We start from the raw sequence: 57,671 nt of genomic DNA on the forward strand, positions 1-57,671 counted from the left end.
AAGATCCAGGGCGATCTCTAAAGTGGTATAATTTTCGTACCCAAGCTTTTTTTCAAGTTCTTCAGGATGCTTAGATAGTAATAATTTTTTTTCGTTGACAAAAACTTTATACATTTGTAATAGTTAAGAATTTAAATACAAAAATAAAAAATGAATTTAGAAGGACGAAAGATTATTGTCAATAAATCATCTAAAGAACTTACAGAGTTGCTGAAATCACCTGAAAATTATAAAGATTTTATGCCGGACGGTCTTCAGAAATTTGAAACAAGAGATAACGGATTTAAATTTGGATTACAGGGAATGCCTGAAATCGCTTTAAAAATAGATGAAGTGGATGATCAGAAAGCTGTTTTAAGATCTGCAAGTTCAAGTCTGGACTTCTCATTAACAGCGACATTGAACCCAATCAGTGAAAACCAGACTGAAGTTCAGATGTTATTTGAAGGGAAATTCAATCCATTCATCAAAATGATGGTAGAAAAGCCTCTACAGAACTTTATCAATACACTTACGGATAAAATCGAAGCTTATAAATAATAAAAACCTTCATTTTTGAAGGTTTTTTTATTTTACAGGAAAGTTGGCGAAAATAAAACAGATAACCAATAAATTACCTGTTTTTTAAATTATTAACCTATCTCTGTCAATAATAACGGCTTCGACAGGCTCAGCCAGACAACGCTTAAAAATTACGGATGGTTTGCGACCTGTCACCATGAGCCTGTCGAAGAGTTCCCAATAAGAATGCCGTTATTAATCACTAATCTTGAGTATTAATTAAAAGGATTAGTCAATTATTTTATTATAATTTTCTTTGTCAATGTCCTTTAATAATGGAAAATAACCTTTTGAAACATGCTTGAGCATTACTCTTCCTCATCCCTACATATTTCAACATTTCCGTTTTTCATAATAAATCTGTATCCGAAAGGTATTGCCAGATATTGTAAAATATCAGGTCGGGCAAAAGCAACATGATAAAAGTGAACCATCTTCAATGATTTAATATCATCATTATAGTCGTCTGTAATAAGATACCAGCCACTTTCGCCTTGAGGCGAATCATATCTGATTCCTTCAATATCTTTTCCTTCATAAACACCATCTGATATAACCACTGACTGATTGAAGTTTGGAAATAGAGGAATAAGATCATATTGTAAACACATTTCACTTTGCTGTCTAACAACTGAAATTGCCGTGTCACAACCTTTATTAAAACCGCTACCATCAGCGTTTGCTTCATATAGATCATAGCAGTTATCTTCATCCAGCCTGAATTGTAAAAGCCATGAATAATAGCCAATATTTTGGTTTTCAGAAATAATTGGCTTACTATCGACAATATAATCTATAATATACTTAATAACCTCTATATAGTTTTCAGGTTGATTAGTACCAATGGCAAATCTAATTTCTTTAGATATATAAGAATCTAATTCTTTTGTTTCCACATAAAGATTATCTAGCACATTTATTTGAATTCCTTTGTATTTTATCATCTATTCTCTATTTCCCATATTTCAATTTCTTTTTTAAGATAAGCCACATAATTTGTGGCTTATCTTTTAAACTTTAGAATATTTAATTAGGTGCCTTATGGCATTGCTCGACCTTAAAATCCTATTGAACCGTATTATTTAAGTTTATGATTATCCATAGTTTTTCAGCTCATCGCTTAAATCTTTAGAAAATTCTGTCAAATCAACAACAAATCCCGTTTTATCAAAAATTGGAAAGACATTAATTAAACAACCATGATCAGCAATAAAATCAATAATTTCATCCTCCAGATCATCCAAGTCTAGCTTTTTGACTTCACAATTTTCCCACCCATTAACCTTACAAAGTTCTGCATATTCCTGCGCGCTCCATAATGGGAATAGTTCTTCGTCGTCAATTTTTGACACTACGTAATCTCCATTAGTATCAATGAGAGTGTAAAAAATCTCAGAATCAGCTACTTGCTTTATAAAGTATTTATATCTTTCTGTCGGCTCTAAAGCGATAACACTTTCAATCTCTTTTTGATTCATTTTAATTCTTTTATTTAATTACTTCTTATTTTCCATGTGTAAAACTGATTACCTTTTTGGTTTTTACATTTACTTCCGCATAAGCTACGCCTCCCAGTTTGTTTTTAGGTAGAGTTCCTTGAACACTCCAAATACTGTCATTTTTTTCTGCAACAAATGGTTTTTGTTTATTTATTGCTGAGTTACCATAAATTTGCTTCCATTTCCTTTCAGCTATGGAAATGGCAATTTCTTTATCTGTTAGAGTCTTTTCTCCTTTATATGTATTACTCTTTTTACAACTTGTTACTGAAATTAATACTATAAGAATACAATATTTCATTGAATAATTTATTTAACAAAAGATAGGAAAAAACCACTGTAGTTGAACAATGGTTTATGTAATAAGTTCTTTTGACAAATTAAGTATAGCCCAAGGGATACCAAATACCTCTAAAATTGGGAGACAGAATATTTGATAATATAAGCTTGTCAAATCCCTTGCTACCGCAAAAATCCTTTGTAATTTAATTTAAAACTATAGATCAGAGCACCAGATTGAATTCCTAAAAACTTTTGTTTTTAATGATCTTATATTTTAAAAAGAAGCTCTTTATTATTCTAAATTCATATATCAACATCACAAATAATAAATACTGAATTAGTAGGATAAGTTCCACACGAAGGGATTCGTGCGGGAGCGAGGCTCAGATTATAAAATCCAAGACCTTACTTTTTAACTTACACACTTTGTGGGATAGTGTCTCAAAATATTTAAACGTTAAAGTGCCTAGTCCCAACTATTCCATTCTGAATTCTCATCCTCTCTCCATATTCCTTTCTCAATACCTAGCTTTAGAATAGGCTCTAAAGAATTATCAATTCCAAGTAAAGTTGCAATGGGAACTACTCTTAAATTATTTTTATCAACATCTTCTCCATTTTGAGTAAACCCTTCCCACTCATTTTCTTCCCATCTTGTTACCTCTGTTATTTTTTCACCAAACAAAACTTGTACTTCAGTTACAACTTGTGAATCTCGAGGTACTTCAAATTTCCATTCAATTCTATCATCAAGCCACTTCCAGATAATATTATCTGCATTCCACTCAATTGACATGTCTGGAATATCCAATGTATAATGCTTATTATCAGGTAAAATTTGATATGCCTTAAAACTTTCAATTTTATAATAGTCATAAACTCCAAGCATCATAAACTCATTCCATGATTTGTGGACTTCCCTGAATCTAAATGTTCCAAACCCCTCTATTTCTACAGAAATTTCCTCAGGATTTATATTTTTGGTGAGTTTAGGAACAATTGAATTAAAAATCTTTAAAAGATCTTTATACAGATAGTTTTCATTTCCTGCTAATATTAATTCAAATTGTAGTTTTTCTAAATTCCCGATTGTATAAGCAAATCTAGGATTTTCGCTGGTTTGCACTACAGTAATATGAAAGTTATCTTTTTCAATGTTATTTTTAATTCTTTGGAAAAATTCCTCTTTATTATTCATTTATATATTTTATTGATTGGGTTAATAAAATTTAGGGTATTGTTTCCAACACCCTAATGTAAAATTAGTAATTTCAAAAAAATACTAATTATTTAATATCTCTTCAGCAATTTTTACAGACTCCAAGGTTTTATCATACAAAATTTTATCATAATCCTCTGGAATCCACTCTTGCAAACCAAAATGAGCTTTTAATGCATTTTGAAATCGAATTGGGCCGACTTCATTTTGATATGAAAGACTATCAAATGTATCTTTATCAATATTTGCCAGAAAATTTCCCTTGTGGTCAACCAGCCTTGCTCCGTCAGGATATTCATCATTTGGCAATCCTAATTTATAACATGGAAACTTGACTGATGATAAATTAGACAACGTATTTCCTATTATCTCCCAATGCTTATGATACAGCTTTGCATCAACAGTATATCCTAAGAAAAGTATTTTTAAATCTTGTAACCCATTTAAGTCAACTTCTTCTTTTATATTATACTTTTTGTCGAAAACGATCATTATAAAATTATGCTTGTGGTTTGGCATATAAACAATTTGTCCTATTCCAAATTCATCATTCTCAATGGGAATTGTAAAAACATCACCCACGTTTAATTTAAATCTTTTAGCCATCCTATGAATGTTTTGGTACTTTTGGTTGTTTAATTTGATTTCTTTTATTTTCTAATCCTCCGTTAGGATTAGATTTATTAGTTGGTCCTCCTCCTTCGTCTATATGTTTTTGTTCTTTCTTATCAAGATCCTTACCCGGTTTTCCTCAATCTATAATATTGAAATCATAATCTGCATCGGGGTTTTTTCTTTGATGCTCTTTTTTTCTTTTTTCATATCTACCCTCATTTTTTGCCTGTCCCACGTAATCTTTTTCCTCTCCATTTTTATCTTTTCTTTTATAGATAATACCTTCTTCTCCTGAATTTGTATCACTTCCTTTATTTTCGGCTTTGCTATCTCCTTTTTGATTAGAATCGTTATTAAGTACACGGTTAGCGATTACTAAGCCGGTACTACCTACTGCTACAAGAACATTAATTTGGGTACCTAATCCCCGCATTAAACCATTGTAATTATTAATGGCATTGCTCTTCATCTGCTCATACACTGCTGATCCAGCTCCCGCTTTTGCAGCATATGGAGGAGGAGGGGCTACTGCACCAGGTGCATAAATTGGTAATGGTACAAACTCAAGACCTTCCAATTCTCTACCATCAACAACTCTGTTTTCCGAGAAATTATAATGCGACTGATAAGCATATTTTTCACTTAATGGGTCAACATTGAAGAACCTTCCCATTGCAGCATCATAGTTTCTCCATCGGTAAAAGCTCCACTTAGTATCAATCTGGTTTTCCTGCCCCTGAGAAGAGTATCTATAGGCTGGAGATACTGTACCATTAATATTTAAATCCCCTCCAAATTCAAGCCCGAAAGGATAGTAATGGTTGGTCCTGTCAATTTTCAGGCTTCCGGAAGCATCTTTGTAATACGCCAGTCTGATGTTTCCTACCTGATCTGTGTAGTTGTAAATGTCGGTTTTTCAAAAAAGAATAAAGCAGACAGCCAATGAGACTGTCTGTTCTAATCACTATTTTTAAATAGTATTGCTATTTTTACTTATAAGAAAACAATGTGAAACATAGTCACTTTTCATCTAATGATAAAGGGATAAACTTCATGAAATATAACTTAGCCAATTATTAATAATATGTTCTTGGTGTATTAGACAAAGTTAAATTGAGGCTATCACTCTTTTTTTTAATATAAAGATACTTATGATTCTCCATATCTTTTTTTTCCAAAATAATTTTTTGAGGTCCTATGTTAATTTGTAATTTTTCACAAGTTGATTTCTGCGAATAGTAATCTGCTAAATTTATAGTATTATCAGTTGTTATATTTTTACTAAAGATCTCTTTAGAATCACATTTCATAGAAACCTTTTCGTTATCAAAATAATCTTCAAAAAAAATATTAAGAAAATTTCCCTTTATGTCCAGTTTTTTTTGCAATTCTGTCAAGTTGGGATTTATATTTTCCTGATTTACTGTGTAATTATATCTTTGTTGACATTGGCAAAAAAAGGATATAATTAAAAATAAAATAATTTTTTTCATAGGTATTATGGATTAAAAGGTGATACAAATTGATTATTTTCTACTTCCACTTTAGTCGTTACAGGAACATACTTTTTAATTTCGCTTAGTTGTTCCTTTGTTATAGTTTCACCACTTGTTTCAGAATTCATCAGATTATCAAATTTCACACTTTGCTTTACTGTTGAAGGATTTGATGGATCTGTCTCATGTTTTAACCCAACGGTATGACCTAACTCATGACTAGTAACTTCTCCTGAGCTACTTCCTAAGATAGATTTAATTTGAATCCTGTTTGATTGAGAATTACCCATAATATTCACTTTTCTTACAACAAAAGGACTACTTCCACCTTCTATTTTGTCAACAAAATCTATATAATAATCGCCTTTTTCAACTTTGTCAACAAAACTAATATTATTTACTTTTGTATTTGTATAAATACCTTCATTATCTGTCCCTGAATATACTTTTTCAACTGTTCTAACGATTTCTGCTGTTCTTATTTTCACATCTTCTGCAGTCATAATTTTACTGCTATTAAGAACTTTAAAGTCTATATTATATTGTATTTGCTGACTTCCGTCTAAATTTTTATAGTGTACTCCAGCCCATTCGAGCCCTTCTAATTCCTTACCATCAACAACCCTGTTTTCAGAGAAATTATAATGCGACTGATAAGCATATTTTTCACTTAATGGGTCAACATTGAAGAACCTTCCCATCGCAGCGTCATAGTTCCTCCATCTGTAAGAGCTCCATCCTGTTTCCTGTTGTTTTTCCTGTCCTTGGGAAGAATACTTGTAATTGGGAGTAATAGAATTTGCAGTGCTCAGATCTCCGCCAAACTCTAACCCGAAAGGATAATAGTTCGTTGTTCTGTCTATTTTCAGATTTCCGGAAGCATCTTTATAATACGCCAGTCTGATGTTCCCTACCTGATAAAGAAATTTCGTTTTAAAATTTAGGGTATTAAAAAATAATACCCTAAATAATCAACATATTTATAAATTTATCTCTTATTGAGTTTTACAAACTTCAGAAGCAAAAACCTCCCCCTCAAATTGGGTTTCAATAATAGCGCATTTTCCTTCGATCTTTTTGATTGTGCAAAGATACCCACCATGAGAGTTAATATACTTATCAGTTTCGTCATGTTGACTTTTGGCAAGATCTAATAATAATATATATTGACAGTCGCTCTTCCATAATATTTTGTAGTATCTATCCTTCTGCATCTTTTTATTTGTAGATAGATCAAAAACCTCTTCTTTTTGAAGATCTTTGGATTTTTCTATAAGATACCTTTTATTAGTCTTCTTATTTATTAGCACAAATTTTCCATTTTTAAAATCCCTGCAAGATAGTGCTCCGGAAACAAATTCTTCAGAACTGCCTTGTAATGACAGAACAATGTGGAATAATATTAAAAACTTCATATTATTTTTAAAACTGTCGTTAAGAAGTAAGAATTTCAATCATTTCATCATCTCCAATTTGCTTTGCAAAGTCTAAAGGAGATTTATTATTGTTATTTTTTGAATTTGGATCTGCACCAAAATCTTTTAATAACTTCACAATATCATAATAACCTCTTGCATTAAATACTGCAACCCAAAGAGGATTATTACCATATTTATCATTCTTATTGATTTCGATAAGCTCATTGCCTAATAGTAATTCAGTTGATTCAAAATCATTATGAGCAGTACTGAAATGTAATGGAGTTTTTCCTTCTTTATCACAGTGATTAATATCTATTTGACAGCTTAATAAAAATTTTACAATATCAATTGCTTCAGATGCAATTGCTTCATGTAGAAGATTTTCGTCAAAATCATTAATAAAATCATTAACATTAAAAGAGTTAACTTCACTTTTAACACTATCCAATTCGTTAAGTCTTACAAATTGAAAAACGGTATCTATTTTATTTTTTTTCATACTTATGACTTCTATTTGCTGATTTTGATTCGGGTTGATAATTTTTCGGATTCCTATATTCCTCTAAGAACTTTTCTTTTGAAATTTTACCATCCATATAATCTTTATGTAATTTTCTATATTCATGTCCAGGCTTATGTCCCATATCCCATGATCTGGGTTTTATTGATTTATCCCATGTTAACTCTTCACCAGTATTCGGATCATAAACTTTGTTATCTTTTTGTTTGCCACTTTCCCAAACTTGCTCCACTTGATCTTTTCCATAACCTGGACGACTCTTACTATATGGCTTTTTTGCTACTTTTGCTTCTGCCTTTGCTGCTGCTTTCGCTTCTGCCTTCGCTTCCGCCTTTAATACCATTGAGGCTGCCTTTACCTCTACTTTTGCTTGCGGAACTAGATTTAAAGCTAATAATTTTGCAGCATCTGTTCTATTAGCAGGGTAACCATCAAGATCACGACCAGTAGCAATTGTGTAAAGTTCCTCAACAGGTGTCACTGTTTTAATAACGACCATAAAGGCTGCACTATTGGCTTCCTGATCTTCCCTCTCTGCTCTCGACTGGATACCACCTTTTTGCTTCATTGCCATCCTGAAACGGAAATCTTCACCTTCTAAACCCTCAAGCTCAACATTATCAACAACCCTGTTTTCAGAGAAATTATAATGCGACTGATAAGCATATTTTTCACTTAAGGGGTCAACATTAAAGAACCTCGCCATCCCGGCATCATAGTTCCTCCATCGGTAAGAACTCCATTTGGTATCAATCTGGTTTTCCTGTCCCTGAGAAGAGTATCTATAGGCTGGAGATACTGTACCATTAATATTTAGATCTCCGCCAAACTCCAATCCAAAGGGATAGTAATGGTTGGTTCTATCTATTTTCAGGCTTCCGGTAGCATCTTTGTAATACGCCAGTCTGATGTTTCCGACCTGATCGGTATAATTGTAAATATACTTATTTTGGACGAAATCATAATATCCTTCTGAGGTAGGAACGAAACTTAATACATCATTGGTATACTGAAAACCATCCAGATAATCTGTTTTGCTGGTGGTTTCCAGCTGTGATCTACCTGTTCCATACGTGTAGACTTTTCTCAGTTTGGCTCCGGCAGCATTATACAGATACTTTGTATTGACATTAAAAATGCTCGAAAAGTCATGAGTATTATATAATCTGCTAAATTTTATGTAGTTGGGAAGGTTGAGATAATTATAGTCAATCTGTAATATCCCTCTATCTTCATGGCTAATCATATTACCATTAGCATCATAGGGAATAGCAATTGATTCAGAAGCCGGATAGCCGGCATAGTTACTTGTAGCATCGCTTACCGTATTAACCTTATTTCCATCGTAGGTATAAGTGAGGTCATCAATCTGCTCTGCTCCAAAATTTTGCAATAATCTGTTTCTTTTCAGACTTTGGATATTCCCGTTGACATCATAGGTAAGGGCTTCATTATAATAATTATTCATCGGAACCGCGGCATTAGGCTCAGAATAAATGCCATTTTTTAATCTGTCTAATCCATCGTACTGGTAATTATACCTTCTGAAGGTACCATTATCCGCACTTGACCAGTCTATCTCCGCAATATTCCCATTATATTTCCCTATAGAAACAGTGGAATACACAGGATTATGGTATTTCATCTCATAGGCAAAAAGCTTCCCGTTAAGGTTGGCAGGGTCATTCACTTTGGTAAGCCATCCACGGATATTGTAGGTCTGGTCTATAGATTGTAACGGTGTACCCGTGGTATTGCCTGTCTTTTTATTGGTAAGTTGTCCCAGATCATTGTAGGTATTTTCTGCCAGCAGTTCTTCTGTCTGGCTGTTCACCTTGTGATAATGCTTCAGCAGTCTTTTCTGGTCATCATATACAAACCTTTCTTTGATCACCACTTCTGCATCTGCACTTCCTTTTTTGTGGTAGGTATAGCTTTCATCTACCGCGCCAGAAAAATCAAGCTTGAATTCCTTTTTAGTATAACCCCCTAAATGATTCCAGCTTTTTTCACTTACTTTTTCCCCTTTGGTGTTGTAATAGAAATAGGTTTTCGTCCAGTTATCGTCCTCAATGTTTTTTACATAGGATGCTGTGGGCAGACCTTTTGTAGAAACGCCTCCGTTGAGTGTCTTATCTTCATTTACAACATACTGTTCAAGGATTTTTGCAGGGGGAAACTCTTTGGTATCTCTTGGGTAAGAGTCGTAGTAATTAACTGTAAGCACCGTAGTAAAAGCTGACAGGAAATTGTTGGTATAATATACCATAATGCCATTTTTACTGAATCCTGTATCAGAAGGAGTTTCACTTACCACCTGTGTGGCAAGCTGGGATTGCATTGAAGCTCTGTCCCCACCCGAAACAAGTCCCGTATAAGCAATACGGCCTAAAGCATCATATTTGGTCAGCAGCCACTGTCCTTTATTTTTCAGGTTCACATCCTGGGTAAGGACCGGGCGGTCGGCAGCATCATACACTACCGATTCCCAATCGTCTCTTCCGGGCAGTCTTTTTTCCACCTGTCTGTCCAATCCATCATATCGGTACTGATAACAAAGACTGTTTACAATATCCGTGGTAACCACATTGCTGTTTTGTTCAATTTTCTTTACCGCCAGAGGGGGAATTACAAATGCCTTTTGCCCGTATTCATTGTACACATAATAGGTATCAATATTTTGTGTTCCATCTGTCCGGCGTACCAGCACCGTTTCACCACGTCCGTTCTGGAACTGGATAACAGGAGTTCCATCTTCATCAGTAACGGTATTTTTGTATAAGGTTCCTGCGGTATAAAACTCACTGCCTGGTACTACAGATACAGAAGAAGTTGTTTTTTTGTCTGTTCCAACCGTTGTAGTTACTGTATTGGTGACAAATTTCTTTACCTCACTCCCCAGGTTTGTTTCATATTTAAATTTCTGGGTGTGTCCGCTGCTCATCTTCCAGGGATCACCCGGCTGGGCCACTTGCAGCACCCTGTCCAATGGAGAATTTTCTATCTGCTTTTCCGTGTAGGCATTGGCTGTGTTGTAATAGGAATTAGCCGTACTCTCATTCACAATCCCGCTATGAATCGCCGAATTGAGCGAACTGGCCGGAACGGGAAGAATATCTTTAGCCTGTCTTCCAAATCCATCATAGGTAATGGGCGTCACCAGATCCTTTCCTGTAGTAGTTGCTTTTACGCTAATGATCTGTTTGGGTCTTCCTAACCCATCAAAATAGGTTATTGTTTCTGCCTTCTTGCTACAATCCCCGCTCAGACAGGTTTTGGACTGTATATAGTTTTCGGTTGTGCTTTGTGCATAGGTCAGCATCGCTGTAAACAGCAGACCTAAGAGTTGTATTTTTTTCATTGGTGTTTACGGCTTATAGTTATACTTGAATTCTTTTACTACTTTATAACTGTAGGTTCCTGTGTTGTCTCTTTCCCTTACCTGAACCTGTTTCAGACGGTTGGCAGTATCATAGACATAAAGTTCCCTGACTCCAGAAGGTGGAGTAATGGTAGTGACTCCCACCAGAGGATCATAGGTATATTTGGTTACCATTCCTGCTGGCTGAAAGGCATCAAGGGCCAGCAAGAGTTCAGCTTCTTTGGTGGGATCAGCGGCATCTTCATTGGATTTCGCTACGATAGTACCGATCTGGCCTTCGATCTGGCTGTATAATGCTCCCACAACCTTGGCAATCGGCTTGGTCTTGTTATATCCCCACACAATACTTACAGGTGTACCGTCTTTCTCCCTGTATTGAAGAATATTTCCCTTGTCATCATATTTTTCATAGGTAACTTCTTTTGAGGAAACAGCAGGGCTCAAATTATCATAAGAGTTTACAGATAAGGGAAGCACTAAGTTTCCGGTAACCGCATGAGGCAGGGCAGTGGGGTAGACCGTTTCCTCACGGGAAGTTACTTTGGTGATATTATCCGCTGTTTGCTGTGTTTTGGTTTCCAGTGGAATTCCAATCATGTTTTTATCAATCATCAGCTGGTTGTTTTTCTCATGGGCATAGCTGTAGATGGTTTCAGAAATAGAATGATCAGGATGCTCGGTTTTAGACGATGTTAACTGGTAATGGTTTGGATTGGAATAGAAATAGTTTACTTCAGTTTTCACTGCATTTCCATTCAGGTAGTCGATTGTTTTCTGGTTTTGCAAATATGAAAAACGGGATATATTTTTATACAATACAAAATCCAGATTATCAAACTGCCCTATACCGCCTGAACCGCCTCCTATAAGCTCAAATCTCTTTCTGGTAGCTAATGAAAATGTTGTATTTATCCCTATATTATCTTCTGCATATTTATTTTCGACCTTTTTAATCAGATTTCCATTTCCGTCCAAATAAGTAAGAGAAAGTTCTTTTCCGCTTTTCCATGCAGTGTTTGAATGGGCTGTTCCAGAAATCACATCACCGCTGATACTCCCATACACGTCTATACCTGTATCGAATTCATGAACAATTTTTCCCCTTGCTCCTAAGTTTTCAACCACTCTGCTATAAAAGATATTAGGATTAAACGAATTATACTGGTTCACATTTGTAGAAGTTAAAATACTGTAGCTATAGGATAACGGAGGTAAGCAGTTACTCCCCGTACAAACTGAAATACTGCTTCTGTCTTCCAGAAAATACGGCTGATAAGCCTGAATAGTTGAGTATGATCCATCAGCATTTACATAATCATAGGTTTTAGTTACCGGAGTACTTCCCTCAGACTCATCTGTCGTTGATGCAATACGATAGCCTCCCAATAACTGATCCTGATAGCCTTGTGTAGGCTCTGAAATATAATAAGTAGCATGTACAGATGCGAAAGAACATGCAAATCTTGCTGTTGCTTTGAGGGTTATAGGTTTATTCTTTTGTCCGTCTATTGTAAATACACCTCCGGAGTCCGTAGAATAACTCTCACTTCTAAGCACAATCCCGTTCGAATCATACACTGTGATGTCAGCCGCCTGTTTTTGGCTGCTTAATATAGGAGAATTAAAGCAATTACCTTCACCATAGAGAGCATTACCGCCACTTATTTGAATCACTCCGTCTACTGCAGGGGTTATTGTAATTTGGGCCGAACTTGAATAAGTATTTCTGTCATTAAAGGTTTCTGTTCCTGTTGATCCCTGTTGGGCAGGAATAGTGACAAGTTCTCTCATTTTATGGTTCTCATAGGTGATACTTGTGGATCCTCCTGTAGGATATATTATTTTTTTTAATAGTCCTACCTGTCCGAGTGATGCATTTACACGCTGGTCTGCTCCGCTATAATTAACCTTAAACGGATCATTATCTTTATAAATCTGAGGAATCAGACTGGTGTTCATAGTCCCGTTATAATATCCCCACATATCCCTTCCAAAATTGTGTTTGTCAGGAAAACTATTACTATTATTATACTCGAAAAAATATTTCCTGCCAGATTTGATTTCATTGACGCTTTTTAAAAATACCCGGTCATTTGCTGTAATATCATAATTTAAATCAAAACTTTCTATCAGCTGTAATGAGGCATATTTTTTAATGGTCTTCAATAAATAATAATCCTCGTTTCGCTGTTGATATTCAAAAAAAATATAATTACCGTCCTGATCGTATATTTTTTTGATTTGTTTTCCCCAAACAGACTGGTTAGATTCCGAAACCAGCCCCATGCTTGGAGGAAGGGAATATAGAACTTCATTACAAAATACGGGACATGATACCTGGTTTGGATTTGTTGTTGGAGAGCCATATTTTGGAGAACCATTTCCTTTGGTGAAAATCATCGACTGTGATTTTCCGGTTACAGTAGTAAAATTGACATCGTAATAATCAATATTGATTTCTTTATTCTCAATACTTTTTACTTTAGACAAGTACCATGAACTTACATTTGTTAATGCACCACCAGGATGTTCTCCTGTATCGGTCATAAAGTTCCGGACCTTTTCAATACTATTAAAAGTGTACTCTGTTCCCTCCTCGGTTTTTATTACAAATCCACCATTGGCCCTGTCTATTTTACATCCTGACTTTTCTAGCTGTACGATTTCACCATTCTTTTTAATGATGAATTTTAAATTCTTTCCTGAAAAATTTGCCATATATAAATCAGGTTCTGAATCAAAATCATCATTTTTACATAAAGTCAGATAATTTACTACAACAGGATCATTCAGACCTAATACATCAATATTGGGTGTTTCAACATTTCCCTGTGTGTTTAGCTCATCTGGCAGGTCTCTTATGACTCTCGTAATGACTCCAGCGCTTATGAATCTCCAGCCCAGCCCTACAGAGCCATTGGTATCATCAACTTTAATTCCGTTGGATGAATAATTTAACGAAACAGGCAGCGTATTACTTCCTGATGAAAGTGAAGTAAGAGGAACGTCAATATTGGTACTCCCGGTAAATAATCCTGTCGGGATATTCCCAAAGGTTCCAAATTTAAAGGATTCCGGTGTCGGTGGGAAAATGGCTGGTACGTTTTTACCTACTTCATTAGGTGGTGTAGTTCCTTGTGCAAAAGTAGTATTAGCTAATAATAATCCAGCACAAATGATTATTTTTCTCATAATTTGTGTTATTTCTTGATTAATTTGGCATTCGCCGTTTTATTGGTATGAGTTTTTATAGTGATCAGATAAGCTCCCTGAACCAAAGCCTGGGTATTGATCTTAGTTACTTTGTTCTTAGTTTTTAAACTTTGAAGCTGTCTTCCGCTCATATCATATAATAGAATATCAGCATCCTTGAAATCAAAACCAATTTCCACATAAGCATAGTCTGAAACTGGGTTCGGATAGATCTTGATATCATATTTTTCAATTAACTGATCAACCTGCTTATCTCCCAGCTTTACAATTTTCCAGTTTTCTTTGCCGAGTTCTTCAGCACTGGTTCCGGCAACTATAATCGATCCATCTTTATTCAGCTTTAAATCGGCAAGCCTCTCTTCTTTTTTTCTCGACTCTCCCGGTACATATTTTCTCCACTGCTCAGTCCCTAATTGGTCAAGATATAATAGCCAAAACGACTCATCATCCTTCTCAATTCTTCCCTCAGCTTGGGTGTACCCACCTAAAAGCATCCCTTTAGTTCCTTTATCATCCGCCGAATGAAGAACACTCATTCCCATCAGGACATCACGGTTTCCAAAATTGTAAGACTTTTGGAATTGCTCATCGCCATTTTCCTTTAAAAAGACAAGCCAAATGTCTGTACCTTCTTTTATTCCGACATTCTTGTTTCCCGAACGCTCGGATCTGGATTCGCCACCAATGACATATCCATCAGAGGTTAAAGCTAATGTTCTGATATGATCATCACCTTTACCTCCAAAGTTCTTTTCCCATTCAATTTTTCCATTTTTGTCCAACTTGACAATCCAGTAGTCGCCTTCACCATAATTGCCGCTGGCTTTGGAATAAGCGTCGATCTTCACACCACTTCCAGCCTCCAGCTTCCCGCTTCCCGCCTTTACTTCAGAACTCCTTGAATACATTCCCAGTAATGCTCCTCCATCTCTAGTTGGAATCATCTTTTCTACTTCGTCTAAACCTTTTCCACCTAAGATCAATTGTGAAAGTTCTTTTCCGTCTTTATCCAGTTTTATGATCAAAACATCTTTAGAACCATAGCCTTTGGATGAGTTTTGAACATTACCGGCAACAAAGAATCCTAAATCTGTAGTTTGAATGACAGCTCTTGCTTCTTCATCAGAAAAACTTCCTAACGTTTTCTGCCATAGTTCATCTCCAAATTCATTGATTCTGATCAGCCAGATATCCGAACCTCCTTTTGATTCTTCTTTTTTATCCAATCCTTTTCCTGAATAAGATGTTCCGGCCAGAAGAAATCCTCCATCCTGTGTGGTAACAGTAGCAGACAGGTAATCATGGTTTTGTCCTGAAAAATATTTTTCAAAGACCAGCTCTCCCTGCTGATTGAGTTTTACTAATCTGAAGTCGTAGCCGCTGTTCTGCTTACTTCCAGCCTCCAGCTTCCCGCTTCCTGACTGTATAGAACTTCCTGTAATCAGATATTGTTGATCAATAGTTGTTGTAATCTGGCTTAAAAAATCCTGCGTACCGGACCTGAAATCCTTTTGCCAGAGAGTTTCCTGGGCAGATAGGCTCAGGAATGTGCATAAAGTGAATGCACTTAAGTAATTTTTTTTCATAGGCTTGTGTTATTAACTTGTTAAAATTATTATTAATAGGGGAATATATACTCCGTAAAAACCCCATATTTTCATTAATTTTTCTTAATATATTGTTTTCAATTTATCTATACAGACAAAGCTATATATGCATAGCGACAAAAGATGTCGTGTTTTTATCTTTTCAAACATTTATTGATAAGCTTTACAAATATAAAAAATGTAGTAATATAAGATTACAAAAATGTAGTATTTTATATTTCACTTTGTATAAGTGAAATATATTGAAGAACATAAAATCTTAGAACTAAAGCAAAGAATACCTGTCGAAATAGGTAATCGTATAAGAATATTTCGTGAAAAGAAAAAACTTTCACAAACGGAACTTGCTATGATGATAGGGAAGGATAGACAGTATCTCTATAAAATAGAAAAAGGAAAGGTTACTTCCAGTATTTTCACTATTTCAGTTATAGCCTGTGCACTTGACATTTCTCTGGCTGAGCTGATCGGTGAAATAAAAGTATGAAAATATCTAAGCAATAACTCCCGAACAATGATCCGCTGTACTTCCCGTGGCAGAAGACAATACATTGATCTCGTTATTCATCTTTAAAACGCCCATAAAGGCAAAAATCAGGGCTTCTTTATAATCGATGATCTCTTTTTCAGGGATGATCACTTCGGCCTTTGTTTTTGCTCTTATTTTTTCGATTAAAAAAGTGTTGTAAGCGCCTCCTCCGGTGATAAGGATGTCTTTTATACTATATTCATTGATGACGTTGGCAATCTGCTGGGCAGCATGTTCTGTAAAAGTGGCCAGAGCATCTAAGGCTTCAGTATTTTCAAGAAGGGGAAATATATGTTGATGGCACCATTCTATTCCCAAAGATTTTGGATGCGAAATCTGGTAGAAATCCAGGCTGTTAAGCTGGTTCAGTAAAGTCTCATCTACCTCTCCTTGTGCGGCTAGCGCTCCGTTTTCATCAAAATTTTTATGCAGCTGCTGGGCCAGATGGTTCAAAACAATATTCACGGGAGCAATATCAAAAGCGATCCTTTTCCCATCCCATTGTAAAGAAATATTGGAAAATCCACCTAAATTCAGACAGGCGCTGTATCCGGAGAAAAGTAATGCATCACCTATAGGAACCAGAGGAGCTCCGTTTCCTTCCATCAACACATCCTGGCTTCGGAAATCATAGATAACAGGTAATCCGGTTTCCAGCTTTATGGCTCTGCCGTCACCGATCTGCAGGGTGAATTTTCTTTTAGGCTGATGAAAAACGGTATGCCCATGAGAGGCAATCAAGTCGATATTTTCAAGCTGATGCTGATGAATAAATGCTTTAACCTGCTGCCCGAGATAAAAACCATACGCTGAATGCAGTTCCAGCAAATCTTCGGACGAAAGATGAATGGAGTTTCTAAGTTGGGTTTCCCAATCCTCAGAATAGGAGAGTGTTTCGGCTTTCAGGATTTTAAAAGTCCATGTGTCCTGCTTTTCAAATTCAGCAAGACAGATATCCAGACCATCCAGACTTGTCCCGGACATCAGTCCAATAGCCACAGCTTTCATTCTTTTTGGATTTATTTTTTATTTTCAGAAATTCTTTTTGAACTGAAATCTCCGGAATTGTTATAGAATGTATATTCGGAAAAGTCATCTTTGGCTGTCATTCCATTGGCACCTACCAAGGTAGAGCCATCTTCCATGGTAACATAAACTGTATCTTTGGTGTAGATTCTGTTTCTTTTCTGATCCCAATAAATACTCTGCATGGCAAATCTCTGTCCTTCATTGGTTTTTATCCTTACATCACCTTTGGCTTCATAGAACTTTTTATATTCGAAAATACGGGCATATTTAGCGGTAATTCTTCCCGGAACCTTAGGTTTCTTTTTATCAAAAAACTCAATGTCAATTCCTTTTCTGGCTACCACATAGGGGCTGTCGATCAGTTCGTATTTTTCAATGATGGGTGCTTTGGCTTTTAAAGTCACAAAGCCGGAGTCTCGCTGTATAATATTGGCGTTGTTGATGATCTGTGAAGGGAAATTTTTGCTTTGGTTGCCATTTCTTTTGGTAAGATCCTCCTCACAGGATGTCAATATAAAAAATATAGCACAACTAAAAAGGCATGCTATATTTTTATATGATATTTTTTCTGAAAAATTCATCTTAGTTATAAAGAGTCTTTCTGAACCATTTATCAGCGAAGTTAAAGCCGATTCTCAGGTTGACGAAGTTCTGGTTGATCAGGTTGTTTTTAAGAGTTCCTCTCTTACCCACTTCCAATCCGATTTCAAGACCACTCATTCTTGTGATACTGCTGTTCTTGAATGGTAACATTACCCCGGCTGAAATACCGAACTTATTAATGCTGTTTCCTTCCAGCTTAAGGTTTCCTCTCTCATAGAACGCTCCATATCGGTAGATCACCCTTGAGAAGTAGTTTCTGAAGTTATTATAGTTAGGAAGGTACCATCCACCTGCAGAAATTCTGTAAGTGTCCTGGAAATCAAAAGTTTTACCGAAATAAGAGATGTCTTCTCCTTTTTTATAGTCCAGCTGACCCGATACAAACCAATGGTTTTCACTACCATATCCAACCCCTAATGAAGCCTGTAACGGAAGAAGGTTTTTGGATTTTGTTTCTTTTTGCTCGATAATGGTTTCCGATCCGCTAAGCTTGGTGGTTTCCTGAGCATCAGAATATCTGTAGGTACTGTTGACGTACTGTGTCGTCATATTACTGGTATTCCCAAAAGTAGCAGTAGCTCCCAATGTGAACTTCTTATCAGTACGTGTATTTAAAGTCTGGTAGCTTGTCCCCAGTGTAAAATTAAAGTTTCTGACTCTGTTTTTAGTCTCATAACCATTAACATATTCACCTACATAAGTCCCAAGGTTACTGTTGTAAGCACGGAATTCATTAAGGTCGTTAAGGTCTCCGAAATAAAGATTGGCTTTTGCTCCTACGGATAATTCCTGATTGATTTTATAAGAAACAGCAAGCTGAGCCGTATTTAAAGTTCCGCTTCCTTTAAAGCTGTTTTTGTAAAGAGGAGTTTTATCTTCTGTAAACTGTTCCGTTACGATGTCGTAGCTTTTAGAACTGTAAGGCTGATAAGAGATCCCCATTTTCACTTTTGAAGATAATGGAAATGCAATCGAAATATTGGAAAGATACGTAGAATGCTTTGTAGATTTCATATCGTTATAGTTCGATTTGAAATAATTGTTTTCGTTGGTAGCTTCCAGTCTGATACTCGTAAGTTCAAAATTGGCGTTGTTTGCCGGGTTGGCAAAATTGAAACTACTGGTAAAATCACTTATAAAAGCAGTAGATATACCTCCCATAGAAGCAGTTTCGATCGTATTATCATATTTCACATCTCCAATTCCATAAGTTGCATAAGGGGAGTTGCTTAGACTCTGTGCATTCAGAAAATATCCAACTGATATGAATGATACTACAAAGATTTTTTTCATTCTTGATTTTTAAAACAATGCGCAAATATCTTAAATATTAATGAATTGTAAAAATTATATGTGGTTAAAGTTTGTTAAGGGCTTTCCTTTAAAAGAAAAATGCAAATTTTCAGCCATAAAAATAGCAATTCTGTTTTACAAAAAAAGACTGTCCTATGATGAACAGTCCCGGTTTATATGAGTAAGCTTTTATACTATTATTTTACCTGAAGTACGGAACGGCTGTGGCTGAAACACTCAAAACTAAATTTTCCATGGTATTTTCCCATTCCCGAAGTTCCTACGCCTCCAAAAGGTAAATAATGAGAACCTACATGGATAATGGAGCTATTGATTTCAGCATCACCGCTTGTGGTATGGTTTAAAACATAATCTGCAAATTTCTGATCTTCCGTGAAAACATATAATGCGAGAGGTTTTGGACGGCTGTTGATTTCCTCCAGAGCTTCTTCAATATTATTATAGGTCATAACAGGAAGGATAGGGCCGAAGATCTCCTGCTGCATCACCTGATCATCCCAGTTCACATTATCCATTAAAGTAGCTTCAAAATGACGGGTTTCAAGATCATAATGTCCTCCGTAGATTACTTTTTCCGGAGCAGCTTCCAGGTAACCTGCCAGATGTTTAATTTGGTTCTGGCTTACAATTTTCCCGATTTTCCCCAAAGAATTCCCTTCATAACTTGTATTTAAATGAGCTTTAAATTTTTCTATAAAAACATCTTTTACAGACTCATGGATATAAATATAGTCGGGAGCGACACAGGTTTGTCCGCAATTTATCCATTTTCCGTAGGATATTCTTGCCACAGCTTTATCCAGATCGGCATCTTTATGAACAATGGTGGGAGATTTTCCTCCAAGTTCCAGCGTAACCGGAATTAATTGTTCGGCAGCGGCTTTCATCACAATTTTCCCGACATTCGGGCTTCCGGTAAAGAAAATATAATCGAAAGGTAAGCTGAGTAAAAGAGTATTTTCCTCAATAGCCCCCTGAATAACGGCTACATAAGATTCATCAAAAGATGCTTTCACAATATCTTCAAGCACCTGCGCGACATGTGGTGTATTTTCAGAAGGTTTTATAATGGCTGTATTTCCGGAGATCAAAGCTCCGATTAACGGACTGAATGTTAACTGAACAGGATAGTTGAAAGGACCAATAATATAGGTAACCCCATAAGGCTGATACGTTACTTTACTTTCCACTTCCGCACCTGAAGGATGTGGTTTGGAAGGTACAGAAGTCGGTTTTGCCCATTCGTCAATATTTTCCAGCAAATAATCAAGTTCGCTGATCACTATTTGAATCTCCACATATTCCGCTTCTTTTCTGCTTTTTCCCAAATCTGTATCCAAAGCCTCACAAAGTGCATCGGTATGCTGAAGAAAAACATCCCGGAATTTTCTTAATTGTGCTTTTCTGAATTCAATATCTTTTGTCTGATTGGTTTTGAAAAAGGATTTCTGCTGTTGAAATATCCCTTTGATTTTTTGTTCCAGGTTAATATCCATTGGTATATAATTTAATATTTGAATTGGTGTGAAATGGTAATAAATTTACAAATAATTTCACTCTACAAATGTATTGCTTAAAATTAAATTGTGTAAAATTTAATTTTATATTTTATTCTAATCCTATTATTGATGTTACCTATAATATGACATATTTCTTTTGAACCATTAAGATTATATGAAGGTCCTACGAATATTAAGATAACCTTCTCTTCAATCTTTAGATCAGAATGATTCATCTTAACTATACTTTATTTTTTCCATCCTTCTTAATGGTTTTATTACATCCTGCATTTTTAAAGATGTAAAGAAACTCAAAATGGCTGATCTATATTTTTATCTATTTTAAGCAGACTTAATTTTATAAAATGAAATAAGATTTTTTATCTTTGAAACATGAATTGGGAGAACATCGCCGGACAGACGAATCTGAAAAAACTTCTTAGAGAAAGCATTGCTGAAAACAGAGTGAGCCATGCCCAACTTTTTGTAGGAAAGGAGGGATACGGAACACTGCCAATGGTATTGGCCTATGCACGGGAAATTTTCAGCCAGGAAAATGAACATGCTGCTGCGAAGGTTGAGCACCTCAATCACCTGGATCTGCATTTCAGTTTTCCGGTTTTTACGGATAATAAAAACTCATTAAGCAAAAATAAATTTGATGAATTCAGAGAAATGATCCTGGCTTCTCCTTATGCAAGCTACGACGACTGGACCGCTTTTTTAGAATCAGAAAATAAACAGTTATTTATTTCTGCGGATGAAGTGGATGATCAGAACCAGAAATTTTCTTTAAAAAGTTTTGAAGGCGGAACCAAAATTCTTATTGTCTGGAGAGCAGATAAAATGAATATCGCAGCTTCCAATAAATTTTTAAAATTTTTAGAGGAACCACCCGCAAAAACAGTCATTCTGCTTACTGCCGAAAGTACCAATGATATTCTTCCTACCATTCTTTCCAGGACACAGATTGTAGAGATCCCGAGAATTAATGATGAGGATATTGAAAACTACCTTAAAAAGAACTTTTCTGTTTCCGAAGATAAGGTAAGAGAAATTGTTCATGAGGCACAGGGAGACCTCAATGACGCCATTAAGCTTCTGAACTCAGGAGACAAAAGCAATGAGTTTGAAAAGCTTTTTGTACAATGGGTAAGAGATGCATTTATGGTAAAAAAGAAACCGGAATATCTCAGAAGTATTATTTTATGGGCAAGGGAAATTGCAGGGTGGAACAGAGAAAAGCAAAAAAACTTTCTTAATTACTGTTCTGAGATTTTCAGACTGGCATTGCTTCAGAACTATCAATCTGAAAATCTGGTTTATAAAAAAATCAATGCGAACGGTTTCAATTGGGCCGGTTTTTCAAAATTTATCAGCGGAGCCAATATTGAGAGTATTTTAGAAGAAATTAATACTGCTGATCTCCACCTGACCAGAAACGGAAACCCCAAAATCGTCTGGACCGACCTGGGAATAAAATTATCAAGATATATTCATAAAAGCACATAAATAAACTCCGGTAAATCCCGGAGTTTTTGTTTTTGTCCTGAACAGATTATTATTTCAGCTCTATTTTCCTTATATTTTTACGTTTACTTCAATTGAATGCATTCTGAAAATATTAAAATTATTGTTCAGGTTTTCCCGAATATTAATTCAAAATAAAACTCTTTTAATCAAAAAGTGCCTTTCCTGCGCTTTCAGCATATATTATAGAAACCGTCTTTTCTTTGCAATAAATTAAATCTATATTAAAAAATCAATCAATCGTTTGATTTGAATAAAAACTTGTGTACATTTGCGCCCTGAAAAATGAACACTAACATGATTTCAAAAGAAGAAAATATATTATTCGCTGCCGAGAAGCTCTTTGCAGAACAGGGATTCGAAGGAACTTCCACCCGGGAAATTGCAAAGGCGGCGAATGTAAACATCTCTATGATCTCATATTATTTTGGCTCTAAGGAAAAACTTTATGAGAAATTAGTGGAATACAGAATGAATGAAGGTCAGTTTTTCTCAAAAGACCTTTTGGGAAGAACAGACATCAACGAATGGCAGAAGATTGAAAGAGTAATCGATCAGTTTTCTCACAAGATCCGGACTCAAAAATGTTTCTACAGGATTATGCAGAGAGAGCAGCTGCATACCAAGAATCCTCAGATTATAGAATTTTTGAAGCAAACCAAAATGGGATTCCTTTCTATGTATTCGCAAATATTGGAAAGTGGTCTTAAAAATGGAATTTTCACAAAAAATCCACCTATTTATCTCCTTCATTCTACCGTAAGCGGAACCTTGTTTTATGCATTCAATGCAAAAGAAATGTATAAAGAGTTCCTGAATGAAACAGAAGATGAAGAAGCTTTTGATGAAAAATACTACACAGAACTTAATAAACATATTAAATATTTACTAAAAGACCTTTTAGGTTATGAAGAGAATAAATAACTCAGTGATTGCATTATCACTATTCGTAGGAATAGCAAATGCGAATGCTCAGGAGAAAAGAACACTTACTCTTGACGAGGCCGTGCAGCTGGGAATCCAGAACAGCAAGAATCTCAAGATCGATGCAGCCAAGATCGAAGAGGCTACAGCTGATCTTTTGGAGGCTAAAAACAGACAACTGCCGGAATTAAAGGTGTCTGGTAGCTATATGTACCTTCCGATAAAACCGAATGTTGATATCAAACTTTCTGGTCTTGCAGGAGGAGCTGGCGGACCTGAAATACATCAGGTAGTTTACGGTTCTGCTAATCTTAGCGTTCCCATTTACAGCGGTGGAAGAATCAAATACGGAATTCAGTCAGCAAAATATCTGGTAGAAGCTTCTAAATTAAGCACGGAGAATGATAAAATTGCCATTGCTTATAACGTTGCCCAGGCTTATAATAACCTGTTTAAAGCCAACCAGTCCATCAAGGTTTTTGAAGAAAATCTTGCCGCTTCTCAAAAAAGAGATGAAACCTTCCTTAAAATGGAAAACAATGGTTTGATTGCAAGAAACGACAGATTAAAGGCAAATCTTCAGACCTCAAATATTGAACTTCAGCTATTGGAAGCCAAGAATAACTACAATATTGCCAACATCAATATGGATTTATTGCTTGGTCTTCCCGAAACAACGGAACTGGCAGTAGATGAAAATTATATTGAAGAAGGAACAGATGTAAAACCTGTTGATTATTATGTTAATGAAGCCAGAGAAAACCGTAAAGATTTACAGGCTCTGGCACAACAGAGAAAAGCGGCAGAATTAGGTTCGAAAGCAGCAAAAGCAGAAAATCTTCCTTCCATCGCATTTACAGGAGGTTATGTAGCAGCTGATATCCCTAAGTTTCTTACCGTATACAATGCCATCAATGTAGGAATCGGGGTTTCTTATAACCTGTCCAATCTTTGGAAAGAAAATTCTTCATTGAGACAATCGCAGGCGAGAGAAAAACAGCTTGCCGCTACTGATGAATTACTGAATGATAACATTAAGCTTGATGTCAACAGAGAATATCAGAACACAGACTATTCGAAAAAGAGAATTGCTGTTTTTGAAAAATCGGCGGAACAGGCTAATGAAAATTACAGAATTACCAAAAATAAATACGACAACGGTTTGGCAACCATGACTGAATTGCTGGATGCAGACGCAGCTCAGATTGCTGCCAATGTTGGCGTGATCAATGCTAAGGCAGATGCTGCACTGGCATACAGAAAACTATTACAGACAACAGGAACTTTAACAATTAAATAATCAGATCGAAACCAAAATGGAAAATAATAATACACAGGCAGCTGAACCTAAAAAGAAAAAAAGTTTAGTTTTTCCTATCATTTTAGCGGCAGTAGTAATCGGAGGAGGAATCTACGGTTACAGAGCCTTTACTTACGGACAGTATCACGAAGAGACTGATGATGCTCAGATTGCTTCCAATATGGCACCGGTAATTTCTAAAATCTCCGGCTATGTAGCTCAGGTAAAAGTAAAAGACAACCAGTTTGTGAAGAAAGGAGATACCTTGGTGATTTTGGATAACAGGGATCAGAAAATGGCTCTGGAACAGGCTCAGGCAGCTTTATCTACAGCCAGAAGCAATATTTCAAATGCAGAAGCTACTACCACAGCTACTTCAAAAAATATAGGTTCTTCTGAAGCAGCGGTAGTTACTGCTAATGCTCAGATAGAAGCAGCAAAAGTAAATGTCTGGAAAACTTCTCAGGATTTGAAAAGATATGCTAATCTTGTAAAAGACCATTCTATCACGGAACAGCAGTATGAGCAGGCTTTGGCAGCAAAACAATCTGCAGACAGACAGTTGCAGGTTTTAGTGGATCAGAGAAACCAAATTGCTCAGCAAACTCACATCGCTTCTTCTCAGACGGCTGCAAGCTCACAACAAATCAGTGTGGCAGGATCTGTTGCTAAACAAAGAGAAGTAGATGTAGAAAATGCAAAATTGAATTTATCCTATACTGTAATCCTTGCTCCTGAAGATGGATACGTAGGAAAAGTACCTACGCAGGCAGGTCAGTATCTGCAGGCGGGAGCTCAGTTGTTTGCTTTGGTTAAAAACGACCAGAAATGGGTGGTGGCCAACTTTAAGGAAACGCAGGTAGATAAAATGGTAGAAGGGCAGAAAGTGAAAATTGAGATTGATGCCTTCCCTGATAAAGAATTTGAAGGAGTGGTAAGCTCATTCTCTCCTGCTACTGGAGCTACTTTCTCTATTCTTCCTCCGGATAATGCAAGTGGTAACTTCGTAAAAGTAGTTCAGAGACTTCCTGTAAAAATTGATTTTGTAAATCTTGACAAGAATATTGCCAAAAGATTAAGAACAGGAATGAACGTGAAGGCAGAAGTTGCTTTGAAATAACATTTAAAATTGTTAAAAGTCAATGAACTTCGTTGTCAATAGCGAATCAGCTTTGCTGTCAATTAAACGGCAGGCTTTACAATTCACCATTCACCTGCGAAGCAAAATTTGCCATTGATTTTTCACATCGAAAAAAACTTATGCAAGATTCATTAGTAGAATATGGAGCGCGGAGAGTAATTATTACGATTACGGCTATCCTTTGTGCCCTTCTTGAAATTGTAGACTCCACGATTGTCAATGTTGCCTTGAATGAAATGAAGGGGAATCTTGGAGCTACGCTTTCAGAAGTAGGGTGGGTGATTACAGCGTATGCCATCGGGAATGTTATCATTGTTCCGATGACGAGCTGGCTTTCACAGCAGTTTGGGCGTAGAAATTACTTTGCGGCATCCATCATTATATTCACCGTATTTTCATTCTTATGTGGAAATGCGACCAATATCTGGGAACTCGTGTTTTTCAGATTGATGCAGGGAATTGGGGGTGGAGCCTTATTGGTAACCTCACAAACGATTATTACGGAATCTTATCCGATTGAAAAAAGAAGTATGGCTCAGGCTATTTACGGACTTGGGGTAATTATCGGTCCTACACTAGGTCCGCCTCTTGGAGGATACATCGTTGATAACTTCAGCTGGCCCTATATTTTCTATATTAATATTCCGATTGGGATTGCTGCAACGCTGATGACGCTTCAGTTTGTAAGAAGCCCGAAATATGCAGAAAAACGTAAAGCTTCAGATGTTGACTGGCTTGGAATTGCTCTGCTGGCAGTTACAGTAGGCTCATTACAGTTTATTCTGGAAAGAGGACATGAAGAAGACTGGTTTGAAAGTGGAATGATCGTGGCCTTTACTGTAGCAGCAATTTTAGGATTTATACTCTTCCTTTGGCGGGAACTTACCTTCAAGTACCCGATTGTTGAGCTCAGAGTACTTAAAAACAGTAACCTGAGAATCGGGACTATGATGTCATTCGTTCTTGGATTCGGATTGTATGGTTCTACATTCATCGTTCCTTTGTACACCCAGAGTATTTTGGGATGGACAGCACTTCAGTCAGGAGCTTTGATGATTCCGGCTGCATTAACGACAGCCTTCATGATGCCCATCATTGGGAGACTACTGGCAAAAGGAGCAAAACAGCAGATCCTGGTTTCATTAGGACTATTTATCTTCTTTGTTTACAGTTTCTGGGGATACAAAATTCTGACCCCGGATACCAGTAAAGATGCCTTCTTCTGGATGCTGATTGTAAGAGGAGCAGGTCTGGGATTATTATTTATTCCGATTACCTCTTTGTCATTAAGTACCCTGAAAGGGCAGGAGATTGGTCAGGGAGCAGCCTTTACAGGGATGATGAGACAGCTGGGAGGATCTTTCGGGATTGCAGCGATCACCACCTTTATTGCCAATGCGGGACAGAAGTACAGAAATAACTTAATTTCCCACCTGGACGAAAACAGTTTTGATGTTCAGCAAAGACTGGCAGCATTGAAGGCCAATTTCATAGCGAAAGGGATGACTCCTGATGCAGCAATGAATGCCGCCTATAAAATGCTCGACTTATCCGTAACAAAACAGGCCACTGTTTTATCTTATATGGATGTATTTCTTTACCTCGGAATCGTATTCCTGATATGTATTCCGTTTATCTTACTCGTAAAAGAAAGAAAAAGCAAAGAAAAAATAGATTTGAGTGAAGCCATGCACTAGATTTAAAAAGACCTTCGGAATTTCGAAGGTCTTTTTTTGTTGTATCTGCCTTAACATGATAATAAACAATACTTTCTGTTTTCATTTTGTTAAATAAAAAATAATATCACTTATTGGAGAGTTTATTTATTTTTTCTAGCTTTACATCACCAAATGAAAAAAATATGAATAAATTCCCTCACCTTGTAATAATCCATTCAAAAAGGATTTGCCGGAATGCTGCCTCATACTTTATCTGATTTCCGGTTATTGAACTGAAAGACCTGGCTGTTCTTCACTTGCTTTTTATAGTTCATAAAGACAATTTCCCAATATCCGAAAACGGTATGAAGTATTGTATTCCGTTTTATTATTTAGCTAAATCATGATTTCAAGCCACTAATAACTTATTATATATGAATCAAATTCAACTGCCGGAAACTTACGCGGCATTATCAGATTTCAGAAAAAATGATGTCTATCTTCCTGAAATGAATCAGGCTCAGCTTATTGCAGATTTCTTTCCCGGAACTTTTACAGAGCTTACCCAGCGCCTCTCTGATATTACAGGGGCTTTTTATGGAGGCATGCTCAAACAGATTGGAAAACTTTACGGAGCTGAAGCTATTGAACAGATTTCCAGTACTTTTATGTACGATCTGGGATCAAGAATGACACTGAGGAATCTTGAAGTAAAACCCAATTTGCAGCCTGGAATTCCGGCTGTTGCAAAAATATTGATGGGAGCAGTTTTTACATCCAGTCCTGAATATAATTTTGAATTTAAAGAATTAAATGACTACAAATGCGAATTGCTCATTAAAGGAGTAGACCGTTACCACAAAATCACCCATAGCCTGCAAATTGCAGGTCTGTTGAAATGGCCAGTCATCAAACCTTTTATACAGGGCATTTGCGACACTATGGGACTGGATGTTTTACTTGAGATAAAAGTACTCAGACTTGATCCGGACAGCAAGTGCAGCTATCATGTCATGGTTACAGAAAAATAGCCTTCAACATAAATAGTACCTGAAAATTGTACAGGCAGCATTCAATAGGAGCGGACTTTAGTCCGCTTTCTCTATAATAAATCAAGGATAAGTTTTAGTCTAAACATGAACCCGCGTCTCGCACCCCGCATCGCTAATCAATCCTTTCTATCCATTCAATACCACTCACATCAATCAGTTTCAGACTGTGGATATCATTTTTTTGGAAAATATCATCAATATTCAGTGTCACATCAGCTTTTGCTCCTAAGGGAATTATCAGACTGTGTTTTCCCGGTTTCACTTTGGCAACATAATGATTCTGAATATCCTCTTTAGGAATTCCGGCAAGTTCTTTATGATCCAGTTCCTTTAAAATCTTTCCGTTTTTGTCGAGGATATGAATCCCCATCAGAAAAGAGCCATACACATCAGCACCTTCCGTCCTGTAAACTTCAAATGTTAACTTTGAGTGCTGATGAGAGATTTTTGAAATTTCAAGCTTGGGTTTTACCGATTTATTGTGAAGTGTTCCCCACACACCTCCATGAAAATACTGATTGGTAAAAAGAGTTAACCCCAATATGATGAGTGAGCCTGCCAGTACAAAACCCTTTGGATCTGACACAGGAAAATTTCCTGAGCCAAGCCATTGAAACCATCTTTTTTGAGTGAATTTTTTGTTGTTTTTCATGAAATAATGATCCAGAGAATAAGGACCACTTCCTGTGAGAAACATGACAAATCCACCGGCTACACCCAATACACCAATCTGCCACTCGTCAAGGCAGGTTGTTCCCAGCCAGCCGGAACCTAATAAAATCCCGAGAGCAAGGCTGAAAATGGCAATACTCATCAGCCTGGTAAATAAACCGAGGATGATGAATAATCCGACAATTGCCTCAATAATCGTAAAAATCATCATGGAGCGTTGTAAAGCATCGGGATGAGTCACCAGATATTCAATAACAGGTTTTATTCCAAGTGCATTGGGTAAAAAATGGTTGAATTTTTCCCCGATATATCCTTTTTCGTCGGGAATAAGTTTGTTTTCAAGGATGAGACGGCGCCAGAACGCTGAAAAGTAGGTCCATCCGATAACCATACGGAGGGATAAAGTATATAATCCGGCCATGTCTGAAGACTGGCTGTTTAAGGTATGTTTCATTGAAATTAATATTGTGTTGTAAAAAACTGTTTTTTATAATCTGACTTAAAAAAGTTTAAACCAGATGAAGTCTCAGTCTTTTAAACAGAATATATTTCGGAGGTCTGTTCCCGGTAAAATGCCCGGAATAGTTATTGAGAAAAGCTTTTTCTTCAAAAAGATTGGCCGTAGCTGAATTAAAACCAGATAAAAACTTATGGTACTGGTTTTGAATTTTGGTTTTTGAAACTGCAGTTTCTGAAGAAGCAAAAGCGGTATCACAGCTGAAAGAGAGCGATGAGGTTGTTTTTACCTTATTAAGCCCGCTGATGTACTGAATGTCAAAAATATCAAGGACATTTCTTTTGACTGAGCACGGAGACAGCGAAAACACCAATATAAGCATCGTAATGACACCTTTATAAGTTTTCATATGAAGTCCTGAACTGGGCATAATTACAAAACTACGCTTTATTTCAATGTAAGCTTAATAAATTCCAAAAAATGATCCTGCTGATCTACAAATAAGTAATGAGAGCAGTTATCAATCAGTTTAAAGTTTCTTTTTCCGGCAATATTTTTAAGATCATTAAGTTGTTTTTCTGAAAATATACTGTCATTCTTACCATATATGGCAAAAACAGGAATTCCTTTCTTTCGGATATCTTTTAGAACTGTAGTATTGTCAAGGTTATTTAAAGGTTCATTCTGATAAAATGTAAGAGGAGAGTTGGGGTTTCTTATATTGCTTTTATAAAATTCTCCTGTAAGGTATTTCTTTCTCAGATTTTCACTTTCTGGAGTAGGGTTGGGCATGTCAAAAAAGCCAAGTTTTCCTGCCATTTCATAGCATCTTTTTCTGTAGGCTGCGGAATTTTTATCCAGATTTTCTATTGCTGAAATCTCTTTTAGCTGCACAGAATCATTTTGGAAATGCTCTTTTGCCTTTTTAAGAATATGGTTATAGGTCTCCTGCTGGGTAAATAAAGCGCCTGCAAGGGTGAGTGACTTTACCTTGTCAGGAAATTGTTCCGTAAACAGAGTTCCGATAATTCCGCCGAAACTGTGAGCAATAATATTGGCTTTTTTGATGTTATAAGCGGAATAAATACCTTTTAAATCCTCAAAACTTTCTTTAAATGTCATGGTTGCACTTGCATCTTTTGAACGTCCTTCACCACGTCTGTCATAAACAATGACATAAAATCCTTTGTCGGCAAGTTTTTGCGCGGTAGTCCCCTCAAATAAAGTTGCATTTCCTCCCGGCCCGCCATGGATAAAAATGACAGAAGGGTTTGTAGGTTCTCCATAAGCTTTAGAATACAAATTCTGTGCTTTACAGAACATTGAACCTATCATCAAAAGAAGGGAAAACAGTAATTTCATGGTAATTGTTTTGAGTCTTCTAAACTACTAAATTTCTCTGGACAGAAAGTTATAAAACTTTTTTTACGGCTGTTAAATCTAAAAATTAAAACACTACTGACGAACAGTTGTCACAATCCTGCTTTATCTTTACAGTCAGAAAGTTTACAAAATAGAAAATATACAGAAATGAGTTACTGTTTAGCAATAGAAGGAATGCAGCCTGAGAGCAGAAAAGAACTGCACAAAAATTACCATGATAACCACTACGGATTTCCTATCCATGATGATAATGAATTGTTTGGAAGACTGATTCTGGAAATTAATCAGGCAGGATTAAGCTGGGAAACGGTTCTGAAAAAAGAAGACAGTTTCAGAAAAGCTTATGACCAATTTGATATTCAGAAAATAGCGGTTTATACAGAAGAAGACCGTGAAAGGCTGTTGAGTGACCCTGGAATTATCAGAAATAAATTAAAGGTAAATGCTGCCATTGAAAATGCTAAAACAATCATTGAATTACAAAAGGAATTTGGATCCTTTGAAAAATGGCTGGAGCATCATCATCCACTGACTTTGCAGGAATGGATGAAGCTTTTCAAAAAAACATTCAAATTTACAGGTGGAGAAATTGTAAACGAATTTCTTATGAGCACCGGATATCTGAAAGGAGCCCATCATGAAACCTGTCCTGTACACTCGAAAGTATTGGCTCAAAAGCCTTTGTGGAAAGAGGTTGAGGGGAAGTAGAATACAACTATTCTTTCAATTAATAAGCCTGGATTCTACGGAATTACATATAGAACTGTTTGACATTATGCATACATTGTGTATTCCGTAAGAGTCTCATTATTTTAATCATTCTTTGATGTCTCCTTCATCAAATCTTTATGTTCTTTGCCCCATTTTTCAAACTCAAGGATAATGGTGTTCAGTTTATAGCCTATTTCTGTTAGCTCATATTCTACCCGTGGAGGAACTTCGGCATACACGGTTCTGGTGATGATTTTGTCCTCTTCCAGCCTTCGAAGCTGAAGGGTAAGCATACGTTCGGTAATGTTCTGAAGCTTTTTCCTAAGTTCTCCAAATCTCATTTTTCCATTGATCAGATAACAGCATATTGCCAATGCCCACTGTCCTCCGATAATATTGGAAGCATAGATTTCCGGACATTCATCAGCAAGTGCTTTTTTATTGGCAAAATTGGTTGAGGTTTCCTTTATTTTAGTCATTACTTACATTTTTTATAGTACCATACAATAGGTTGCTAATGTACGAAATGTAAGTAACGTGTTGTAATTTTGTGATCGAAATTTAAACATAATGAAAACATTAGTGATTGTGACGCATCCTGATATTGAAAAATCAGTGATCAATAAAAAATGGATCGACGAGTTAAAAAAATATCCTGAGAAATACACGGTTCATCAACTGTACGAAGCTTATCCTGATGGAAAAATCAATGTGGCAGAAGAGCAGAAGCTGATGGAATCGTATAACAAGATTGTATTTCAGTTTCCTTTTTACTGGTTCAGCAGTCCGCCGCTTTTAAAACAATGGCTGGATGAAGTGGTTTTGTATGGCTGGGCGTATGGAAGCAACAGCGGTTTCAAACTGGCCGGAAAGAAAATGACACTGGCTGTTACCGCAGGAATAGATGAAGATGGATATTCTGAAACAGGGGAATATAAATACACGATGAATGAACTTTTCCGACCTTATGAACTGACTTTCGATTATATAAAAGCCAATTATAAAGAACCTTTTGTGTATTATGGAATTGAAAGAGATTCTTCCGATGAATGGATCAACAGAAGTGTTCCGATGTATCTGGATTTTCTGGATAATTTATAACTGAATAAAAGTAAAGTTGAACTTGAATTAAAACGGGTTCAACTTACTTTTGTATGTATTTTTTTTAATACAAAGAAAAATACTTGAAATCTTTATCCCACCGTAGGCGTATCCTCTTCTTTGAGTATTTTTTTCTCCTTCATCGTAAGCATCATTCTTTCATATTTGTACTTTTCCCAATCAAATGTGTGGAGAAAATCAAGGGCAGCCTGAAAACCTCTGTTGAAGAGTTCTTCCTTTTCTTCTCTTTTCATAAAGAAATTCAGCCAGCTGCTGGTCCCACAGTTAACGGTCTGTATACTGTATAGCTTATAAAAAGTATGTTTGGTAAGGAATGTTTTATCATTAAACCCTTTCAGGGTACTGATGATATTCCCTGCGTAGCTGAACGGTGTTGTAAGGATTTCTTCACTGGTTTTTCCTTTTTCAGAATGAATGGCAGAATCACTGGTTAGCTGTACCCCAAAAAGAGGCATTCTCGGATAAAAAACTTCATCCGCGTGAAAAAGGTCAATAGGGAAGTTGGAGATACTGCCGCCATCAATGAAAACTCCTGCCGGATTTATATTTTCCGGTTGGGTATTCATCCAATACCTCCAGGCATATTTTACAGAATCATCGTTTCTGTTAATTTGTTTCTGGAAAGGTTCAAAGAAAAAAGGTACCGCCATAGAGGCTCTTACAAATTCAGCCGGGCTGATGTGTTTCAGTTCCTCTTCGGACCAGTAGAGATTGGCCATCGTAGGAAGTTCTACCTTAATTTTAGCATTGATATCAGTGGTAATAACCACATATTCTGAGGAAAGAAGGTAAAACGGATTGTTTTTATAATAATCATTATTGACGGCACTTTCATAGAAAATTCTGTACCGGGTCTGGTCAATGTGTTCCTGATTTTTGATTTTAATCTTTTCAATGCTTTGCAAAGCCATCTGATAATATTCCTGCCCGTTCCCATAGCGGTAGCTGAGATTAAGGTCTTTTTCTTTCTGAATGAATTTTTTATTGAGATCGGCAACTGTTTGTATTCCAAATTGATCCAGCGCATTTTGCATGGTATTCTGAAAAACATTTCCGGGATTCAGTCCGCTGTTTTCTTTTCTGAAATTATTATAAAGCTTTTTAATACAGAAAAAGAGAATGACAGCCGGAATCAATGGAATCAGGAACATCAGCTTGGCATTCAGGATTGTTGTGGGAGGAGCCAGAAAAGGAATGCTGAGCAGAATAATGAAAAGAATGACTGCAATGATGGCATTGATTTTAAAAAAATCTTTGTTGTTCAGCATCGCATGAAGAGTCGTTTTTACATAGGTTTTCCCATCCATAAAATCCGCAAAATTCCAGCTGAAAAGTATATCCTTGATCAGCTCACTTTTAGGTTCTTCTTTGGTTTTGCAGGCTGCAATAAGCATGGTATTAATAGCTCCGGCACTCGTTCCTGCTACTTTCAGAAAACGGATTCCGAATATTTCCAGACCATAAAGATAGCCTACCAGTGCACTTCCCCAGACACCGCCACCTTCCTGTACAAACTCTATATACTGATTACCGGACTGATCCAGAATATCAGAGAATTCTTTGGCAGTTATATTCCCGTGTAAGGCAAGCAATTTATCTTTTGATGCCTGTGAAAGAGAAGGATCTTCCAGAATTTTGTTGAGGTTTTCGGTAGTCATGGTATTTTGTTTTGAGGATGTGCCGGTAAAAGACAAAGATCATCAATTGGATTATTAAAATCTTTGTGCCTTTGTATTGATATAAAAATGAATCACCACTGTTTTCGCCTTACATAAATAAATGTACTGATTACTACAGTAGCCATCGCTCCCAATGTTATAAAATATCCATACTTATGATGAAGCTCAGGCATATTATCGAAATTCATCCCGTAAACTCCGGCAATGAAAGTGATTGGTAAAAAGTAAACAGAATAAATGGCCAACACCTTCATCACCTGGTTGGCTTTTTGGTCCGAAAGTGCCAGGAACATGGAAATAAGGTTGGTAATCTGAATGTTTAAATGATCAAAATCGGCAACTACATCCTTATGTTTATCTTTCAAATCGACAATTTCTGAGTCCTGTAAATTCAGCAGTTTAAATTTATCAATAGCATCCGTAGAGATTACCAGTACGCGGGAATTCAAGCCCGATTTTCGTTTCAGTTTGTAAAGACGGCGGATCTGGCTGGTATGATTCGTGTTTTTAAGAAAAATTTCATTTTCTATATTGTCCATCGTTTCGAACAGACTTAAAGATTCATCGTCAAAACTTTTCATAATTAAGATAGCAATCATCAGGGTGATTTGCTGAGGAGTAACATCTTCCTGAATCAGGGAGACTTTTTTCTTGGTCTCTGTGATACTTCTGGTTTTCATCCTGTGGATGGTAATAATGGTATTTTCAACCAGAAAAATCCCAATCTTGGTACTGATATCACTGATGGTATTCAAATTCTTTCTTTCCAGTTCGGTACTTTCACGGAGTAAAAAGAATTTTACATTCCCGTCTTCTTCATATTTCGGAAGGTGATTAGGATCCATCGTATCTTCCAGAAGAAGGTTGTTGATTTCATATCTTTCATGAAGAAATTTCAGGTCTTCTAAAGTAGGAGCCTCTACATCTACCCATTCGCACTGGGAGGTTCTGTATATCGTATCAATTGGCATAAAGTAAAAATACTAATATTTTGAAAAACTATGTGTTAAATAAGTTTTATCTTTGCCAAAATTAAAAAACTATATGATTAAAAGTACAATAAAAGGTGTGGGATTTTATGTTCCAGATAACGTTGTTACAAATGATGATTTAGCAAAACTAATGACTACCAATGACGAATGGATTACGGAAAGAACAGGTATCAAGGAAAGAAGACACAGAAAAAACAGATATGACTCTCAGGAAACCAGCGCTTATCTAGGTTTTAAAGCTGCAGAAAAAGCCATCCGCAATGCTGGTCTTACCTCAAAAGATATTGATTATATTGTTTTTGCAACGCTTTCACCGGATTATTACTTTCCGGGATGTGGTGTCCTGCTTCAGGACATGCTGGGATGTGATACGATCGGAGCACTGGATGTAAGAAATCAATGTTCAGGATTTGTATATTCTATGAGTGTGGCCAATGCATTCATCAAATCCGGTACTTATAAAAATATTCTTGTGGTAGGAGCAGAAGTTCATTCTTTCGGATTGGACTTTTCAGACGAAGGTAGAGGAGTTTCTGTTATTTTTGGTGATGGGGCAGGAGCAATTGTTCTTTCTGCATCAGAAGATGAGAATGCAGGAGATATTTTAGCAATGAATATGCATTCTGAAGGAAAATATGCTGACGATCTTTGTACCCAGTTCCCGGGTTCAAAATTCGGATGGAGCGACAGAATGAGAAAAGATCCTGAAAATGTAACGAACAAAGAAGTATATCCGATCATGAACGGAAACTTCGTATTCAAGCATGCGGTAACAAGATTCCCCGAAACCATGATGGAAGCTTTGAACAAAGCCGGAAAGACGGTTGAAGATCTTGATATGTTTATTCCGCACCAGGCGAACTTGAGAATTGCCCAGTTTGTACAGGAAAAATTCGGATTACCGGATGAGAAAGTCTTCAACAACATTCAGAAATACGGAAATACAACCGCTGCTTCTATTCCTATTGCTTTGAGTGAAGCGATAGAACAGGGAAAAATAAAAAGAGGTGACCTTGTACTTCTTTCAGCATTTGGAAGTGGATTCACCTGGGGGAGTGTTTTGTTTAATTTTTAATTTTTCATCATTTAATAAATTAGGCAGTTTTTTTAATTGATTTTATCTAATTGGTTGATTTTTAATTAATTGATTTAGGTAATGCATAACAAGACAAAATAAATCAAAAACCATAAACTTTAGTTTATGGTTTTTCTTTTGTAAAAGATTATATATTTTTTATTGTGATCATAGTAGTTGATTTTATTCTTTGCTTGTCAATATGTTGTATTTTTTTTTTGTTGATTTTTAAACTTGCGAAGAGTATAGAACTTATAAGATATTTTATCATTTTTAATTGAGAATATTCATTATTATTAGGATGATTTGATTGTTTTTTCTTGTAATTTTACTTTTATTAAAAATTCTAAAAACAAAACATGAAAAACTATTTATTATCTGGGGCTTTTTTAGTTCCTTTATTTTCGTTTGCCCAAATTGGGATAGAAACTTCGACTCCTCAGAAAACTTTGCACGTTAACGGATCATTACAAGTGGTCAATGAAATCAATGTAGGAGGAAATGCCACAACAGCAGGTTCTGCAGGAACCACCGGTCAGATTTTAACTTCTAATGGACCAGCAGCCGCTCCTTCATGGCAAACCCTAAATACAATAAGCGGAACTATTAACGGCGCTTATTATGTACAGGGAACTACTACTGCCAGTGCTAATGCAGGACAAACAATAGATGTACCGGGAGTTACCTATACAGTAACTGTTCCGGCAGGAAAAACGCAAACCTTTTTGTTTACGATTATAGGTTATGCCCTTGATATATCCTCAGGAACAACTTCTCAGGGGGTTTTCACGCTTTTGCAGAATGGAACTAAAATTTCGTCTGCTTATGTCTCTAAAGCAGGTATTTTCTCTAATAGTGGTTTGTCGGGAGGATTAGTAAATATGCCTGTTCCTGTTACTTTTTTAAAATCTGTCAGCCTGTCTTCAGGAACATATACGTTCAAGGTTCAGTATGTTTCTTGGGTTGGTACAGCAAGTGTAAATGTAGTTCCTTCCACTTTTGCCGGATATAATGGTGATACCGAAGCAATGCTTACCAAGATGCAGATTCTGGTATATAATAATTAGAAATAAGCACTTTCTTAAAAAAACAAAACCCGCAGAATGCGAGTGCTGCGGGGTTTTGTTTTATGATTAGAATAACTCTTAAAGACTCTTCAATAATTTTTCTGTGTCTGTAGAATCCTGTCCTGTGCTTTTTGCCAGTTCAATAGACTTTTCAGCCCATATTTTTGCATTTTTCTTGTCACCTACCTTATTGTAAAGATTGGCTAAAGTATCTGTATTGGCAAAGTTCTGGTTTTTCTTTACAGATTCCTGCGCCCATGCAATGGCTTTTTCCAGAGAAGCTTTATTGCTCACATTTTCAAAGAAGTTCCATGCAAGAGAGTTCAGTTCTTCAGAACCTGCTGCAGAATAATCTTTGTAGATATCAAGGATCAGCTTTTCATACTCAGGAATATCTTTATTCTTTAAAGCCCTGTTAGCTTTCATTCTTTTTAAGATCTTGTCGGCCTCTTCTTTGCTTAGAAATTTCTGAGCTTCAGCCATAAAATAGCTGTCATCCCATTTTTTAGTCTCTGCATTATAAGCTTTTTTAGAAATGGTATTCAGCTTGATATTTTTCTCAAACTTTTCATATTTATCTTCCGGGAAGAATTTAACGATATCAGCTTTTTTATCCTGGAAAATTTTATATAAAGGACTGTCTGTAGTCTGAACACCTGAAAGAAGCATTTGGATATCTTCCTGATCTAAAATTGTTTTCTGCTGAAAGTAACGGTTAAGAACTTTCCCGGCAAACTCAGCATCGTTATACATAGTAAGGCCTGCAAGATTCTTTAAAAACTCAGGATCTTTTTCCCCTTTTTCAAACTGCTGTTTCAGAGAAGTCAGTCTTTTGTTTGGATCTTCCGCGTCTTTTGCAAACTGGATAAAGTCTTTTTCTTCCACATATCCTAAAGTTCTGTGTACAGCTTCACCATTTCCGTCAATAAACAGGTAAGTAGGAAATGCTTTTACATTATATTTTTTGGCCAGCTCAATTCCTTCTCCTTTTTCCATATCAATTTTAGCATTGATAAAGTGGGAATTATAGTAATCACCTACAGACTGAAGTGGGAAAATATTTTTAACCATCAGTTTACAAGGTCCGCACCATGAAGCATATGCATCAATGAAGACCAGTTTTTTTTCTTTTTTTGCTTTGGCAAGAATGGAGGCAAAATTGCCTTCTTCAAATTTAATTCCCTGTGCCCAGGCTAGGACCCCTATAAAGATTGAGGAAAGTATGGCTATTTTTTTCATAAAAACTTTTTATTCCATGCAAATGTAATAAATATGACGACACCTGAGCCGTCCATATTAAAAATAATTATACAGGAATTTTGGTTTTAAAACAGAAATCAGTTTATATTAAAGAAAACCATGTATTATTTCTGTCTTATTATTAAAATTAATACAAATTGATGTTTTTGGTTAAATGATTAAATTTCAATATAATATTTTAATAAAAAATAAAATATCACTAGTTTTGTAAAAAACAAAAAGACACTCCGTGAAATCAATGATGAATTATTATAAAATGAAAATAATAATTTGTTTTTCTATGCCTAAAAGTCTTTTGAAATTTTTGTTTTTGCTGGCAACAGCAATTCCCATATTCGCCCAGAAAAAAAATAACTTTGATCTTATCTGTGAAAGGACTTCTTCTGTTACAGCCTATAAAGATTTACCGAAAGCGATCAAAACTGCAGATTCTCTCTATATGAAGGCACAAAAGCCATCAGAGAAAATAAAATGTCTTGTCCTTTCTTCAGAGCTGTACCATCATGCAGGTGAGCTTAAAAAAGCAATCTGTTACAGTGAAAATGCCCATTCGGTAATCAATAAGATTAATGATCCTGAATGGATGGCTGTGGTGACCCGACTACTTGCGAGACAATATAGACAGGTAGGGTTATACGAAAGATCCAAAAAATATATTATAAAAGGGCTGCAGGCTTCAGCCCGGATCACCGATTTTCAGAAAAGTAATGAAGCCGCAGGACTGCTGAATCAGGAAATGGCTTTTTATGAAATGGAGATAGGGGATTATCCTAATGCCATACAACACATCGAATCCTCACTGAAATATTTTGAAAAGATCAGCAGTTATAATGAAAACAGAACGGCAGCGGCATCTTATCAACTATTGGGAGATGTCTATTTCAAACTTAGTAATTATTCTGATTCTGAAGATTATTATCGAAAAGCAGAACGTTTGCTGAAAAATGGAAATTGTACGCTGGGATTGGTTTATAATGGCCTGGGAGGAATCCGTTTGAAGCAGAAAAACTGGAAAGATGCTGAACTGTATCTTAAAAAAGCAGAAAAAATTGCCGATACTTCCCGAAGTCTTAAACTTAAAAAAGCAGTTTATTCCAATATTAATGATTATTATGAAGGAATAGGAGACAATTTCAAGGCTTCTTTATATGCAGTAAAATATGTGCGTGCCTATGACAGTATTGCAGCCCGCAATCAGAGTTTTGCCATAAAAGATTCTGAAAACCCCAAAGGAAAAGATAACAAAAAAAATGCGCAGATGAATGGAGTGAAGAATGCAGCTATTGTCATTCTGTCCATTTCATTGGTTGGTCTGTTTCTTTTTATCAGAAGGAAACAGAAAAAACAGCGGTCAAAGCTTAGAAATATCATCAGAACTCAGTTGAACATGATCGGTAAGAGGACACACTATCCTTTAAAAAAATCTGGTGATTCTGAGTTTTCCAATATTTTTGTGGAAGAAATTGATGAAAAAGACTCCGAGACAGACCGAAGAAGGAATGACTCTCTGATGACCCCGGAAACAGAATCAAAACTGCTGGAACTGCTTGAGGATTTTGAAAAAGGTAATCTTTATAACAATAAAGGCATGTCCCTATCTTTTCTCGCCGGAGAATTGAACACCAATACAAAATATCTTTCTTATGTTATCAATCAGCATAAAAATGCAGATTTTAAAACGTATATCAATCGTTTAAGAATCAACTATATTGTAGACAAACTAATCAATGATGAGAAGTACAGACAGTATAAAATAAGTATCCTTGCTGATGAATGCGGATTCTCTTCCCACAGCAAATTTGCTGCGGTATTCAAGGCGGTCACAGACTATTCTCCATCAGCTTACATCAAATATCTGGATGGTGAAACGCGGTCAGATAAAAAATAGTCATTTTCCCGAAAATGATTAAAAAAGGACATTTTATTCAATTCTATATTGCTATTTTCACGAAAATGAACAACCTATTATTTTAAAGGAACCCTTTGCTATTATATCTTTGTGGCAGTTTCAAAGTACACAACAATTCTGTTACAGCTTATCACTTTTATTTCATTTTTGAACTAAGATCATTATAAGAGAAACTGCCATTCCCATTTTTTAAATTTTTTAAGGAAATATTCTGACCAGAATATCTGCCATATCCTATAATCGGGGTTGATTGCCCGGTTTTTTTTCAGTCAAGTTTTTTTAAGTGCAAATCCACAGACGTCTGTGGATTTGTGATTTTATTTAACTTTTGTACTGTCGGTTTTTACTTTTGAAGAATCCGGGGAAGGGATTGAATTCGCTACAGCAGAATCTCCCATTCTGTTTCTTAAGGAATCTTTATTGTGAGCATCTTTATATTCTTCTCTTTTTTCTTTGTTTTGAGCACAGCTTCCAAGGAAAAGAAGTCCAAGAACTGCTCCTATCCATAATTTTCTCATAATAGTTAATTTTGATTGTTGATGTTAATCAAATATAAGGATTAAAAGATAAAAGATAAAAGATAAAAGATAAAAGATAAAAGATAAAAGATAAAAGATGTTCCTTTAAATTTTGGATTCAATAGGGGTGGGTTTTAGCCCGCCGTTAGAAATAATATATAATCACAAACTGTAGTCAAAAACATGGAATAAGCGCCTTTTCAAGCCACAATTTCAATATCCTATATTTATATGGTTATCCAATAAAAAAATCTGCAGCGCTTTCATCTGCAGATTTTCCATTTTAAATTAAACGTATATACATGTTATTTGACAGGAGACGTTGCCATAGAATCCCTTTTGATCTTGATTGTATCAGGATTCGTCATTTTTTTAGTCATCGTATCAGTAGTTGTAGGCGGTATACTTTTTTGGGTACTGTCTACTGTTGCTGAATCTCTGCTACTTGTTGACATTGTCGATTCTTTGGTTCCACAGCTCACTGCAAATATTCCTATTCCGACGGCTGTTAGCAATAACTTTTTCATATTATTTTATTTTGGGGTGTATAATAACAGAAAATCAATAATTATTCCTAACAGGACATTTAAAATCGTAAAATATCGGTAAAGTTTGTTAAAAGATGTTAGGTAGCAGGTAGCGGATTGTAGGGATGAGGAGTTAGGTATTAGGAGTTAGAGTGTTGGAGAGTTGTGGGGAATTGAGTATTGAATATCGAGTATTGAGTATCGGAGGAGTAAAAGTGTATTTCTGGATCCCCATAACTTTAAACCTTGAACTCTAATCCCCGCAACTCGCATCCCGAACCTCGCATCCGCCTATCACCACAAAAAAGCCCCGAAACCGAAATTCCGAGGCTGTATTCAAAGAACAGACAACAATTACTCATTGCCTATTACTCATTATTTATTAATTATCCCAGGTATGGATATTTGTAGTTTTTAGGAGAAACAAAAGTTTCTTTTACGCTTCTTACAGAAACCCATCTTAGAAGATTCATTTTAGAACCTGCTTTATCATTTGTTCCTGAAGCTCTACCACCACCGAAAGGCTGCTGTCCTACTACAGCTCCCGTTGGTTTATCATTGATGTAGAAGTTACCTGATGCATTTTCTAAAGCTTTGTAAGCTTCAGCAATTGCGTAACGGTCTTGTGAGAACACAGAACCAGTCAATGAATAAGGAGATGTTGAATCTACAAGCTTCAACGTTTCTTTCCAGTCCTGATCTTCATATACGTAGATCGATAAGATTGGGCCGAAGATCTCTTCTACCATACTTTCATAGTGAGGATTTGTAGTTTCAATTACTGTTGGGTGTACGAACCATCCTTTAGAATCATCATATTTCCCACCGATTGCAACAGTAGCTTCACCTGAAGCGTTTGCTCTGTCGATATATCCTTTACATTTTTCGAAAGAATTCTTGTCGATTACAGCGTTGACGAAGTTAGAAGTATCTTCCGGCGAACCGATTTTGATAGTGCTCATCTGAGCTTCCATTACTTTTTTCACATCAGCCCAAAGAGACTTAGGAATATAAGCTCTTGAAGCAGCAGAACATTTTTGTCCCTGGTATTCGAAAGCACCTCTTACCAATGCAGTAGCTACAGCTTCCACGTTAGCAGACGGGTGAGCAATAACGAAGTCTTTACCACCAGTTTCTCCAACAATTCTTGGATATGTTCTGTAGTTGTGGATATTATCACCGATCATTTTCCACATTCCCTGGAATACTTTTGTAGAACCAGTGAAGTGAAGACCTGCAAAATCCGGGTGAGCCAATATTTTCTCAGCAGTTTCTTTTCCGTCTGTAAAGATCATGTTGATAACCCCTGCAGGAAGACCCGCTTCTGTTAATACATCCATGATTACTTTTGCAGAATATACCTGCTTGTCAGAAGGTTTCCAAACCACTACGTTTCCTAACATGGCCATACAAGTAGGAAGGTTTCCGGAAATCGCTGTAAAGTTGAATGGAGTTACTGCAAAACAGAACCCTTCTAATGGTCTGTATTCAACGCGGTTCCAGATTCCGTTATCAGAAACCGGCTGCTCAGCATACATTTCTGTCATGAACTCTACATTGAATCTTAAGAAGTCGATGAACTCACAAGCAGAATCAATTTCAGCCTGGTGTACGTTTTTAGACTGCCCGATCATTGTTGCTGCATTAATCACATCTCTGTAAGGTCCTGCCAAAAGATCGGCTGCCTTTAAGAAAATTGCTGCACGCTGTTCCCAGCCTAGTTCATTCCATTCTTTTTTAGCTGCCAATGCCGCGTTGATAGCGTCATCCACATGCTGCATACCACCCTGATAGTAGAATCCGAAATCATGAGCATGATCCTGTGGAGACTGAAGCTGTACTTTTGTTTCAGTTTTTACTTCTTTTCCATTGATAATCATTGGGATTTCTACCTTTTCAGCCCACATTTTTTTATAAGTGTCGATAAGGCTTTTAACTTCCGGAGATCCCGGTTCGTATGAGTTTACAGGCTCGTTTACCGCTAATGGTACTTGCGAAATTGCTTTTGACATATTACGTTTTATTATTTTATTAAATTAATAAGATGTGTATACAAATTTACAATAATTATAAGGAAAGAAAAAATGCAGCCTTTTTTTGTCAGATAAACCAGAAAAAAGATCCGGTAATGTCATATACGTTTTTTTTGAGATTAATTTTTATTAAATTATGGTCTATTATGAGGATTCTTTAGGTTTTAGAAAAAAACACATCATTTTATTAGAATTATAGGAATTAAGACAATAAAACATTTGTCATAGTTTAAGAATTGCTGTTAATGGCTGTAAATAAAGGGTTTATGTTACAATGTTAAAATTATATAAATTCACTTTTGTTGCGATTTTGAACATTTTAAATAATTTTTTTGATAGCCGGAGGGATCAGATTGTTCTAATTTTACATCATTATTATCAGGTATGAAAAAAAGAGTCTTATTTTTCTCTTTTGTGATATTTTTCTCAGCGTTGTGTGCAGGTCTTTTTGCACATAAAGGAAAAACTCAGGCATATTCTGATATCCTTTCAAAAATTCATCTTTTACAGCAGAAATCTGATCAGCAGACCCAGCCTGAACTCTATAGTTTTTCAGATGTGCAGGATGTGCAGGATTCCAACGACTGGGAGAAAGTAAAATTTGATTATTCAATACTTGCACAGCAATGGTTACACTATTTCTTTGCAGATTATACTTACAACACACGGGTTGCGGCCGTTCAAAACCGTATTTACATTACAGCGCCAAGGTACATTCTGTATCATTCCCTGCAGATAGCGGGCTGCTAATTCTTTTTAATTTTTAATGATCCGCTATGGTTTGTATTCCCATGAGTACAGACTAGTAAAAATCATTCCCGATTTACATTTTTGAACATGTCTGTTTGCCTTTACGGAGAGGTGAATACGATATTGTTTGTCCAATTTTAAATAAAAAATATTATGCACTTAACACCGAGAGAAACGGAGAAGCTTATGCTGTTTCTGGCAGGCGAACTCGCTCTGAAAAGAAAAGCAAGAGGCCTTAAATTAAACTACCCGGAATCCATCGCTCTGATCAGCCACTTTCTGCTTGAAGGCGCAAGAGACGGGAAAAAAGTAGCCGAACTGATGCAGGAAGGCGCTAATCTCTTAACTAAAGAGGATGTAATGCCGGGCGTTGCGGAAATGATCCACGATGTTCAGATTGAAGCAACCTTCCCAGATGGGACAAAACTGGTAACCGTACACAATCCAATCCGCTAATACTACTGATTATGATACCAGGAGAAATTTTTGTAAAAGAAGGAACAATTATCTGCAATGAAGGCAGAGAAACTGTAAAAATAAAAGTAACCAATACCGGAGACAGGCCTATTCAGGTAGGTTCACACTTCCATTTTTTTGAAGTTAATAAAGCGATGAGCTTTGACCGGGAAAAAGCTTTCGGAAAGAGACTGAATATTGTAGCAAGTACTGCAGTACGTTTCGAACCGGGAGAAGTAAAAGAAGTGGAATTGGTAGAAATAGGAGGAACCAAAAAAGCAATGGGCTTCAATAATCTTGTCGATGGGCAGGTAGATTCTGAAGAACAGAAAAAAGTGAGCCTTGCAAAAGTTGAAGAGTTAAACTTTAAAAATCATTAAGATGAGCTTACACGTAGACAGAAAACAATACGCCAATATATTAGGTCCTACAGCGGGAGATAAAATCAGGCTGGGAGACACTGAAATTATTATTGAAATCGAAAAAGATTTCACTCATTTTGGTGACGAAGCCGTTTTCGGCGGAGGAAAAACCGTTCGTGACGGGATGGGACAGAATGTCAAGGCCAAAAGAGACGAAGGCGTTCTGGATCTTTGCATCACAGGAGCGGTAATTATTGACCATTGGGGAATTGTAAAAGGAGATATCGGAATCAAAGACGGAAAGATTGTAGGAATCGGAAAAGCCGGAAATCCTGATACGATGGACGGTGTAACACCTAATATGATCATCGGCGCCTCAACGGAAGTTCACGGAGGGAAAGGATATATTGTAACTGCCGGAGGAATTGACACTCACATTCACTACATCTGCCCTCAACAGATTGAAACATCTCTTTACAGCGGAATCACCACAATGATTGGTGGTGGTACAGGCCCCAATGACGGAACCAATGCTACAACAGTTACTCCCGGAAGATTCAATATGCAGAAAATGCTGGAAGCAGCAGAAGAATATCCTATGAATCTTGGTTTCTTCGGAAAAGGAAACTGTTCCGCTGAAGAACCCATTGAAGAGCAGGTGGAAGCAGGTGCTTTGGGAGTGAAAATCCATGAAGATTGGGGAGCAACTCCTGCAACCATTGATGCTGCATTGAAAGTAGCCGATAAATATGACGTTCAGGTGGCTATCCATACGGATACATTGAATGAAGGAGGGTTTCTGGAAGACACCATGAGAGCCATCAACGGAAGAGTAATCCACACTTTCCACACAGAAGGAGCAGGTGGAGGCCACGCGCCGGATATCATTAAAGCAGCCATGTATCCGAATGTATTGCCGGCCTCAACAAATCCTACGCGCCCTTACACCGTAAATACAATTGATGAGCACCTGGATATGCTGATGGTTTGCCATCATTTGAGTAAAAACATTCCTGAGGATGTAGCGTTTGCAGATTCACGTATTCGTCCTGAAACCATTGCAGCAGAAGATATCCTTCACGATATGGGTGTTTTCAGTATCATGAGCTCAGATTCTCAGGCGATGGGAAGACCGGGGGAAGTGATCACCAGAACATGGCAGACGGCAAGTAAAATGAAAGAGCAGAGAGGTGATCTGGCTGAAGATAAAGATAGCGGAAATGACAATTACCGTGCAAAAAGATATGTGGCAAAATATACCATTAACCCAGCTATTGCACACGGGATTTCAGAATATGTAGGATCCATTGAGGAAGGGAAATTAGCGGATTTGGTGATCTGGAAACCAGCCTTATTTGGAGTAAAACCCGAAATGATTGTAAAAGGAGGATTTGTTATTGCTGCTAAAATGGGAGATCCTAATGCTTCTATTCCAACACCTCAGCCTATTATTTACAGAAATATGTTTGGAGCCCATGGAAAAGCTAAGTTTGGTACTTGCGCGAACTTTGTTTCTCAGATCTCAATTGACAACGGAACCATTGCTTCTTACAAACTGGAAAAAATGATTCTTCCGGTGAAAAACTGTAGAAATATTGGTAAAAAAGACCTTATCCATAATGATAAGACACCTTTAATTGAAGTGAATCCTGAAAACTATAAAGTAACGGTAGACGGAGAATACATCACTTGTGAACCGGCAGAAACACTTCCTTTAACACAGTTGTATTACTTGTTCTAAGATAAATTTTACAAATAAACCTAACAGGTTTCAAAAACCTGTTAGGTTTATTTAACAACAAAAAAAGATTTATCAGACTCTATTGTAAAACAATTATAGAACTAAGTTTAGAATGAAATATTTAAATAAAACAGTTGTTTCTCTTGCGATAGCTGGTGTATGTATACTTTCAGGAAATCTGAATGCCCAGTTTTTGGGCGGACACAGGCTTAAAAGTGATGAAGACGGACCCAAAGGGCAGTTTATGGTGTACGGTTCATTAGACTATTCAAAACTTACAACACCATCAAGCAGCAGCAGTACCGTTTCCAGTGCACCGCTTGGAGTAGGGTACTTCGTCAATAATAATGACCTTATCGGAGTTAATTATGCTTACTCGCAGAATACAGTGGATCACAATGTAGTTTACAAGCAAAATGAAGCAGGAATCTGGTATAGTCCTTCAGTAATGCTTGGAAAATATTTTATGTTGATTGGTCAAGTGGATGCCCACTATGTTTGGGGACAGCAGCTGTCAACAGCAGCGGATGCCATGCAGAATTTTAACGGATTCCGTCTTCGTGCCTATCCTTTGATCGGAATCGTATTAGGAGGAGGCTGGGCACTGAAATTCAAATTCGCAGAACTTTCAATGCTTCAGACTAAAACAAAAGAAGAGGGCTGGACGAAAAGCTATGTAGCCGGAATCAGCGGTTCAACATTCGGGGTGGGAATCTCCAAAAACTTAGACTTCAGAAAAAAAAACAAAAATGATCATTAATCAAATCATAGGCAATCTTGCTGAAAATCCTACGGAGAAAGCCATAGACTATCTTGATCTGGAATGGTTTGAAACCACCAAAAGAATCCAGCGTAAAAAAACCAGACAGGGAACTGATGTTGCCATCAAGTTTCTCAGAGAAGGACAACGATTACGTGAAGGAGATATTCTTTTTGAGGATGCCGAAAAAATAATTGCAATCAACGTTCTGGAAACGGAAGCTATTGTGATGTCACCAGTTTCACTGCTGGAAATGGGAACTGTATGTTATGAGATCGGAAATAAACATATTCCGCTTTTTATTCAGAATGACAAAGTTTTGCTCCCTTTTGAAATGCCGATGTTCAGATGGCTGGAAGCAAGTGGTTTCAAACCGGAGAAACAATCTGTGAAACTGCTTAATCTTCTTAAATCTAATGTAGAGCCTCATGGACATGGAAGTCTCGGCTCCACAATCTTTACAAAAATCTTAAAAATGGCGGCTCCGAAAGATGAATAATATAAATTTCCTGTCAGGATTGCTTCACCTTGCAGATCCTACACTTCCCATCGGAGGATATACCCATTCCAACGGACTTGAAACGTATGTGCAGGAAAGAATTGTACATGATCTGGCAACCGCGAAAGAATTTGTACAGAACATGCTTCAGTACAGCCTTAAATTCAATGACGGCACTTTTGTAAAACTTGCTTATGAAGCAGCGGAAAAGGGAGATTTGCAGCAGCTTTTAGAACTGGATAATGAATGTAATGCGATAAAATGTCCAAAGGAAATCCGCCAGGCGAGCCAGAAACTGGGTCTCAGACTGATTAAAATCTTCAAAAGAAGAGAAAATTCTTCTTTAATGGAAGCTTTTGAGAAAGCCATTCAGCATAAAGAAGCCAATTCTCATTACTGTATTGTGTTCGGAGTGTATGCTTATTTAATGAAAATTCCTTTGTTCGAAGCCCTTTTAGGATTTTATTACACTTCGGTTGCCGGGATGATTACCAACGCTGTAAAGCTTGTTCCTCTTGGACAGCTGGATGGACAGGATATTCTATTTTCACTCTATCCCGTCATGGAAAAAACAGTTTTAGAAACTATAGATCTGGACAGAGACATGGTGGGACTTTGTAATACGGCCTTTGATATCAGATGTATGCAGCATGAGAGGCTTTATTCAAGACTTTATATGTCGTAGAAGGTAAAAGGTAAAAGGTAAAAGGTAAAAGAGCAAATTGACGAATTGCCCATTGAGTGAAACGTCCTTGCGATCGAAAAATATTCACAATCAAAAAAACTTAGCGCATATAGCGTTAAAAAATAAAATTTAAATAAAATGGAAAACAGAAAATATATAAAAGTAGGAGTAGCAGGACCTGTAGGTTCAGGAAAAACTGCATTATTGGAACGTTTAAGCAGAAAATTATTCGGGACTTATGATCTTGGAGTCATCACGAATGATATTTATACCAAAGAAGATGCTGAATTTATGGCGAAAAATAGTCTTCTTCCTCATGACAGAATTATCGGAGTAGAAACAGGAGGCTGTCCTCATACCGCCATCCGTGAAGATGCAAGTATGAACCTTGAAGCGGTAGACGAACTGGCAGCACGTTTTCCGGAAATCGAACTGGTTTTGATTGAAAGTGGAGGTGATAACCTTTCAGCGACATTCAGCCCGGACCTTGCAGATGTTACCATCTTTATCATCGACGTCGCAGAAGGAGAAAAAATCCCTAGAAAAGGAGGTCCTGGTATTACAAGATCAGATTTACTGATCATCAATAAAATTGATCTTGCCCCTTACGTAGGTGCCAGCCTTGAAGTGATGGAAAATGATGCCCGAAGAATGAGAAAAGGAAATCCTTTCGTGTTCACCAACCTCAAAACAGATGAAGGACTGGATAAAGTAATAGGTTGGATTAAAAAATATGCCCTTTTAGAAGAAATTGAAGAACCGAATTTGGTAAGATAAATGGATAGTCATTTAAAAATTATTGCAGGATTTAAGGGAGGAGAATCCTATGTGAAAGACCTTTATGTCTCGCTTCCTTTCAGAGTAGTTTCTGTTGGGCAACGAAAAAGTGACAAAAAGCTCTATCAGATGGTGATGAGCTCCTCTCCGGGAATTCTGGATGGAGATCACTATCATTTGGATGTTGCGCTTGAAAAAGGAGCTGCGCTTCAGTTGCAGTCACAATCCTACCAAAGGCTTTTCAACATGCAGAACAAAGCGCTTCAGGAACTCAATGTTTCTATGGAGGATGAAACTTCTTTCGCTTATGTTCCTCATCCGATTGTTCCTCACGAGGATTCCAACTTTAAAAGTAAAGCCAATATTCATGTTGGTAAAAACAGTCAGATCATCATCAGCGAGATTATTACCTGTGGGAGAAAACATTATGGAGAAGTTTTTAAACTGAAACGTTTTCAGAATATCATGGAAATCTATCATAACAACAAGCTTGTGGTGAAAGATAACGTTCTGATTCAACCTGACATGATCCCGATCAGCAGCATCGGAAATCTGGAACAGTATACGCACCAGGGAACTCTGATCTTCTATAGTACAAAGGAAAATGTAGACAAAAATGGATTGATTGAAGAGATTGTTGAAGCCGCCGCACAGCACCATAAGCAAATGGAAGTAGGGGTTTCTGCAATGGATGAAAATGGTTTTGTAGTAAGAGCTTTGGGACATGGAGGAGAGTTGATGTACAACTTTTTCCTGCATATTCAGGAGATTCTCTGGTCGTTGGAGTAAAAAGAGGTCCTTGTCAAGGTTCAACCTCATGATGATTCGTCTACAAAATTTGAAAGAAGCATATTCAATAGAAGCGGGCTTTAGACCGCTTAACAAAAAGAAATCTTCCATTGGCTTCAGTCAAAACTTAATAAAGAATCTGAAATAACAGAATTAATAAAAAATGGATAGTACAGTTTGGGCACTTCTTGTAAGCGCCGTTTCAATAAGTTTTATACACACCGCTTCAGGACCGGATCATTACCTGCCTTTCATAGTGATCTCAAAATCTAAGAAGTGGAGCGGCATGAAAACAGCCATATTAACGGTTGTCTGCGGTTTCGGACACGTATTCAGTTCTCTGATTTTAGGTTTTATCGGAGTTTTCCTCGGATGGCAGCTGAATAAAATCTCCTGGTTTCAGGATATGAGAGGGAATTTCTCAGGATGGGCACTGCTGATCTTTGGCGGTGTTTACCTTGTGTACGGCCTCATCCAGGCGATCAGAAACAAACCGCATAAGCATTTTGATGTAATGGGTGATGATGTGTACGTATACGAACATAACCACAGCGAAATCGTAATGCCTCAAAAAAGAATAAAGGTAACACCGCTTGTCCTGTTCATGATTTTCGTGATGGGACCAAGTGAACCTTTGATCCCCCTATTATTTTATTCAGGAGTAAAACATTCCATGTCTGAAATTGCCGTACTGGTAACTTCTTTCACAGCAACTACAGTATTAACCATGCTTGGGATGGTTCTTTTGGGGCGTTATGGTTACTCAACATTATTCAATACCGAAAAACTTGAAAGATATATGGGAGTAGTAAGTGGAGCAGTAGTAACTGTGTGCGGAGTTGGAATGGTCTTTCTTGGATGGTAAACGGGTTTCGGTGTTTTGAGTTTCGGGATTCGAGTGGGAGAGTTTGAGGGTAAGAGTGTTTGAGAGTTTTGATGTGGATTCCGAAACCCGCACCTCGCAACCCGTAACAAAAAACAACCCGCAACGAAAAACAAACAACAACCCCATTATTAATAAATTAAAAAAACTATGGACGAATTTTTCAAAAAACTACCCTTTACAGACAATATTTTAAAAGGAATCGGGCAGATTATGCTCCAGGAAAACAGATGGACAGGACTCCTGTTTCTGATAGGGATTTTTATGGGAAGCTGGCAGTGCGGAGTGGCGGTATTGCTTTCAACAGCAGCCGGAACTTTTATCGCAATGAAGCTTAATTATGACAAATCTGAAATCAATGCGGGACTTTATGGTTTCAGTGCAGCTCTTGTAGGGGTAGCATTGGCATTTCTATTTGAGACAACCTTGCTGATCTGGATTTTAATAGTTTTGGGCGGTGCATTGGCGGCTGTTATTCAGCATTTCTTTATCCAAAAGAAAATACCGGTGTTTACTTTTCCTTTTATCATTATTACATGGATATTGGTATTTGTACTCCATCATTTTACCAATATTCCGCCTTCTGAAATGCTAAGCAGTGAAGTGGTTCCTTCAGAATATGATGACTTTCTTACCTGTACCAATGGCTTTGGGGAAGTGATATTTCAGGGAGGAGTGCTTTCCGGGATTATTTTCTTTCTGGCGGTTTTTATTAGCTCTCCGATAGCTGCTTTATATGGATTGGCAGCGTCTATTTTGGGTGCAGGATTATCACAGTTGAATGGCGAACCCATCAAAGAAATCCACATGGGATTATTTGGATTTAATGCTGTGCTTTCCGCAATTGTTTTTTCCGGAGTCAAAAAAACGGATGGTTTATGGGTATTGATCGCCGTTCTCATTACCATTGCCATTGATGATCTTTTAATAGACAATCACTGTCTGGATATGGTGGGTGGAGTATTTACTTTCCCATTTGTAGCCGGAACATGGATTACACTTTTGATTCAAAAAATATTTCTTAAAACAAAAAAATAAAAAGTTGGAGAGTCTTAGAGTTTAAGAGTGAGAAAGTTCAATGTTTAAGGTTTTTTCATAATGATTGACAATTCACTTGCGAAGCAAAATTCACCATTGATATTCCTCTAACTTCTAACCTCTGGTTTCTAAAATCAAAATATAATTAAACTAAAAAATGAAAGTAACAAAAATAGCAGCCGTATTTCTGGCTATGGCATTCAGTGGAAAAATGATGGCGCAGGAAGCAGAAAAACAGTTGCTGATAAAAGATGCAGATGACAAATTTCCCATTGCCGATGCTTTGGTAAAATATGACCACGGAAACAGCCATACCCACACAGGAACAGACGGAACATTTTCCATTCCTGTAAAATCTCTTCCCGATACCCTTGTGGTCAGCCGTCAGGGATATGATGAGGTAAAATGGGTCGTGACCAATGATGATGATAAAAATAAAGTTATTTTTTTACAGCATAAGCCCTTTCAGATTTCTGAAGTAGCCATCAATCACAGTTCATTTCTGTCTGCTATTACCAAGGTTGATCTGAATAAATTTCCGGTAAATTCAGCGCAGGATCTGTTGAGGAAAGTTCCAGGATTATTTATTGCACAGCATGCCGGAGGAGGAAAAGCAGAACAGCTTTTTTTAAGAGGATTTGATGCGGATCATGGTACCGATGTAAGCGTCAATGTAGACGGAATGCCTGTGAACATTGTTTCTCACGCCCACGGTCAAGGATATTCTGATTTACATTTTGTGATTCCTGAAACAGTAAACAATATCGATTTTGGAAAAGGAGCCTATTACATGGACCGTGGGGACTTTAATACCGCTGGTTATGTTGATTTTCAGACCTACAATGGCTTGAAAAACAGTATGATTAAACTGGAAGGAGGTTCTTTCAACTCCAAAAGAGTATTGGGAATGTTCAATATTCTGCATGATGATCTTGGTAGAAAGAATGCGTATGTGGCAGCGGAATACAACTATACCGACGGACCTTTTGATGTAAAACAGAATTTTAACAGGGTTAATATCTTCGGTAAATACAATCAATGGCTGACTGACAAAGATTACTTCAATATCCAGTTTTCAACATTTAATTCTTCCTGGAATGCTTCCGGACAGATTCCGGAACGTGCTGTAGACGAAGGAATCATCGGCAGATGGGGAAGTATAGATCCTACTGAAGGTGGGAAAACTTCCAGAACAAACCTCCAGATGAACTTTAAGCACATTATTTCTCCTTCCGAGCAGATTGATGCGATGGCTTTTTATTCAAAATACAATTTCAACCTGTATTCCGATTTTACCTTTAATTTAAAGGATAAAGAGCATGGAGACGAAATTCAGCAGACGGATGGAAGAAATATTTACGGTGCTGAAGTAAAGTATACAAAGACTTTTTCTTTTGCCAACAGCTCTTTAAACTGGACTTCAGGAATCGGATTAAGAAATGATGATATTAATACTTTGCAGCTTAATCATGTTTATCACAGAGACCTTCTGCTGGACAGACTATCCGATGTGACAGGAACGGAAACCAATCTTCATGCCTATTCAGGATTGATATGGAAAACAGGAAAATGGACCATCAATCCGGCTTTGAGAGTGGATCATTTTATTTTCAACATGCACAATCTGCTGGATGTGGAGCAATTACCTTCCGGACAGTCAAAAGAAGCAACAAGGCTGAGTCCTAAACTGAATTTTTCCTATGCTCAGAATGACAATGTGATGTGGTTCCTGAAAACAGGGATGGGCTTTCACTCCAATGACCTGAGAGTGGTTGTTCCCAATAAGAACGAAAATACGCTTCCATATTCTATAGGGGCAGATTTCGGGGTAAGATTGCACCCGTTCAAATCTTTGATTATTACTCCGGCATTATGGTATATGGATCTTCAGCAGGAATTTGTGTATGTAGGAGATGATGCAGTAGTAGAACCTTCCGGAAAATCAAGACGTTTCGGGGCTGATCTTGGTGTTCGTTTCCAGCCATTGGAAAATTTTTACCTGAATGCAGATATCAATTATTCCCACGCCAGATTTACCGAAGAAGAAAAAGGCCAGGACTACGTTCCGCTGGCTCCGGTAGTTACCAGTACCGGATCTGTCAACTGGGATTTCCTGAATGGTTTTTCTCTGGGACTTCAGTACAGATATCTGGGAGCAAGACCCGCTGTTGAGGATAACAGCATCAGAACGAAAGCCTATTTTGTGAATGATTTGATGCTTTCTTATAACCGTCAGAAATGGGGAGCGAATATTCAGATGAACAACCTTTTCAATGTAAAATGGAATGAAGCTCAGTTTGCCACAGAAACGCAGTTAAAAGGAGAAGCAGAACCCATTACAGATCTTACGTATACACCAGGAAGTCCTTTTGGAGTGAGAGTAGGAGTGTATTATAAGTTCTAAACATGAGAGTGGGAGAGTGGGAGAGTGGGAGAGTAGTAGAGTGAGAGGGTGAGAGAGTTTGAGAGTAGAAGGGTTGAAGAGAGTAAATTATGGGTTTCGGGATACGTGTTTCGGGGTCTTTACTATTTAGACTTTAGCTTTTTCACTCTTTTACTTACCTCCTTTGCTTTAAAATATTTTGTATAACTTTAAATAATCATAACAAGGATATGGAAGTACTATCCAATTTTCAATATAAAAAGCTTTTTCTGCCGAATATTACGGATAAGATATTGGCTAATAATGCTGATATACAGCTGTATCGGATAGAAAATTATCTTAAAGGTATTCTGATGCCGGTGATTCCGTATCGTACCACATTCAATTTTATTATTTTCGTTACCAATGGCCATATCAGACAATATCTTGAAAATAAAGAATATCATGCTGAAAAAGGAGGTGTGATCTTTATTAAGCAAGGGACAATTACCGCAACCGTAGAGCTGTCAGACGATATTGAAGGTTTCTTCCTTGCTTATGAAAATAATATTCTATCTGAACAGGAACTGCCAAAACATAAAAGCAGTATCTTTTTCATGACACCTTTCCTGAATCTGGACAGCTTAACCTACGGAACCATCACACAGCTTCTTCCGATAATGGAACAGGAATTATGGTTGAATAATCTCAATGTGAATGATGTCGTTGTGACAATGCTTCATTTGATTCTGATCAAAATGCTGAGTACAGATTCTGATACCCATCACAAATCTGCAACACGGCCCATGGAGCTGTCCCTGCAGTTCCGTGATCTTTTGTTCAAATACCATGTCGGAGAAAAGAGAGTGGCTTTTTATGCTGATAAATTGTCTGTTACAGAAAGTTATCTGAATAAATGTGTCAAAGGAGTTACTCAGAAATCCCCAAAACAATGGATCAATGAGATTGATATCAATTACAGCAAAGCATTGCTTCACTCCAGTAAAGATATTGCAGAAATTGCCTATGAACTGAATTTCCATACCGCATCCCATTTTACCCAGCTTTTCAAAAAAATTGCAGGAATCACCCCGAAGGAATACAGGATTCAGTTTTTGAATAACAGCAGGATTTCAGTCTGATATAAAGAATCGAATTTGTGTAATGTCAATGGTCAATTTTTGCTGCGTAAGGGAATAGTCAATGATGCTGAAGTACAGAATAAAAAATTCACTGCGAAGCAAATTCACCATTCACTATTGATTGGTCTCCCTTACATCTTTTCATTTTCCAGAATCTTCAGCACCAGTCTTTCTTCTTTTGTAAGATCGGCTTTTCCGTCATTTTCTTCTATCACTTCCAGTTCATCAAGATATTTTTTGATACTATTATTCTCATAAAGGTTAATGACTAAAGGATGAACATAATACTTTTTGCAGACAGCCGATGTATTTCCCAGGTTTTCTGCCACGATATCCAGGGCTTCTTTTACCTTCTTTTTATATTCAGTGTCATTTTCCGCATACCCGATTTCTTTAAAAGCGATCAGAGCACTTACGGTTCCGGACCATGTTCTGAAATCCTTAGCGGTAAAATCTTCACCACTGATCTCTTTAATATAGTCGTTCACCATCCCGGAATCGACGGAATGGCGGTTTCCTTCATCATCAAAATACTGAAAAAGCTCTTTCCCGGGAATATCCTTGCATTTCTGAATAAGCCTTGCCAGCCTTGGACTCCTGAGGTCGATTTGATGCATGACACCTTTCTTCCCTTTAAAAGAAAAAGAAATTTTTTGTCCTTTTACCTTTACATGTTTATCCTTTAATGTGGTCAGACCAAAAGAACCGTATAATTTTTCATATACGTTATTCCCGATACGGATATTGGTTCTTTGCATAAGGCTTACAATTAAGGCAAGGATTTTTCGTTTCTCAAAATTTCTCAGGGCAAGATCCTGTTCTATATGCAGACGGATGTCCGGTAATGCATATCCGAACTGAAGCATTCTGTAAAATTTTGTATGATTTCTTAAAGCACTCCACAGAGGGTGGTAGCGGTACTGTTTTCTTTTTTTTACATCGAAACCCGTGGCCTGAAGATGGCCATTGTCAAGAGCACAGATCCATACATTTTCCCACGCAGGCGGAATCACCAGTTTATTGATCCGGGTAATTTCGTCTTTATCCTTTATTTTTTCTCCGTCTTTATAATAGGAGTATTTCTTCCCGGTTTTCTTACGGGTAATTCCGGCGGTTTCCGCATCGGTGGTATATACGAGATGTACCGCCTTTGCAGAAGCTTCCGGATCCTTCATTATTTTAACAATTTTTGAAGGCTTAAGGTGAGAAATGATCTCCAAATCTGTATTCTTCTCCATAAAACATGGTTAAGAGTTTTTACCCCTCGAAAAAATCAGTAAAATAATCCCTACTATCACACAGACTAAGATTATTCCCCACCACATTCCTGCCTTAAAAATCGTTTCTACGGCTTCACAACTTGTTAATGTCAGTATACTTAACAGTATAATACTGTAAAAGCTCCATTTTTTCATAGGTATATATTTTGTTGGTGTGTTAAATTCTGAGTCGGTCAGCTCTCCATTTTTTGATAGACCTTTTAATTTCGTCTCCTGAGATGTTTTCATGAAGTGCTCTGTATAAAAGCTCTTTGAATTCATCATCATACGTAAATCTCAATGCAGCAATCTGATCGAATTTCAGTTTTTCAGCAGTTTCATCAGACCTTTTATTGAAGATCTCAAAAT

The 57,671-nt window shown here is 36.9% G+C and carries 56 protein-coding genes (2 of these 56 running past the window's edge); 26 read left to right on the plus strand and 30 right to left on the minus strand.

Going from position 1 to position 57,671, the window contains the following annotated elements; all coding sequences use genetic code 11:
• On the minus strand, positions 1–114 hold the start of the coding sequence (locus ACLI50_RS13065) for an NUDIX hydrolase (protein WP_202838975.1). The gene continues 495 nt to the left of window position 1, outside the view; the window shows 114 of its 609 coding nt (coding positions 1–114); its start codon is at positions 112–114; the stop codon falls past the left edge of the window.
• A gap of 36 nt (positions 115–150) precedes the next feature.
• Between ACLI50_RS13065 and ACLI50_RS13070 the strand changes: the two genes are divergently transcribed.
• A complete protein-coding gene (locus tag ACLI50_RS13070) occupies positions 151–540 on the plus strand; it encodes a hypothetical protein (protein ID WP_034699917.1) in 390 nt (129 codons plus the stop codon).
• 329 nt (positions 541–869) lie between these two features.
• Here the strand turns inward: ACLI50_RS13070 and ACLI50_RS13075 are convergent, their stop codons facing one another.
• The 13 genes from ACLI50_RS13075 to ACLI50_RS13135 form a co-directional block, all read right to left on the minus strand.
• The gene (locus ACLI50_RS13075; protein WP_120231899.1) at positions 870–1,505 is read right to left on the minus strand and encodes an immunity protein Imm33 domain-containing protein; all 636 of its coding nucleotides are present in this window, start codon (positions 1,503–1,505) and stop codon (positions 870–872) included.
• A gap of 150 nt (positions 1,506–1,655) precedes the next feature.
• Positions 1,656–2,039 carry a DUF2750 domain-containing protein gene (locus tag ACLI50_RS13080; protein WP_120231898.1) on the minus strand — a complete coding sequence of 128 codons (384 nt, stop codon included), beginning with the start codon at positions 2,037–2,039 and terminating at the stop codon, positions 1,656–1,658.
• Positions 2,040–2,064: 25 nt separating this feature from the next.
• Entirely contained in the window at positions 2,065–2,361 is a 297-nt protein-coding gene (locus ACLI50_RS13085) for an NTF2 fold immunity protein (RefSeq protein WP_411413952.1), read from the minus strand.
• A gap of 447 nt (positions 2,362–2,808) precedes the next feature.
• Entirely contained in the window at positions 2,809–3,540 is a 732-nt protein-coding gene (locus ACLI50_RS13090; protein WP_343643660.1) for a DUF4262 domain-containing protein, read from the minus strand.
• An 84-nt stretch (positions 3,541–3,624) separates the two neighbouring features.
• Entirely contained in the window at positions 3,625–4,167 is a 543-nt protein-coding gene (locus tag ACLI50_RS13095; protein WP_343643661.1) for an Imm26 family immunity protein, read from the minus strand.
• Positions 4,168–4,312: 145 nt separating this feature from the next.
• Positions 4,313–4,849: a hypothetical protein gene (locus tag ACLI50_RS13100; RefSeq protein ID WP_343643662.1), complete on the minus strand. Its 537-nt coding sequence runs from the start codon at positions 4,847–4,849 to the stop codon at positions 4,313–4,315.
• A gap of 403 nt (positions 4,850–5,252) precedes the next feature.
• A complete protein-coding gene (locus tag ACLI50_RS13105) occupies positions 5,253–5,669 on the minus strand; it encodes a hypothetical protein (RefSeq protein ID WP_110011791.1) in 417 nt (138 codons plus the stop codon).
• 5 nt (positions 5,670–5,674) lie between these two features.
• Positions 5,675–6,577: an RHS repeat-associated core domain-containing protein gene (locus ACLI50_RS13110; protein WP_411414089.1), complete on the minus strand. Its 903-nt coding sequence runs from the start codon at positions 6,575–6,577 to the stop codon at positions 5,675–5,677.
• A gap of 90 nt (positions 6,578–6,667) precedes the next feature.
• Complete coding sequence (locus tag ACLI50_RS13115) at positions 6,668–7,087, minus strand: hypothetical protein (protein ID WP_411413953.1); 420 nt, start codon at positions 7,085–7,087, stop codon at positions 6,668–6,670.
• Positions 7,088–7,106: 19 nt separating this feature from the next.
• Positions 7,107–7,592 (minus strand): ankyrin repeat domain-containing protein, encoded by a 486-nt coding sequence (locus ACLI50_RS13120; protein WP_411413954.1) that lies wholly within the window; start codon positions 7,590–7,592, stop codon positions 7,107–7,109.
• A complete protein-coding gene (locus tag ACLI50_RS13125; RefSeq protein WP_411413955.1) occupies positions 7,579–10,974 on the minus strand; it encodes a DUF6443 domain-containing protein in 3,396 nt (1,131 codons plus the stop codon). The genes ACLI50_RS13120 and ACLI50_RS13125 overlap by 14 nt, the downstream gene beginning before the upstream one ends.
• A 6-nt stretch (positions 10,975–10,980) precedes the next feature.
• Positions 10,981–14,187, minus strand: a complete 3,207-nt coding sequence (locus ACLI50_RS13130) for an RHS repeat domain-containing protein (protein ID WP_411413956.1) — start codon at positions 14,185–14,187, stop codon at positions 10,981–10,983.
• 8 nt (positions 14,188–14,195) lie between these two features.
• The gene (locus tag ACLI50_RS13135; RefSeq protein WP_411413957.1) at positions 14,196–15,794 is read right to left on the minus strand and encodes a T9SS type A sorting domain-containing protein; all 1,599 of its coding nucleotides are present in this window, start codon (positions 15,792–15,794) and stop codon (positions 14,196–14,198) included.
• 253 nt (positions 15,795–16,047) lie between these two features.
• Here ACLI50_RS13135 and ACLI50_RS13140 point away from each other — a divergent pair, with 253 nt between their 5' ends.
• Entirely contained in the window at positions 16,048–16,302 is a 255-nt protein-coding gene (locus ACLI50_RS13140; RefSeq protein WP_110011449.1) for a helix-turn-helix domain-containing protein, read from the plus strand.
• 6 nt (positions 16,303–16,308) lie between these two features.
• Here the strand turns inward: ACLI50_RS13140 and ACLI50_RS13145 are convergent, their stop codons facing one another.
• The 4 genes from ACLI50_RS13145 to mdlD all read right to left on the minus strand — a co-directional run bounded on the left by ACLI50_RS13145 (position 16,309) and on the right by mdlD (position 20,786).
• Positions 16,309–17,352 carry an anhydro-N-acetylmuramic acid kinase gene (locus tag ACLI50_RS13145; RefSeq protein WP_411413958.1) on the minus strand — a complete coding sequence of 348 codons (1,044 nt, stop codon included), beginning with the start codon at positions 17,350–17,352 and terminating at the stop codon, positions 16,309–16,311.
• A gap of 11 nt (positions 17,353–17,363) precedes the next feature.
• Positions 17,364–17,954, minus strand: coding sequence for an LPS export ABC transporter periplasmic protein LptC (gene lptC, locus ACLI50_RS13150; RefSeq protein ID WP_110011447.1), 591 nt, complete (start codon positions 17,952–17,954; stop codon positions 17,364–17,366).
• 1 nt (position 17,955) lies between these two features.
• The gene (gene bamG / locus ACLI50_RS13155) at positions 17,956–19,269 is read right to left on the minus strand and encodes a BamG family beta-barrel-assembly machinery protein (RefSeq protein WP_137905272.1); all 1,314 of its coding nucleotides are present in this window, start codon (positions 19,267–19,269) and stop codon (positions 17,956–17,958) included.
• Between the two features lie 197 nt (positions 19,270–19,466).
• Complete coding sequence (gene mdlD / locus ACLI50_RS13160) at positions 19,467–20,786, minus strand: NAD(P)-dependent benzaldehyde dehydrogenase MdlD (protein WP_411413959.1); 1,320 nt, start codon at positions 20,784–20,786, stop codon at positions 19,467–19,469.
• A gap of 396 nt (positions 20,787–21,182) precedes the next feature.
• On the opposite strand from mdlD, the gene ACLI50_RS13165 reads away from it, so the two are divergent.
• The 6 genes from ACLI50_RS13165 (at position 21,183) to ACLI50_RS13190 (ending at position 28,373) form a co-directional block, all read left to right on the plus strand.
• On the plus strand, positions 21,183–22,301 hold the full coding sequence (locus tag ACLI50_RS13165; protein WP_110011445.1) for a DNA polymerase III subunit: 1,119 nt from the start codon (positions 21,183–21,185) through the stop codon (positions 22,299–22,301).
• A gap of 303 nt (positions 22,302–22,604) precedes the next feature.
• Positions 22,605–23,243, plus strand: a complete 639-nt coding sequence (locus tag ACLI50_RS13170; RefSeq protein WP_202838980.1) for a TetR/AcrR family transcriptional regulator — start codon at positions 22,605–22,607, stop codon at positions 23,241–23,243.
• Entirely contained in the window at positions 23,227–24,543 is a 1,317-nt protein-coding gene (locus tag ACLI50_RS13175; protein WP_395974520.1) for a TolC family protein, read from the plus strand. The genes ACLI50_RS13170 and ACLI50_RS13175 overlap by 17 nt, the downstream gene beginning before the upstream one ends.
• A gap of 16 nt (positions 24,544–24,559) precedes the next feature.
• On the plus strand, positions 24,560–25,663 hold the full coding sequence (locus ACLI50_RS13180; protein ID WP_202838983.1) for an HlyD family secretion protein: 1,104 nt from the start codon (positions 24,560–24,562) through the stop codon (positions 25,661–25,663).
• 140 nt (positions 25,664–25,803) lie between these two features.
• A complete protein-coding gene (locus ACLI50_RS13185; protein ID WP_062674556.1) occupies positions 25,804–27,381 on the plus strand; it encodes a DHA2 family efflux MFS transporter permease subunit in 1,578 nt (525 codons plus the stop codon).
• Positions 27,382–27,776: 395 nt separating this feature from the next.
• The gene (locus ACLI50_RS13190; protein ID WP_343644183.1) at positions 27,777–28,373 is read left to right on the plus strand and encodes a hypothetical protein; all 597 of its coding nucleotides are present in this window, start codon (positions 27,777–27,779) and stop codon (positions 28,371–28,373) included.
• 133 nt (positions 28,374–28,506) lie between these two features.
• Here the strand turns inward: ACLI50_RS13190 and ACLI50_RS13195 are convergent, their stop codons facing one another.
• Genes ACLI50_RS13195 through ACLI50_RS13205 form a run of 3 tightly spaced genes read right to left on the minus strand, consistent with a single transcriptional unit; the run spans position 28,507 to position 30,885 of the window.
• Positions 28,507–29,520 carry a TQO small subunit DoxD gene (locus ACLI50_RS13195; RefSeq protein ID WP_343644185.1) on the minus strand — a complete coding sequence of 338 codons (1,014 nt, stop codon included), beginning with the start codon at positions 29,518–29,520 and terminating at the stop codon, positions 28,507–28,509.
• Positions 29,521–29,575: 55 nt separating this feature from the next.
• Positions 29,576–29,953 carry a hypothetical protein gene (locus ACLI50_RS13200; protein ID WP_411413960.1) on the minus strand — a complete coding sequence of 126 codons (378 nt, stop codon included), beginning with the start codon at positions 29,951–29,953 and terminating at the stop codon, positions 29,576–29,578.
• 17 nt (positions 29,954–29,970) lie between these two features.
• A complete protein-coding gene (locus tag ACLI50_RS13205) occupies positions 29,971–30,885 on the minus strand; it encodes an alpha/beta hydrolase (protein WP_411413961.1) in 915 nt (304 codons plus the stop codon).
• Positions 30,886–31,053: 168 nt separating this feature from the next.
• On the opposite strand from ACLI50_RS13205, the gene ACLI50_RS13210 reads away from it, so the two are divergent.
• The gene (locus tag ACLI50_RS13210; RefSeq protein WP_343644189.1) at positions 31,054–31,614 is read left to right on the plus strand and encodes a DNA-3-methyladenine glycosylase I; all 561 of its coding nucleotides are present in this window, start codon (positions 31,054–31,056) and stop codon (positions 31,612–31,614) included.
• Positions 31,615–31,718: 104 nt separating this feature from the next.
• On the opposite strand, the gene ACLI50_RS13215 is transcribed toward ACLI50_RS13210, so the two are convergent.
• Complete coding sequence (locus ACLI50_RS13215) at positions 31,719–32,096, minus strand: winged helix-turn-helix transcriptional regulator (protein WP_411413962.1); 378 nt, start codon at positions 32,094–32,096, stop codon at positions 31,719–31,721.
• A gap of 91 nt (positions 32,097–32,187) precedes the next feature.
• Between ACLI50_RS13215 and ACLI50_RS13220 the strand changes: the two genes are divergently transcribed.
• On the plus strand, positions 32,188–32,718 hold the full coding sequence (locus ACLI50_RS13220) for an NAD(P)H-dependent oxidoreductase (RefSeq protein ID WP_411413963.1): 531 nt from the start codon (positions 32,188–32,190) through the stop codon (positions 32,716–32,718).
• Between the two features lie 92 nt (positions 32,719–32,810).
• On the opposite strand, the gene ACLI50_RS13225 is transcribed toward ACLI50_RS13220, so the two are convergent.
• Together ACLI50_RS13225 and ACLI50_RS13230 are read right to left on the minus strand one after the other, a co-directional pair.
• Complete coding sequence (locus ACLI50_RS13225) at positions 32,811–34,397, minus strand: patatin-like phospholipase family protein (RefSeq protein WP_411413964.1); 1,587 nt, start codon at positions 34,395–34,397, stop codon at positions 32,811–32,813.
• 92 nt (positions 34,398–34,489) lie between these two features.
• Complete coding sequence (locus ACLI50_RS13230) at positions 34,490–35,389, minus strand: magnesium transporter CorA family protein (RefSeq protein ID WP_202839000.1); 900 nt, start codon at positions 35,387–35,389, stop codon at positions 34,490–34,492.
• Between the two features lie 73 nt (positions 35,390–35,462).
• Between ACLI50_RS13230 and ACLI50_RS13235 the strand changes: the two genes are divergently transcribed.
• Positions 35,463–36,485 carry a 3-oxoacyl-ACP synthase III family protein gene (locus ACLI50_RS13235; protein ID WP_202839002.1) on the plus strand — a complete coding sequence of 341 codons (1,023 nt, stop codon included), beginning with the start codon at positions 35,463–35,465 and terminating at the stop codon, positions 36,483–36,485.
• Between the two features lie 359 nt (positions 36,486–36,844).
• Positions 36,845–37,552 carry a hypothetical protein gene (locus ACLI50_RS13240; protein WP_202839004.1) on the plus strand — a complete coding sequence of 236 codons (708 nt, stop codon included), beginning with the start codon at positions 36,845–36,847 and terminating at the stop codon, positions 37,550–37,552.
• 78 nt (positions 37,553–37,630) lie between these two features.
• Here the strand turns inward: ACLI50_RS13240 and ACLI50_RS13245 are convergent, their stop codons facing one another.
• On the minus strand, positions 37,631–38,791 hold the full coding sequence (locus tag ACLI50_RS13245; protein ID WP_202839006.1) for a thioredoxin family protein: 1,161 nt from the start codon (positions 38,789–38,791) through the stop codon (positions 37,631–37,633).
• Positions 38,792–39,068: 277 nt separating this feature from the next.
• Between ACLI50_RS13245 and ACLI50_RS13250 the strand changes: the two genes are divergently transcribed.
• Positions 39,069–40,700: a tetratricopeptide repeat protein gene (locus ACLI50_RS13250; protein WP_411413965.1), complete on the plus strand. Its 1,632-nt coding sequence runs from the start codon at positions 39,069–39,071 to the stop codon at positions 40,698–40,700.
• Between the two features lie 338 nt (positions 40,701–41,038).
• Here the strand turns inward: ACLI50_RS13250 and ACLI50_RS13255 are convergent, their stop codons facing one another.
• The 3 genes from ACLI50_RS13255 to pruA form a co-directional block, all read right to left on the minus strand.
• Positions 41,039–41,239: a hypothetical protein gene (locus tag ACLI50_RS13255; RefSeq protein WP_110011430.1), complete on the minus strand. Its 201-nt coding sequence runs from the start codon at positions 41,237–41,239 to the stop codon at positions 41,039–41,041.
• A gap of 305 nt (positions 41,240–41,544) precedes the next feature.
• A complete protein-coding gene (locus tag ACLI50_RS13260) occupies positions 41,545–41,766 on the minus strand; it encodes a cytochrome C551 (protein WP_202839012.1) in 222 nt (73 codons plus the stop codon).
• Between the two features lie 386 nt (positions 41,767–42,152).
• Positions 42,153–43,778, minus strand: a complete 1,626-nt coding sequence (gene pruA / locus ACLI50_RS13265) for an L-glutamate gamma-semialdehyde dehydrogenase (protein ID WP_202839020.1) — start codon at positions 43,776–43,778, stop codon at positions 42,153–42,155.
• Between the two features lie 405 nt (positions 43,779–44,183).
• Here pruA and ACLI50_RS13270 point away from each other — a divergent pair, with 405 nt between their 5' ends.
• The 13 genes from ACLI50_RS13270 (at position 44,184) to ACLI50_RS13330 (ending at position 56,043) form a co-directional block, all read left to right on the plus strand.
• Positions 44,184–44,549 carry a hypothetical protein gene (locus ACLI50_RS13270; protein ID WP_411413966.1) on the plus strand — a complete coding sequence of 122 codons (366 nt, stop codon included), beginning with the start codon at positions 44,184–44,186 and terminating at the stop codon, positions 44,547–44,549.
• A gap of 153 nt (positions 44,550–44,702) precedes the next feature.
• Positions 44,703–45,005 carry an urease subunit gamma gene (ureA, locus tag ACLI50_RS13275; RefSeq protein WP_002977652.1) on the plus strand — a complete coding sequence of 101 codons (303 nt, stop codon included), beginning with the start codon at positions 44,703–44,705 and terminating at the stop codon, positions 45,003–45,005.
• 11 nt (positions 45,006–45,016) lie between these two features.
• Positions 45,017–45,385, plus strand: a complete 369-nt coding sequence (ureB, locus tag ACLI50_RS13280; RefSeq protein ID WP_411413967.1) for an urease subunit beta — start codon at positions 45,017–45,019, stop codon at positions 45,383–45,385.
• 1 nt (position 45,386) lies between these two features.
• Entirely contained in the window at positions 45,387–47,108 is a 1,722-nt protein-coding gene (gene ureC, locus ACLI50_RS13285) for an urease subunit alpha (RefSeq protein ID WP_411413968.1), read from the plus strand.
• A gap of 112 nt (positions 47,109–47,220) precedes the next feature.
• Positions 47,221–47,868 carry a hypothetical protein gene (locus ACLI50_RS13290; RefSeq protein WP_411413969.1) on the plus strand — a complete coding sequence of 216 codons (648 nt, stop codon included), beginning with the start codon at positions 47,221–47,223 and terminating at the stop codon, positions 47,866–47,868.
• Complete coding sequence (ureE, locus tag ACLI50_RS13295; protein WP_411413970.1) at positions 47,858–48,367, plus strand: urease accessory protein UreE; 510 nt, start codon at positions 47,858–47,860, stop codon at positions 48,365–48,367. The genes ACLI50_RS13290 and ureE overlap by 11 nt, the downstream gene beginning before the upstream one ends.
• On the plus strand, positions 48,360–49,052 hold the full coding sequence (locus ACLI50_RS13300) for an urease accessory protein UreF (RefSeq protein ID WP_411413971.1): 693 nt from the start codon (positions 48,360–48,362) through the stop codon (positions 49,050–49,052). Before ureE ends, ACLI50_RS13300 begins: the two co-directional genes overlap by 8 nt.
• A 138-nt stretch (positions 49,053–49,190) precedes the next feature.
• Positions 49,191–49,829 (plus strand): urease accessory protein UreG, encoded by a 639-nt coding sequence (gene ureG / locus ACLI50_RS13305; RefSeq protein WP_047094673.1) that lies wholly within the window; start codon positions 49,191–49,193, stop codon positions 49,827–49,829.
• Complete coding sequence (locus ACLI50_RS13310) at positions 49,830–50,618, plus strand: urease accessory protein UreD (RefSeq protein ID WP_343641992.1); 789 nt, start codon at positions 49,830–49,832, stop codon at positions 50,616–50,618.
• Positions 50,619–50,781: 163 nt separating this feature from the next.
• Positions 50,782–51,483, plus strand: a complete 702-nt coding sequence (locus tag ACLI50_RS13315) for a hypothetical protein (RefSeq protein ID WP_120231868.1) — start codon at positions 50,782–50,784, stop codon at positions 51,481–51,483.
• A 168-nt stretch (positions 51,484–51,651) separates the two neighbouring features.
• Positions 51,652–52,539 (plus strand): urea transporter, encoded by an 888-nt coding sequence (locus ACLI50_RS13320; RefSeq protein WP_411413972.1) that lies wholly within the window; start codon positions 51,652–51,654, stop codon positions 52,537–52,539.
• A gap of 157 nt (positions 52,540–52,696) precedes the next feature.
• Positions 52,697–54,943, plus strand: a complete 2,247-nt coding sequence (locus ACLI50_RS13325; RefSeq protein WP_411413973.1) for a TonB-dependent receptor — start codon at positions 52,697–52,699, stop codon at positions 54,941–54,943.
• Positions 54,944–55,152: 209 nt separating this feature from the next.
• Complete coding sequence (locus ACLI50_RS13330; protein ID WP_411413974.1) at positions 55,153–56,043, plus strand: AraC family transcriptional regulator; 891 nt, start codon at positions 55,153–55,155, stop codon at positions 56,041–56,043.
• Positions 56,044–56,174: 131 nt separating this feature from the next.
• Here ACLI50_RS13330 and ACLI50_RS13335 read toward each other — a convergent pair whose 3' ends face one another.
• Both ACLI50_RS13335 and ACLI50_RS13340 read right to left on the minus strand, forming a co-directional pair.
• Complete coding sequence (locus ACLI50_RS13335) at positions 56,175–57,281, minus strand: DNA topoisomerase IB (protein ID WP_411413975.1); 1,107 nt, start codon at positions 57,279–57,281, stop codon at positions 56,175–56,177.
• 199 nt (positions 57,282–57,480) lie between these two features.
• Positions 57,481–57,671, minus strand: partial view of a DUF6526 family protein gene (locus tag ACLI50_RS13340; RefSeq protein ID WP_202839042.1) — the final stretch only. It continues 247 nt past the right edge of the window; only the last 191 of its 438 coding nucleotides appear in the window; its start codon lies off the right edge, out of view; the stop codon is at positions 57,481–57,483.

The organism is Chryseobacterium cupriresistens (assembly GCF_046614675.1).
Taxonomy (GTDB): Bacteria; Bacteroidota; Bacteroidia; order Flavobacteriales; family Weeksellaceae; genus Chryseobacterium; species Chryseobacterium cupriresistens.

Excerpts from the sequence above, each read along its gene's own strand:
- ACLI50_RS13070 (WP_034699917.1), top strand. The coding sequence starts at position 151 with ATGAATTTAGAAGGACGAAAGATTATTGTCAATAAATCATCTAAAGAA.
- ACLI50_RS13075 (WP_120231899.1), bottom strand. The coding sequence starts at position 1,505 with ATGATAAAATACAAAGGAATTCAAATAAATGTGCTAGATAATCTTTAT.
- ACLI50_RS13080 (WP_120231898.1), bottom strand. The coding sequence starts at position 2,039 with ATGAATCAAAAAGAGATTGAAAGTGTTATCGCTTTAGAGCCGACAGAA.
- ACLI50_RS13085 (WP_411413952.1), bottom strand. The coding sequence starts at position 2,361 with ATGAAATATTGTATTCTTATAGTATTAATTTCAGTAACAAGTTGTAAA.
- ACLI50_RS13090 (WP_343643660.1), bottom strand. The coding sequence starts at position 3,540 with ATGAATAATAAAGAGGAATTTTTCCAAAGAATTAAAAATAACATTGAA.
- ACLI50_RS13095 (WP_343643661.1), bottom strand. The coding sequence starts at position 4,167 with ATGGCTAAAAGATTTAAATTAAACGTGGGTGATGTTTTTACAATTCCC.
- ACLI50_RS13100 (WP_343643662.1), bottom strand. The coding sequence starts at position 4,849 with ATGGGAAGGTTCTTCAATGTTGACCCATTAAGTGAAAAATATGCTTAT.
- ACLI50_RS13105 (WP_110011791.1), bottom strand. The coding sequence starts at position 5,669 with ATGAAAAAAATTATTTTATTTTTAATTATATCCTTTTTTTGCCAATGT.
- ACLI50_RS13115 (WP_411413953.1), bottom strand. The coding sequence starts at position 7,087 with ATGAAGTTTTTAATATTATTCCACATTGTTCTGTCATTACAAGGCAGT.
- ACLI50_RS13120 (WP_411413954.1), bottom strand. The coding sequence starts at position 7,592 with ATGAAAAAAAATAAAATAGATACCGTTTTTCAATTTGTAAGACTTAAC.
- ACLI50_RS13125 (WP_411413955.1), bottom strand. The coding sequence starts at position 10,974 with ATGAAAAAAATACAACTCTTAGGTCTGCTGTTTACAGCGATGCTGACC.
- ACLI50_RS13130 (WP_411413956.1), bottom strand. The coding sequence starts at position 14,187 with ATGAGAAAAATAATCATTTGTGCTGGATTATTATTAGCTAATACTACT.
- ACLI50_RS13135 (WP_411413957.1), bottom strand. The coding sequence starts at position 15,794 with ATGAAAAAAAATTACTTAAGTGCATTCACTTTATGCACATTCCTGAGC.
- ACLI50_RS13145 (WP_411413958.1), bottom strand. The coding sequence starts at position 17,352 with ATGAAAGCTGTGGCTATTGGACTGATGTCCGGGACAAGTCTGGATGGT.
- lptC (WP_110011447.1), bottom strand. The coding sequence starts at position 17,954 with ATGAATTTTTCAGAAAAAATATCATATAAAAATATAGCATGCCTTTTT.
- bamG (WP_137905272.1), bottom strand. The coding sequence starts at position 19,269 with ATGAAAAAAATCTTTGTAGTATCATTCATATCAGTTGGATATTTTCTG.
- mdlD (WP_411413959.1), bottom strand. The coding sequence starts at position 20,786 with ATGGATATTAACCTGGAACAAAAAATCAAAGGGATATTTCAACAGCAG.
- ACLI50_RS13165 (WP_110011445.1), top strand. The coding sequence starts at position 21,183 with ATGAATTGGGAGAACATCGCCGGACAGACGAATCTGAAAAAACTTCTT.
- ACLI50_RS13170 (WP_202838980.1), top strand. The coding sequence starts at position 22,605 with ATGAACACTAACATGATTTCAAAAGAAGAAAATATATTATTCGCTGCC.
- ACLI50_RS13175 (WP_395974520.1), top strand. The coding sequence starts at position 23,227 with ATGAAGAGAATAAATAACTCAGTGATTGCATTATCACTATTCGTAGGA.
- ACLI50_RS13180 (WP_202838983.1), top strand. The coding sequence starts at position 24,560 with ATGGAAAATAATAATACACAGGCAGCTGAACCTAAAAAGAAAAAAAGT.
- ACLI50_RS13185 (WP_062674556.1), top strand. The coding sequence starts at position 25,804 with ATGCAAGATTCATTAGTAGAATATGGAGCGCGGAGAGTAATTATTACG.
- ACLI50_RS13190 (WP_343644183.1), top strand. The coding sequence starts at position 27,777 with ATGAATCAAATTCAACTGCCGGAAACTTACGCGGCATTATCAGATTTC.
- ACLI50_RS13195 (WP_343644185.1), bottom strand. The coding sequence starts at position 29,520 with ATGAAACATACCTTAAACAGCCAGTCTTCAGACATGGCCGGATTATAT.
- ACLI50_RS13200 (WP_411413960.1), bottom strand. The coding sequence starts at position 29,953 with ATGCCCAGTTCAGGACTTCATATGAAAACTTATAAAGGTGTCATTACG.
- ACLI50_RS13205 (WP_411413961.1), bottom strand. The coding sequence starts at position 30,885 with ATGAAATTACTGTTTTCCCTTCTTTTGATGATAGGTTCAATGTTCTGT.
- ACLI50_RS13210 (WP_343644189.1), top strand. The coding sequence starts at position 31,054 with ATGAGTTACTGTTTAGCAATAGAAGGAATGCAGCCTGAGAGCAGAAAA.
- ACLI50_RS13215 (WP_411413962.1), bottom strand. The coding sequence starts at position 32,096 with ATGACTAAAATAAAGGAAACCTCAACCAATTTTGCCAATAAAAAAGCA.
- ACLI50_RS13220 (WP_411413963.1), top strand. The coding sequence starts at position 32,188 with ATGAAAACATTAGTGATTGTGACGCATCCTGATATTGAAAAATCAGTG.
- ACLI50_RS13225 (WP_411413964.1), bottom strand. The coding sequence starts at position 34,397 with ATGACTACCGAAAACCTCAACAAAATTCTGGAAGATCCTTCTCTTTCA.
- ACLI50_RS13230 (WP_202839000.1), bottom strand. The coding sequence starts at position 35,389 with ATGCCAATTGATACGATATACAGAACCTCCCAGTGCGAATGGGTAGAT.
- ACLI50_RS13235 (WP_202839002.1), top strand. The coding sequence starts at position 35,463 with ATGATTAAAAGTACAATAAAAGGTGTGGGATTTTATGTTCCAGATAAC.
- ACLI50_RS13240 (WP_202839004.1), top strand. The coding sequence starts at position 36,845 with ATGAAAAACTATTTATTATCTGGGGCTTTTTTAGTTCCTTTATTTTCG.
- ACLI50_RS13245 (WP_202839006.1), bottom strand. The coding sequence starts at position 38,791 with ATGAAAAAAATAGCCATACTTTCCTCAATCTTTATAGGGGTCCTAGCC.
- ACLI50_RS13250 (WP_411413965.1), top strand. The coding sequence starts at position 39,069 with ATGAAAATAATAATTTGTTTTTCTATGCCTAAAAGTCTTTTGAAATTT.
- ACLI50_RS13255 (WP_110011430.1), bottom strand. The coding sequence starts at position 41,239 with ATGAGAAAATTATGGATAGGAGCAGTTCTTGGACTTCTTTTCCTTGGA.
- ACLI50_RS13260 (WP_202839012.1), bottom strand. The coding sequence starts at position 41,766 with ATGAAAAAGTTATTGCTAACAGCCGTCGGAATAGGAATATTTGCAGTG.
- pruA (WP_202839020.1), bottom strand. The coding sequence starts at position 43,778 with ATGTCAAAAGCAATTTCGCAAGTACCATTAGCGGTAAACGAGCCTGTA.
- ACLI50_RS13270 (WP_411413966.1), top strand. The coding sequence starts at position 44,184 with ATGAAAAAAAGAGTCTTATTTTTCTCTTTTGTGATATTTTTCTCAGCG.
- ureA (WP_002977652.1), top strand. The coding sequence starts at position 44,703 with ATGCACTTAACACCGAGAGAAACGGAGAAGCTTATGCTGTTTCTGGCA.
- ureB (WP_411413967.1), top strand. The coding sequence starts at position 45,017 with ATGATACCAGGAGAAATTTTTGTAAAAGAAGGAACAATTATCTGCAAT.
- ureC (WP_411413968.1), top strand. The coding sequence starts at position 45,387 with ATGAGCTTACACGTAGACAGAAAACAATACGCCAATATATTAGGTCCT.
- ACLI50_RS13290 (WP_411413969.1), top strand. The coding sequence starts at position 47,221 with ATGAAATATTTAAATAAAACAGTTGTTTCTCTTGCGATAGCTGGTGTA.
- ureE (WP_411413970.1), top strand. The coding sequence starts at position 47,858 with ATGATCATTAATCAAATCATAGGCAATCTTGCTGAAAATCCTACGGAG.
- ACLI50_RS13300 (WP_411413971.1), top strand. The coding sequence starts at position 48,360 with ATGAATAATATAAATTTCCTGTCAGGATTGCTTCACCTTGCAGATCCT.
- ureG (WP_047094673.1), top strand. The coding sequence starts at position 49,191 with ATGGAAAACAGAAAATATATAAAAGTAGGAGTAGCAGGACCTGTAGGT.
- ACLI50_RS13310 (WP_343641992.1), top strand. The coding sequence starts at position 49,830 with ATGGATAGTCATTTAAAAATTATTGCAGGATTTAAGGGAGGAGAATCC.
- ACLI50_RS13315 (WP_120231868.1), top strand. The coding sequence starts at position 50,782 with ATGGATAGTACAGTTTGGGCACTTCTTGTAAGCGCCGTTTCAATAAGT.
- ACLI50_RS13320 (WP_411413972.1), top strand. The coding sequence starts at position 51,652 with ATGGACGAATTTTTCAAAAAACTACCCTTTACAGACAATATTTTAAAA.
- ACLI50_RS13325 (WP_411413973.1), top strand. The coding sequence starts at position 52,697 with ATGAAAGTAACAAAAATAGCAGCCGTATTTCTGGCTATGGCATTCAGT.
- ACLI50_RS13330 (WP_411413974.1), top strand. The coding sequence starts at position 55,153 with ATGGAAGTACTATCCAATTTTCAATATAAAAAGCTTTTTCTGCCGAAT.
- ACLI50_RS13335 (WP_411413975.1), bottom strand. The coding sequence starts at position 57,281 with ATGGAGAAGAATACAGATTTGGAGATCATTTCTCACCTTAAGCCTTCA.